This is a genomic window from Colwellia sp. D2M02, assembly GCF_018860755.1.
In the GTDB taxonomy this organism is placed as follows: domain Bacteria; phylum Pseudomonadota; class Gammaproteobacteria; order Enterobacterales; family Alteromonadaceae; genus Colwellia; species Colwellia asteriadis.
The window spans coordinates 1-40,887 of record NZ_JAHKPW010000054.1; the positions used below are offsets into that span (position 1 = coordinate 1).

The 40,887-nt window shown below is 39.4% G+C and carries 33 protein-coding genes; 20 read left to right on the plus strand and 13 right to left on the minus strand.

Translation table 11 applies throughout. The annotated features are described in order from the left end of the window. Positions 1-259: 259 nt before the first annotated feature. On the minus strand, positions 260-1,198 hold the full coding sequence (locus KO495_RS08690; protein WP_215980021.1) for a glycoside hydrolase family 16 protein: 939 nt from the start codon (positions 1,196-1,198) through the stop codon (positions 260-262). 298 nt (positions 1,199-1,496) lie between these two features. Between KO495_RS08690 and KO495_RS08695 the strand changes: the two genes are divergently transcribed. Further along, entirely contained in the window at positions 1,497-1,829 is a 333-nt protein-coding gene (locus KO495_RS08695) for a PBPRA1643 family SWIM/SEC-C metal-binding motif protein (RefSeq protein ID WP_215980022.1), read from the plus strand. Positions 1,830-1,856: 27 nt separating this feature from the next. After that, positions 1,857-2,309 carry a hypothetical protein gene (locus KO495_RS08700; RefSeq protein ID WP_215980023.1) on the plus strand — a complete coding sequence of 151 codons (453 nt, stop codon included), beginning with the start codon at positions 1,857-1,859 and terminating at the stop codon, positions 2,307-2,309. An 88-nt stretch (positions 2,310-2,397) separates the two neighbouring features. Here KO495_RS08700 and KO495_RS08705 read toward each other — a convergent pair whose 3' ends face one another. Then, positions 2,398-2,712 carry a pyrimidine/purine nucleoside phosphorylase gene (locus tag KO495_RS08705; protein ID WP_215980024.1) on the minus strand — a complete coding sequence of 105 codons (315 nt, stop codon included), beginning with the start codon at positions 2,710-2,712 and terminating at the stop codon, positions 2,398-2,400. A gap of 195 nt (positions 2,713-2,907) precedes the next feature. Next, positions 2,908-4,392 carry a ketol-acid reductoisomerase gene (gene ilvC, locus KO495_RS08710; protein ID WP_215980025.1) on the minus strand — a complete coding sequence of 495 codons (1,485 nt, stop codon included), beginning with the start codon at positions 4,390-4,392 and terminating at the stop codon, positions 2,908-2,910. Between the two features lie 165 nt (positions 4,393-4,557). On the opposite strand from ilvC, the gene ilvY reads away from it, so the two are divergent. Further along, positions 4,558-5,439: an HTH-type transcriptional activator IlvY gene (gene ilvY / locus KO495_RS08715; RefSeq protein WP_215980026.1), complete on the plus strand. Its 882-nt coding sequence runs from the start codon at positions 4,558-4,560 to the stop codon at positions 5,437-5,439. A gap of 13 nt (positions 5,440-5,452) precedes the next feature. Here ilvY and KO495_RS08720 read toward each other — a convergent pair whose 3' ends face one another. Both KO495_RS08720 and KO495_RS08725 read right to left on the minus strand, forming a co-directional pair. Then, on the minus strand, positions 5,453-6,124 hold the full coding sequence (locus tag KO495_RS08720; RefSeq protein ID WP_215980027.1) for a hypothetical protein: 672 nt from the start codon (positions 6,122-6,124) through the stop codon (positions 5,453-5,455). 149 nt (positions 6,125-6,273) lie between these two features. After that, a complete protein-coding gene (locus KO495_RS08725) occupies positions 6,274-7,794 on the minus strand; it encodes a YifB family Mg chelatase-like AAA ATPase (protein WP_215980028.1) in 1,521 nt (506 codons plus the stop codon). A 458-nt stretch (positions 7,795-8,252) separates the two neighbouring features. On the opposite strand from KO495_RS08725, the gene ilvG reads away from it, so the two are divergent. From ilvG to KO495_RS08755, 6 genes are all read left to right on the plus strand, one after another. Next, positions 8,253-9,917, plus strand: a complete 1,665-nt coding sequence (gene ilvG, locus KO495_RS08730; RefSeq protein ID WP_215980029.1) for an acetolactate synthase 2 catalytic subunit — start codon at positions 8,253-8,255, stop codon at positions 9,915-9,917. Between the two features lies 1 nt (position 9,918). Next, positions 9,919-10,191: an acetolactate synthase 2 small subunit gene (ilvM, locus tag KO495_RS08735; protein WP_215980030.1), complete on the plus strand. Its 273-nt coding sequence runs from the start codon at positions 9,919-9,921 to the stop codon at positions 10,189-10,191. Positions 10,192-10,328: 137 nt separating this feature from the next. Continuing rightward, positions 10,329-11,255, plus strand: coding sequence for a branched-chain amino acid transaminase (locus tag KO495_RS08740; RefSeq protein ID WP_215980031.1), 927 nt, complete (start codon positions 10,329-10,331; stop codon positions 11,253-11,255). A 274-nt stretch (positions 11,256-11,529) separates the two neighbouring features. Beyond that, a complete protein-coding gene (ilvD, locus tag KO495_RS08745; protein ID WP_215980032.1) occupies positions 11,530-13,389 on the plus strand; it encodes a dihydroxy-acid dehydratase in 1,860 nt (619 codons plus the stop codon). A gap of 163 nt (positions 13,390-13,552) precedes the next feature. Then, complete coding sequence (ilvA, locus tag KO495_RS08750; RefSeq protein WP_215980033.1) at positions 13,553-15,118, plus strand: threonine ammonia-lyase, biosynthetic; 1,566 nt, start codon at positions 13,553-13,555, stop codon at positions 15,116-15,118. A gap of 111 nt (positions 15,119-15,229) precedes the next feature. Beyond that, positions 15,230-16,162: a prohibitin family protein gene (locus KO495_RS08755; RefSeq protein ID WP_215980034.1), complete on the plus strand. Its 933-nt coding sequence runs from the start codon at positions 15,230-15,232 to the stop codon at positions 16,160-16,162. Positions 16,163-16,325: 163 nt separating this feature from the next. On the opposite strand, the gene KO495_RS08760 is transcribed toward KO495_RS08755, so the two are convergent. The 7 genes from KO495_RS08760 to KO495_RS08790 all read right to left on the minus strand — a co-directional run bounded on the left by KO495_RS08760 (position 16,326) and on the right by KO495_RS08790 (position 21,456). Then, positions 16,326-17,216 carry a hypothetical protein gene (locus KO495_RS08760; protein ID WP_215980035.1) on the minus strand — a complete coding sequence of 297 codons (891 nt, stop codon included), beginning with the start codon at positions 17,214-17,216 and terminating at the stop codon, positions 16,326-16,328. A 31-nt stretch (positions 17,217-17,247) separates the two neighbouring features. Continuing rightward, entirely contained in the window at positions 17,248-17,619 is a 372-nt protein-coding gene (locus KO495_RS08765) for a hypothetical protein (protein WP_215980036.1), read from the minus strand. A gap of 126 nt (positions 17,620-17,745) precedes the next feature. Next, positions 17,746-18,867 (minus strand): hypothetical protein, encoded by a 1,122-nt coding sequence (locus tag KO495_RS08770; RefSeq protein ID WP_215980037.1) that lies wholly within the window; start codon positions 18,865-18,867, stop codon positions 17,746-17,748. Positions 18,868-19,226: 359 nt separating this feature from the next. Next, entirely contained in the window at positions 19,227-19,877 is a 651-nt protein-coding gene (locus KO495_RS08775; protein WP_215980038.1) for a hypothetical protein, read from the minus strand. 14 nt (positions 19,878-19,891) lie between these two features. Continuing rightward, the gene (locus tag KO495_RS08780; protein WP_215980039.1) at positions 19,892-20,272 is read right to left on the minus strand and encodes a hypothetical protein; all 381 of its coding nucleotides are present in this window, start codon (positions 20,270-20,272) and stop codon (positions 19,892-19,894) included. Between the two features lie 129 nt (positions 20,273-20,401). Next, positions 20,402-20,866, minus strand: coding sequence for a hypothetical protein (locus KO495_RS08785; RefSeq protein ID WP_215980040.1), 465 nt, complete (start codon positions 20,864-20,866; stop codon positions 20,402-20,404). A gap of 62 nt (positions 20,867-20,928) precedes the next feature. After that, the gene (locus KO495_RS08790; RefSeq protein ID WP_215980041.1) at positions 20,929-21,456 is read right to left on the minus strand and encodes a hypothetical protein; all 528 of its coding nucleotides are present in this window, start codon (positions 21,454-21,456) and stop codon (positions 20,929-20,931) included. A gap of 243 nt (positions 21,457-21,699) precedes the next feature. Between KO495_RS08790 and KO495_RS08795 the strand changes: the two genes are divergently transcribed. From KO495_RS08795 to KO495_RS08820, 6 genes are all read left to right on the plus strand, one after another. After that, entirely contained in the window at positions 21,700-22,596 is an 897-nt protein-coding gene (locus KO495_RS08795) for a redoxin family protein (RefSeq protein ID WP_215980042.1), read from the plus strand. Between the two features lie 202 nt (positions 22,597-22,798). Continuing rightward, positions 22,799-23,266: a hypothetical protein gene (locus tag KO495_RS08800; RefSeq protein WP_215980043.1), complete on the plus strand. Its 468-nt coding sequence runs from the start codon at positions 22,799-22,801 to the stop codon at positions 23,264-23,266. Between the two features lie 168 nt (positions 23,267-23,434). Further along, entirely contained in the window at positions 23,435-24,967 is a 1,533-nt protein-coding gene (locus KO495_RS08805) for a TolC family protein (protein ID WP_252738886.1), read from the plus strand. Then, positions 24,964-26,709 (plus strand): efflux RND transporter periplasmic adaptor subunit, encoded by a 1,746-nt coding sequence (locus tag KO495_RS08810; RefSeq protein WP_215980044.1) that lies wholly within the window; start codon positions 24,964-24,966, stop codon positions 26,707-26,709. Before KO495_RS08805 ends, KO495_RS08810 begins: the two co-directional genes overlap by 4 nt. Beyond that, the gene (locus KO495_RS08815) at positions 26,706-29,840 is read left to right on the plus strand and encodes a CusA/CzcA family heavy metal efflux RND transporter (protein ID WP_215980045.1); all 3,135 of its coding nucleotides are present in this window, start codon (positions 26,706-26,708) and stop codon (positions 29,838-29,840) included. Before KO495_RS08810 ends, KO495_RS08815 begins: the two co-directional genes overlap by 4 nt. A gap of 149 nt (positions 29,841-29,989) precedes the next feature. Beyond that, positions 29,990-30,583, plus strand: a complete 594-nt coding sequence (locus KO495_RS08820) for a hypothetical protein (RefSeq protein WP_252738887.1) — start codon at positions 29,990-29,992, stop codon at positions 30,581-30,583. A gap of 159 nt (positions 30,584-30,742) precedes the next feature. Here KO495_RS08820 and KO495_RS08825 read toward each other — a convergent pair whose 3' ends face one another. Further along, complete coding sequence (locus KO495_RS08825) at positions 30,743-31,162, minus strand: GFA family protein (protein WP_215980046.1); 420 nt, start codon at positions 31,160-31,162, stop codon at positions 30,743-30,745. A gap of 194 nt (positions 31,163-31,356) precedes the next feature. Here KO495_RS08825 and KO495_RS08830 point away from each other — a divergent pair, with 194 nt between their 5' ends. The 5 genes from KO495_RS08830 to KO495_RS08850 all read left to right on the plus strand — a co-directional run bounded on the left by KO495_RS08830 (position 31,357) and on the right by KO495_RS08850 (position 40,833). After that, entirely contained in the window at positions 31,357-32,421 is a 1,065-nt protein-coding gene (locus KO495_RS08830; protein WP_215980047.1) for an efflux RND transporter periplasmic adaptor subunit, read from the plus strand. After that, a complete protein-coding gene (locus tag KO495_RS08835) occupies positions 32,421-35,555 on the plus strand; it encodes an efflux RND transporter permease subunit (protein WP_215980048.1) in 3,135 nt (1,044 codons plus the stop codon). Before KO495_RS08830 ends, KO495_RS08835 begins: the two co-directional genes overlap by 1 nt. A gap of 370 nt (positions 35,556-35,925) precedes the next feature. Beyond that, positions 35,926-36,111 (plus strand): hypothetical protein, encoded by a 186-nt coding sequence (locus KO495_RS08840; protein WP_215980049.1) that lies wholly within the window; start codon positions 35,926-35,928, stop codon positions 36,109-36,111. Between the two features lie 9 nt (positions 36,112-36,120). Continuing rightward, positions 36,121-39,078 carry an ATP-binding protein gene (locus tag KO495_RS17735; protein WP_215980050.1) on the plus strand — a complete coding sequence of 986 codons (2,958 nt, stop codon included), beginning with the start codon at positions 36,121-36,123 and terminating at the stop codon, positions 39,076-39,078. A gap of 123 nt (positions 39,079-39,201) precedes the next feature. Further along, positions 39,202-40,833, plus strand: coding sequence for a mechanosensitive ion channel family protein (locus KO495_RS08850; RefSeq protein WP_252738888.1), 1,632 nt, complete (start codon positions 39,202-39,204; stop codon positions 40,831-40,833). The last annotated feature ends 54 nt before the right edge of the window (positions 40,834-40,887 follow it).

Genomic DNA, 40,887 nt, shown 5'->3' on the forward strand with positions numbered 1-40,887 from the left:
ATATTAATGACGAACGTTAAGAGGGAATAATTAACCTGAACTCGGTTTAAGAGATATTTAACAAATTGAAATATCAGCAAAAATTATTTTTCTGAATCGCTAGCTTGATAGTTTTTCTTAATTCAAGGTAAATTTCGCGTCAATAGCTTGCCTATTGCAAGTAAATTTAACAAAGAAGTTAGGAAAAATAGCTGCTAGAGAAACATTTGTTAAGCCGAGCTCAGGTTAACTAACGTATTAACTTAAAATTAATTCGCTGCTATAAGCCACAATAGCTATCAAGCTTAGGTTGCCAATGTGGCACAGTGTCTTGTTGCTTAACCTGTTGCTTACGTAATGAAGCAACGGCTTGTTCAACTTGCTTATGTGATAATGCGCTATCAGCATTAAAGTAAACCCAGTCAACTTCTTGATGATATTGGCGAGGTTCAGTGCTATTTAGCACGGCTTCAGGAATAAACCACAAGTTAAAGTTCATCGACATCGCGACTTCAGGATAAACATCGCTACCATGCTCAGAGAATAAATGACCGTTAATATAATACTTAATAGTGTCATTAAATACTTGCAATACAACGGTATTCCAGCCTTGTAAGCTTTTCTTGTAGGTGTCATGTGCATTCACTGGTGTCCAAGGCTCTAATTGAAATGTTTCCCATGAGGTTGAAAAGAGTACATTACCTTTAACACCCCAGCCGCCATTAGCTAAATATTCAAAGTCCATTTCGCTGTAGTTTTTATCCATTGGGGCTTCAAGCGGACTAATCGTATAAAAGGTTTCAACAATACCATCACCGTCTGGACCAAAATCAGGCTCATCATTAAAGTATAAGCGAGCGGCATAAGTCCCCTCTAAATATTTACGTTGATGACAAATTTGCGTATGTCGCGTGTTTTCGGCACTACCGTCCGTTTTAGAGGTTAAGCGCATAACAGAGTTATTAGCATCGCTTTGGTCAACATGAAAGCTAATACCTTCATCCCACCACGTGGCATTTTTTATGCCTGGGTGCCCTACTTGAGTGCGCGCAACCCAACCATTTTTTTCTGCATCGCTTAATGTTTTATAATTAAAATCATCAAACATTACTTTGTCGTTACTTTTGGCGATAACGCTATTTACCGGGCTTACCAATAGCGAGGCAAGTGCTATAATAAAAAAAGGTAACCGTATTGATGTGTTTTGTGTGTGTTGCATAATATTCCCTAACGTTCTCATATTTATCGTTATCATTTATTGTGATCGTTTTATTACTCGCCCTAGTTCGAAATACAAACAAAGCCGCGCTATCACAAGAGAACATTTACCCTAAAATATTGCCAATTAAATTATATGAAAGTTGCTAATTTTGTTATTAAACTTTATTAAAGCCTTATTTATAAAGACCTCTGTGGCATAGCTAATAACATCGCGTTAACTAGCTCGAGTAAAATAACTCGTCGCTAATATTGAATAAAGCCGCTAAAATAGCGTTTTTTGAAATTAGAGAATAACAATGTCTAAATTTTTCTACCGTGGCCGACCTGACGTAATGACCAATTATGGTAAAAATGGTTACAAGCCAAACCCCAATGTTAAATTAGGCACTGCAGGCAGACCATTAGTGTTAACAGTAGCCAATGAGCAACGTAGCGCAGAAGTACAAGCGTTGGCTGATCTGCATAACTTAGTCGCTAATATTACTATTGATGCTAAAGCAGATGAAAACATTGCTGAATTAGAAGTTGCCTTAAACAAGCCTAGTACCCAACGCTTTGAAAAAACACCTGAGCGTAATGATCCATGCTCATGTGGTAGTGGCAAAAAATATAAAAAATGCTGTGCTTAACTGTGCTTTACTATACCTAGGCAGCCCATGAAAATATCACACCTACAATTAAAGCTTTTATGTAACATTACCGCCGCAGGCTTCTTTTTAGCATTTATTTATCGCTGGCATTACAATATTAGCGAACCAACGAATATGCTAGCGATTGCTGCAGCATTTGGCTTAATGTCTTATCGATTTTCACTACGCTTTAAAATGAATAACTCGTTAAAAAGTTTAGTGGAACGTCGTGAAAGTGATTTAGTGATTTCTCGATTAAAAATATCACCGTTTAGTAAAAAATCATCACTGACAAAAATTAGCGTCGCGCGTATTTCGCTGATTACAGCTGCCGACAACTACCTCTCTATTATTATTGATGGTAATGGCAACGGTTATGATTTTCAGCTATTAGCCAATAAAGATGAAATTGTTGAGCATATACAAAGCTTATTATCGTGTGAGGAACTTGCTGGCATTAAAATAAGCAATGTCAATTAACATTCAGGTTAACTAATAAGCGACAGATAAAACTAAAAAGGCACCTCATTATTGAAGTGCCTTTTATTATTTTTAAGGTGTTATAGCACTAAGCAATGTAGCTACAACAGTAATCAATAATTGTTTTTGCTTTTACATCAAAACTACTGTTTGCTGGTACTTCAAATGACTCACCGCCTTTAATTGGTAACCACTGCTGTGCGCCAGCTAATAAAATTTCACATTCACCCGCTGTAATTTCCATAAGTTCATGTTCATTAGTACCAAAGGTGTAGTCGCCTGGCATCATAATACCTAAGGTTTTAAAGCTACCATCTTCGAACGTTACTTTTCGACTCGTAACCTTACCGTCAAAATAAACATTCGCGGCTCTAGTTACAGTAACATTATTAAATTCGCTCATTGATATTCCCCTTTGCTTTGTAAAATGAATAAGCTCTGCTTATATAAGATAAATTGATTTCAGTGTTGTTGTGCTTAAAAACTCCATAAAAAAAGCATTCGTCCTCAGGATAAATGCTTTTATATTTGCTGTACTCCAACCTTATTGAAATACAGCAAACCATTGAAATTAATTAGTTAATAACAATTAAGTTGATTAAACGTTAGCTTCAACAATTTTTTTCATGTCAGTCATGTAACCACGAAGCTCTTTACCAATCACTTCTACGCCATGGCTGCGAATTGCTTCATTAACTTCAATTAAACGTACGTTATCAACGCCATTTGAACTTGTTTGAACACCTTCACCTAATTGCTCAAGGGTTAAGTTACTTGCGTATTCTTCAAGTAATGGCACTGCTGCGTGAACAAATAAGTAGTTACCGTACTCAGCTGTGTCAGAAATTACTACGTTCATTTCGTATAATTTATTACGTGCAATACAGTTAGCAATAAGTGGTGTTTCATGAAGTGATTCATAATACGCTGACTCTTCAATAATGCCCGCAGCAACCATAGCTTCAAATGCTAGTTCAACACCAGCTTTGATCATAGCAACAACAAAAATACCTTTGTCGTAGTACTCTTGCTCTGTAATTTCTACATCGCAATCTGCGGCTAATTCAAATGAAGTTTCAGCCGTTTGTGCACGCCACTTAAGTAGGTTAGCATCGTCATTTGCCCAGTCTTCCATCATAGTTGCAGAGAAGCGGCCTTCAATGATGTCATCCATGTGCTTTTCAAATAATGGACGTAAAATAACTTTTAATTCTTCAGACATATCAAACGCTTTGATTTTCGCAGGGTTTGATAAACGATCCATCATGTTAGTAATACCACCGTGCTTTAAGCCTTCAGTAGTTGTTTCTAAACCGTATTGTAATAATTTACGTGCGTAAGCAGCGTCAATGCCTTGAGCAACTAATTGCTTATGACCTAGTACCGCCGCTGTTTGTAACATACCACAAAGAATAGTTTGCTCGCCCATTAAATCAGACTTAACTTCAGCAATGAAAGAAGACTCTAAAACACCCGCTCTGTCGCCACCTGTTGCAGAAGCATACGCTTTAGCAATCGCTAAACCGTTACCTTGTGGGTCGTTTTCAGGGTGAACAGCGATAAGTGTTGGTACACCAAAACCACGTTTGTATTCTTCACGTACTTCAGTACCAGGACACTTAGGAGCAACCATAACTACTGTAATGTCAGGGCGAATTTGCATGCCTTCTTCAACAATGTTGAAGCCATGAGAGTACGCAAGAGTTGCGCCGTGCTTCATTAGTGGCATTACCGCAGTAACGGCTGAAGTGTGTTGCTTATCAGGTGTTAAGTTTAAAACTAAATCTGCTTGAGGAATTAATTCTGCGTAGTTACCTACAGTAAAACCATTCTCAGTAGCCCACTGCCATGATTGACGTTTTTCGCTAATTGCTGCATCACGTAAAGCGTAAGAAATATTTAAACCTGAATCACGCATGTTTAAACCTTGGTTTAAACCTTGAGCGCCACAACCAACAATAACAATGTTCCAATCTTTAATGAAGTTACAGCCATCGCTAAACTCTTCACGCTTCATAAAACGACATTTGCCTAATTGGCCTAATTTTTCACGTAAACTTAACGTATTGAAATAGTTGCTCATGCTGATTCCTCTAACTTGATAAAGTTGAATATTCTAAAATAAATTGAGTCAGGTTTTCTGACAGTGGAATTAGCATACGCTAGTCAAAGCGTTGCAAAAAGTGATATATTCGCACCATCGCGTTGCATTTTTTGCAACACAAGACAATTCACAGAGGACTGGGTTATGGATCAAAAAGCACTTGCGATGTTTGCGCATTTAAGTCAAAGCTTGCACTTTGGTAAAACCGCACAAGCACATCATATTAGTCCGTCAACCCTCAGCAGAGCAATTCAACGTATTGAAGATGAAGTAGGTACCGCCTTGCTACATCGTGATAACCGTACTGTGGTACTAACTGAAAATGGTAAAAAGTTTAAGCAATACGCCGAGCAACAGCTCGAATACTGGCAAACCTTTAAGCAATCAATCGACCAAGCACAGCAAGCCCTAACTGGAAAATTACACATGTACTGTTCGGTTACTGCCGCCTATAGCCACTTACCGCCGCTGTTAGAGCGTTTTAGATCGCAGCACCCGTTAGTTGAAATCATGTTAACCACCGGTGATGCCGCCGATGCACTTGAACAAGTACAAAACCAATCGGTTGACGTTGCTATAGCCGCACACCCTGAACATTTACCGCGCAGTGTTTATTTTCAACATTTAGACACCATTGCCCTTGCCGTAATAGCGCCAACGATGAGCTGTAAAGTACAGCAGCAACTGAACGAAAAAATATTACCTTGGTCAAAAATCCCAATAATCTTACCCGAGCATGGCGCTGCTCGAAAACGTTTCGAACCTTGGTATCGCAAAAAACAACAAGGTAAACCAAATATTTATGCGACGGTTTCAGGGCATGAAGCTTTAGTGAGTATGGTAGCTTTAGGTTGTGGCGTTGGCATAGTGCCACAAGTGGTCGTTGACAATAGTCCAGTAAAAGATCGAGTTAGAAACTTAGAGAATATTGGTGAGATTGAACCATTTGAATTAGGGGTGTGTTGTTTAAATCAAAATAAAGCACAGCCCCTAATGAAAGCATTTTTTCAAGCCATTGCTGAGTAGCAATATTATTGAATTAGTTAAATTTTCTAGCCAATGCTAACAAAGGTAAAGCAAATAAAAACAAAGTGCTCGGCTCAGGAATATTATTGGTCGAGCTCACTTCAACCATAACATTATCAATACCCCAACTCTCATCCGCCATACTTTGCAAACCTGATGCATTGAAATTGAACTGAACATCATTAGCGGCATGCGCAAACGTAAAGCTCAAATTATACACAGAATCACCATAAAATGAGTAACCTAAGCTATTAATCTCTGCGGCGTCGGTATGGGCAACAAAGTCACCATTGGCATTGCTCGCTGAATAACTTTGATTATGATTAAATTCAGGTGTATTACTAAAAGTAGTACTCAACAAACTAAGTCCGTTAGCTAAACCAAAAGTAAAAACATCAAAGCCACCGCCACTCACTTGATTTCCATCCCACGATTGAATAACAAACAAGTCAAAAGATATTGTCATCGTATTATGTGCTTCAAGGTTATCAAGCGATAAACTCACCGTTTCATTACCAAACTGCCCGAGAAAACTGCGATTGCCCACAGGTGTAATATCTAACAACGATGTTGACCATGGTGCACCAGCACTTGCTTCAAAGTCGTTTTGGTAAATAATACTTGCTTGGCTAACTTGCGTTAATAATAAACTACAAGCCACGATTATTTTTCCTAATAAATTCACTTAATTTACTCCGTTAAAAAATTGGAATTCAAACATAGCAAAAACAAGCAAGCATTAAAATAACATTTAGTTACATTCTGGTTTCACTTTAATTACAAAGTGACATTGTAGGTGTTAAGATCAAAATCAATCGATAGCTCCAAAAAAACTTATGCCACCGCACTAGTTAAGTGCCTAAGTAGCCTGTCCATCGCTCGGTACGAAAGTGCTTCCATCAAGTGTGTTTTTAAAATCATTTGACTAGCTTCCATATCAGCTAGCGTTCGCGCAATTTTAATAATTTTGTGATGAGCGCGGGTCGACAAACCAAGACGCTCTACAGCCAGCTCTAAAAATTCATTATCATCAACATTCAACTGACAATATTTTTTTATTTCGGCGGTACTCAAGTGAGCATTCGCTTTACCTTGGCGAGCCATTTGAATATTGCGGCTTACTTGCACGCGAGCTTGTACCGTTTCACTATTTTCATTTTCTTGCGTATCAGCCGACCAAGTACCACGGGGTAAACGAGCCACTTCAATTTGAATATCAATACGGTCAAGAAAAGGCCCTGAAACCCGACTCAAATAACGTAACACCTGCTCAGGCGTACTGCGTTTGTCGTTATAAAACCCAGTTGGGCTAGGATTCATAGCACCAATTAATTGAAAGCGTGCTGGAAACGACTGCTTATGCAAAGCCCTCGAAATGGTAACTTCGCCTGACTCCATCGGCTCTCGTAAAACATCAAGCACCTTGCGCTCAAATTCAGGTAACTCATCTAAAAACAAAACACCATTGTGCGCTAACGATATTTCACCCGGCTGAGGCTGACTACCGCCACCAACCAGTGCTGCTGACGATGCGGTATGGTGCGGCGCTCTAAATGGGCGAGTGTGCCATGAATGACTATCAATTTTTTGATGACTGATAGATTGAATCGCAGCAACATCAAGTGCTTCAGCCTCGGTCATCGCAGGTAAAATTCCTGCTAATCGGCTTGCTAACATGGTTTTCCCCGTACCTGGCGGACCAATAAACAAAAGATTATGTCCGCCTGAAGCGGCAATTTCTAAGGCACGCTTTGCTAAAGGCTGACCAATAACGTCACTAATGTCTAACGCCGACGGGACTCGTACAATATTCGCTTCACGTTGTTCAACAAAATTGAGCGTTTGTTGCCCTGAAAAATGCGGGAACAATTGCGTTAAATGATTAATAGCTAATATTTTGGCTTGTTTTATCCAACTAGCCTGCTCAGCATTTTGTACAGGAATAATGAGTGTGCGCCCACTGTTGTGGCTGGCTAAAGCCGCAGGAATTTCACCAACAATAGCGCGTAACTCTCCTGATAACGCTAATTCGCCGGCGAATTCATATTGGCTTAAATCAACAGGCGGTAATTGCTCTGAGGCTGCCAAAATACCAATAGCAATGGGTAAATCAAAGCGGCCACCCTCTTTGGGTAAATCGGCAGGGGCAAGGTTTATGGTAATACGCTTCGCTGGAAATTCGTAGCCGCAGTTGATGATAGCGCTACGTACTCTGTCTTTTGATTCTTTTACTGATGTTTCGGGTAAACCGACAATATTAAACGCGGGTAAGCCGTTAGCAAGGTGAACTTCCACGGTAACCAAAGGTGACTCAAGTCCTACACGAGCGCGACTATAAACACAGGCAAGTGACATAAAAATTCCATTTAGTAATTCCCTTTTTTCTAGTGTAGACCAGTTTTTTTCAATTAGTCTTATTCCTCTCAGTTCATTCAATTAAAAAAAGACTCTAATAAAAAAACTTGCTATCACACCAAAAGCTATGGTACTAATTTAATAAGTGCACGAAAGCTGAATAAAAATTAACTAGAACAAAATAAAAATTCAGTTTTAACAATAAAAAATAAAGAACGATAAAATGCATAAATTTAACTCAATTATTATTAACGTCCTCGTCGTGGTGATTATTAAAACATCGCGAGGGTTTTCGTTGAGCTAAAAAATAGCAATTTATCGAAAAACAAACCCTCGCTTCTATGAACCGGGGGTTTTTTATTATTCAACGTAAAACTAGAGTAATAACTTGATTTTAAGAACATTTTTTAAACATAACTTTTGAACGTAATTTTTAACAAAACAATTTTGGATTTATCATGACCGAGAGCAAACCGTTAACAGGCGGCGGATTATTATTTGAAGTGTTACAACAACACGGTGTCGAGCACGTTTTTGGCTACCCAGGTGGCGCAATTATGCCTATTTACGACGCCCTGTATGACAGCGATGTTCAACACTTTCTCTGTCGTCATGAACAAGGTGCTGCTTTTTCGGCTGTTGGTTATGCCCGCGCTGCTGGTAAAGTAGGTGTATGTTTAGCCACTTCTGGCCCTGGTGCTACTAACTTAATTACGGGTCTTGCCGATGCCCTTGCTGACTCAATTCCTGTGGTTGCTATTACTGGTCAAGTACCCACTTCGGCTATGGGTAGTGATGCTTTTCAAGAGATAGATATTTTCGGTTTATCACTTGCCTGTACTAAGCATTCATTCCAAGTAACCGACATTAATGACCTAGAAAAAGTATTGCATCAAGCATTCGAAATTGCCTTAGAAGGTCGCCAAGGTCCTGTATTGGTAGATATTCCAAAAGATGTTCAGTTAGCTGAAGTTACTGAGCGTTTAGATAAATTATCGCATTTAGAAAATAAAGTGCATTTGCCATTAGCAGATATTAGTAATGCATTAGATTTATTAACCCATGCGCAGCAGCCTATTTTATATGTTGGCGGTGGTGTGGGTATGGCTAATGCCGTTGAGGAAACCCGACAGTTTGCTAAAGAAACTGGCATGCCAAGTGTATCTACCTTGAAAGGTTTAGGCGCCATGAACCCAGAAGATGAAAATTATTTGGGTATGTTAGGCATGCATGGCACCAAAGCGGCAAATAACGCCGTACAACAATGTGATTTATTAGTTGTCGTTGGTGCGCGTTTTGATGACCGTGTTACTGGCAAGTTAAATGAATTTGCGCCAAATGCTAAAGTTATCCATTTTGATATTGATACTGCTGAAATCAACAAGCGCCGTGCCGCTAATGTGGCAATTTTAGGTGACTTAAAAGCCAATCTACCTTTACTTTCTGTGCCACTAAGTATTGCCCCATGGCAAGAAAAGCTACAAGAAATGAAAGCCGATTGTGCATGGCGTTATGACCACCCTGGCGAAAATATTTTTGCGCCTGCGGTATTAAAAGCTGTCAGCGATTTAATGCCAAAAAATACTTGTGTTACAACTGATGTAGGTCAACACCAAATGTGGGCTGCACAACATATGGACTTTAACGATCCGTGTAACTTTTTAACCAGTGGCGGCATGGGTACTATGGGCTTTGGCTTACCTGCAGCAATTGGTGCACAAATTAGTCGTCCGCATGATACCGTTATTGCCGTTTCAGGTGATGGCTCTATCATGATGAATGTTCAAGAATTAGCGACCATAAAACGTTATCAAATTCCGGTAAAAATCGTATTAATTGATAACGCTAAACTAGGCATGGTACGTCAATGGCAAGACCTATTTTTCGATGGTCGTTTAAGTGAAACCGATTTATCAGATAACCCTGATTTCGTCATGTTATCGACGGCGTTCGACATCAAATCAAAGCAAATCACTAAAAAGAGTGAAGTAAACGCAGCGGTTGAAGAAATGCTTGATCACGACGGTCCTTACCTTTTACAAGTAAAAATAGATGCTGCTGAAAATGTTTGGCCGCTAGTACCACCTAATACAGCTAACCATAAAATGATGGAGAGTGTTTAAAATGAACTCGACAACTTTAAATGACTATCAACTAATTATTATTGCCGACGACAGACAAGTGGTACTTGAGCGTATTTTACAAGTAACACGCTACCGTGGTTTTTTAATTAATGGCATTAATGCACAGGTGAATACCGGCAATAAAGTCGCCACAATTACCTTACTAGTTAGCAGCTCTCGACCTATTACCTTATTAATTGATCAAATTAATAAACTGATCGACATCAAAGGTGTCACGGTAGACAATAGTGCAACGCAACAATGTAGTGCGTAACAATTATAAATAGTGCCAAATTGATTAAGTGTTTAATAAACAACAACCTAATCATATTGGAACAACAAGCATCTATAAAATTCCGACGGAGTGTTCCACGAATACTCCGTCGACACTAATAAGAGTAGGAAAATAAAATGGCAAAAGTACACGCAGATTTAATTTGGTTCAACGGGGAACTTATGCCGTGGGAAAACGCCACGGTTCATGTAATGAGTCATGCACTTCATTATGGTTCATCTGTATTTGAAGGTATTCGTGCTTATAACACACACAAAGGTACCTGTATTTTCCGTTTAGAAGAGCATATTGAGCGTCTTTTTAATTCAGCAAAAATTTACCGTATGAATATTCCTTACACGCAAGCAGAGATCATTCAAGCTTGTAAAGATTCTGTGGTAAAAAATGGTTTGAAATCAGCTTATTTACGTCCGTTATTTTTCTTAGGCGATATAGGTATGGGTTTACGTCCGCCAACAGATGCGGTTGCCGATGCAATGATCGCAGCCTTTAGCTGGGAAGCATATTTAGGCGCTGAAGCTATTGAAGACGGTGTTAACGTGGGTGTTTCAAGCTGGAACCGTTTAGCGCCAAACACTATGCCAACAGCGGCAAAAGCAGGTGGTAACTACTTATCATCACAATTAATATCAACTGAAGCAGCGCGCCACGGTTATACCGAGGGTATCGCTCTTGATGTTAATAACATGGTGAGTGAAGGCGCAGGTCAAAACTTATTTTTAGTACGTAAAGGTGTTATTTACACGCCACCGAGTTCAGCCTCAATTCTAACTGGTTTAACGCGTGATGTAGTAATGACATTAGCGGCAGATTTAGGTTATGAAGTACGTGAAGAAGCAATTGCGCGTGACGCATTATACCTTGCTGATGAATTCTTCATGACCGGCACAGCGACTGAAATAGTACCTGTTAAAACCGTTGATGGTTTACCTGTAGGTACTGGCTCACGCGGTCCTATCACGAAAGCATTACAAGAAGCTTTCTTCGGTATTTTTGATGGTACTACTGAAGATAAATGGGGTTGGTTAGAGTCTGTTGAATAAACGGCTTTTTGAGAGCTAGCGCTTTATCGGGAGTGCCTACCTATTGTTATAGGCTTCGCACTCCTGTTTTGAGTTAATCTCAAGATACTAGTTACTTCATTTTTATGGCGAAAGATATAAACGAACTAAAACTAACGTACAAACTAAGGCTAGCGCCCAAACTAAGTTTTATTTTAAAAGCTTAATCACTAATTTTACTCTTATTAAGCTTTTAAAATAAAACTAATAAAAACTTATTAAACATAATACTAACCTCTAATTGGAAGTCCTGAATATGCCTAAATTAAGATCTGCTACCTCTACTCAAGGCCGTAATATGGCCGGTGCTCGTGCACTTTGGCGCGCTACAGGTATGACCGATGGCGATTTTGGCAAACCAATTATTGCGGTGGTTAATTCATTTACGCAATTTGTACCTGGTCATGTGCACTTAAAAGACATGGGGCAACTTGTTGCTGGCGCCATTGAAGAAGCAGGCGGTGTTGCAAAAGAATTTAACACCATTGCCGTTGATGACGGCATTGCTATGGGTCACTCAGGCATGCTTTACAGCCTACCTTCTCGCGATTTAATTGCCGACTCTGTTGAATATATGGTTAACGCACATTGTGCTGATGCCATGGTATGTATTTCAAACTGCGACAAAATCACCCCAGGAATGTTAATGGCTGCAATGCGTTTAAACATTCCAGTAATTTTTGTTTCTGGTGGACCAATGGAGGCAGGTAAAACCAAATTAAGCGAACAAATTATTAAACTTGATTTAGTAGACGCTATGATTCAAGGTGCTGATCCAACTGTATCTGACGAGCAAAGTGACCAAGTTGAACGTTCAGCCTGCCCTACTTGTGGTTCATGTTCTGGTATGTTTACCGCAAATTCAATGAACTGTTTAGCCGAAGCCTTAGGTTTAGCATTACCAGGCAATGGTTCAATGTTAGCAACCCACGCTGATCGCGAACAATTATTCTTAAAAGCAGGTAAACAAATTGTTGAGCTAACTAAGCGTTACTATCAAGATAACGACGAGTCAGCATTACCACGTAATATCGCCAACAAAGACTCTTTTTCAAACGCAATGTGCTTAGACATTGCGATGGGCGGCTCAACCAATACTATTTTGCATTTACTGGCTACCGCACAAGAAGCTGAAATAGATTACACCATGGAAGATATGGATAAGTTATCTCGTATCGTGCCACAGTTATGTAAAGTAGCGCCATCAACACCAGATTATCATATGGAAGATGTTCATCGCGCCGGTGGTGTTATTGCTATTTTAGGTGAGTTGGCCCGCGCTAACCTATTAAAAACAGATGTTCCTAATGTATTAGGCACAACCTTAGCTGATGTTATCGCTCAGTATGATATTAAAGTTACCGATGATGAAGAGGTTAAAAAGTTCTATCGCGCTGGCCCTGCCGGTATTCGTACTACTAAAGCCTTTAGCCAAGATTGTCGCTGGGATACGTTAGACGATGACAGAGCCAATGGTTGTATTCGTAGCATTGATAATGCCTTTTCAACGGAAGGTGGCTTAGCGGTACTTTCGGGTAATATTGCCGTTGATGGCTGCGTGGTAAAAACCGCGGGTGTTAGTGACGACAACTTAATATTTACTGGTCCTGCACATATTTTTGAAAGCCAAGACGATGCCGTTGCCGGTATTTTAGACGGTAAAGTAGTTGCTGGTGAAGTGGTGGTTATTCGTTACGAAGGCCCTAAAGGTGGTCCAGGTATGCAAGAAATGCTTTACCCAACTACTTATTTAAAATCAATGGGCTTAGGCAAAGCTTGTGCTCTACTTACCGATGGTCGTTTCTCTGGCGGTACTTCTGGCCTGTCTATTGGCCACGTATCACCAGAAGCCGCAAGTGGCGGAACCATCGCCTTAGTAGAACAAGGCGATATTATTCATATCGACATACCTACGCGTGAAATTACTCTACAAATTAGCGAAGAAGTATTAGCAACACGCCGCGCAGCAATGGAAGCTAAAGGCAAAGATGCTTGGCAACCTAAAGATCGTGTTCGCCCAATTAGCTACGCACTGAAAAACTATGCCATGTTAGCCACGAGTGCTGACAAAGGTGCTGTTCGTAACCGCGCCTTACTAGACGGCTTAACCGAGTAATATCATTATGTCTACAGCCAATTTTAGACATAATAATTAACCTTACCGATGTTCGGCTAGCACAGGCCGAGCATCGTATTACCATCGCTAGCTAATGAGTAAAATTGAAAGCCACAATCAAATTCTAAAAAATTAAGTCAACCACCGTAATTTAGGCAATACCATGACCGCAACGCAAGATCTACTCACGCAAAATACACAACAAGCTGAACAACTCGATTATTTACGACGTATTCTGCTTGCACCGATTTACGATGTTGCAGTAGAAACTGAACTGACTCCACTGACTAAATTATCAACGCGTTTAAATAATCAAATTTATTTAAAACGCGAAGACCAGCAACCTGTACATTCTTTTAAATTACGTGGTGCATACAACAAGCTCGCCAATTTAACCGAAGAACAATGCATTCATGGTGTTATCGCCGCTTCAGCAGGTAACCATGCGCAAGGTTTAGCACTGGCAGCAAGTAAACTTGGTATAAAAGCGACTATTGTTATGCCAAAAACTACACCCGATATTAAAGTCGACAATGTCCGTCGTTTTGGTGGCGAAGTACGCTTAGTAGGTAATAGCTTTAACGAAGCTCAAGCGGCATCTCAAGAATATGCACAAGCAGAAAACAAAACCCTTATTCACCCTTTTGACGATGTTGATGTTATTGCTGGTCAAGGTACCGTTGCTAAAGAGTTATTACAACAACTGCCCCATGCTGACGTAGTATTCATTCCTGTTGGCGGTGGTGGTTTACTGGCTGGCATGGCGGTTTACTTAAAACAACTGAGCCCAAAAACTAAAATTATTGGCGTAGAAGCAGAAGATTCTGCTTGCTTAAAAGCGGCACTCGCCGCAGGCGGACCTGTTGATATTACTCAAGTAGGGCTTTTTGCCGACGGCGTTGCAGTTAAGCGCATAGGTGAAAACACCTTTGGTTTAATTCAGCGCTATTGCGATGAAGTAATTACCGTAAATACCGACGAAATTTGTGCTTCAATTAAAGACATTTTTGAACAAACACGTGTTATTGCTGAGCCTGCTGGCGCTTTGTCGTTAGCTGGTTTACAAAAATATTGTCAAAGTAGCCAAGGCTCAGAGTCTTTAGCCGCAATACTTTCTGGCGCCAACATGAACTTTCATACCTTACGTTATGTGTCTGAACGTTGTGAATTAGGCGAGAAAAAAGAAGCTATTTTAGCAGTAACCATTCCCGAAGAAAAAGGCAGCTTTAAGCGTTTTTGCCAAGCAATAGGTAATCGCGCAATTACTGAGTTTAACTACCGTTACACAGGAGAACCCAGTGCTGAAATATTTGTTGGTATTCGCCTAGGGGGCAGCGTGCAAGAACGCCAGCAATTACTACAAGGTTTAGTTAACGCTAATTATAAAGTGCGTGACTTTACCGATAATGAGCTAGCCAAGCTTCATGTACGCTATATGATTGGCGGAAAAAACATTACCCCTGCACATCATCAAAAAAATGAGCGCTTATTTAGTTTTGAATTTCCTGAGCACCCTGGTGCCCTTGAGAAATTTCTAGCAGCAATGGGTGAGCATTGGAACATCACTTTATTCCATTACCGAAACCATGGCGCGGCATTTGGTCAAGTATTAGCAGGCTTTGATGTAGACAATAAGCAAGAGCAAGAGTTTTTTCAACATTTGGCAGATTTAGGCTACCAGTGGCAAGAAGAAACCGACAACTTGGCATATCAAACCTTTTTAAATTAACCACAAACGTTACTTAATTGGCCGAACAAACAAAAGCCTTGACATATTATGTCAAGGCTTTATTGTTATTAACAAGTAGTTATAAATGTTAAATAAGCAGAAGGAAATAATATGTTAAAAAATGGACTAAGCAAAAAGACCGTTGATGTAAATGCCGCGCAAGCAACTAAACATATTGGTAAAGTTGTTAGTGGCGTTATCGCTCTAGCAGTTTTATGGCAAGTACCTTACACCATTGACGAAGGTCATGTTGGCATAGTTAAGCGCTTTGGTGAAGCAACCACCCAAGTAAATCCGGGGCTACATACTAAAGTTCCCTTTGCTGACAGTATTGAAGAGTTAGAAATTCGTACTCGTAAAAATTCTGAGAATTTAAAAGCCTCTACTTTTGAGCAAATGCCTGTACAAGCGGAAGTATCGGTAAACTGGACCGTCATTCGCGCAGAAGCCTTTGAACTTTACAAAGGTTACGGCGGCTTAGATCAATTTGAAAATAGAATTTTAGACCCACGCTTACGCTCTGCCACTAAAGATGCACTCGCACGCTTTAAAGCTGAAAAAATAATCCAAAACCGTGGACAAGTTATTCAAAAAATTGAAGAAACATTACTCGAAGCCATGGCTGAATTTCCGGTAAAGCTTGATAGTGTACAAATAGAAAACTTGGTATTACCACAAAAATACTTACAAAGTATTGAAACTAAGCAAACCGAAAAAAACTTAGCCGAAGCTGAAAAACACCGTTTAGAACGACAAAAACTTGAAGCACAGCGTGAGGTAAATACCGCTGAAGCAAAACGTGATGCTGAAAAAGCCCGTGCTGACGGTAGTGCTTACGCCATAGAAATTGAAGCAAAAGCGCAAGCTGAGGCAATTCGTGTTAAAGGTTTAGCAGAAGCTGAATCTATGGTGAAAAAAGCCGAAGCCATTAAAAACAATAAAACCTTAGTTGAGTACGTCAAAGCACAACAATGGAATGGTAAATTACCAACAACGGTAATGGGTAGCGGCCAAGACATTTTGTGGAATATGAAAGAAAAATAAGCTCATATTCATAATTTGCCAAAGCTAGTCTTCACCAACAAAGCAAATATAGACCTAATCAAGCAATTGATTAGGTCTATTACAAATAAGTCCAACACGGTTAGTGGTAAAAATAACAGCTTGAGATGAATTTAGTTACTGGTAAAGCATTAACAAGTAACCGTTACCAAAATTCCTTATCTAAATATTTACCATTTTTTCGATCGTAAAAAGGGGCTTGCGCATACAACTCAGGTGTTAGTGTTGATTTTTTCAACTCTTGGTCTGATTCTGGATCCTCCATCACTTGTTGCCAGTTAAGATAAAAGCCTTTCGGAATAGGCTTAGTTTTATCCATATAATGATTTACTTCGGTCCAAAGAATTTGTGCTGACTCAGGTGTTCTTGGCATAAAACTAACCGTGTAAACCTTTTGCCACCACATTGTTTTGGGAAATTTTTTGGGGGCGAGAAAAGCAACACGGTGCATCACCCCTTTACCGGACGATACTTTACTGGTGTATAACTCAACATCTTCTATGCCTACTGAAAAATGCTTATCACCATTACCAATAGGAAAAATAACCAAGCCGGTTTTACGCTCAAAACGGATAAATTCATAAACACTTTCTGTATATTTTAACTTGATTAGATAAGCGATCCCTACACTGGTAAATATGGTTAACCCCCAGCCCCAATACAAAGCAAATGATTCACGAGTTTCTATATATGAAAATAAGAGAGCGACTCCAAAAAAAAATAATATAGCTAATACCCCTGACCATGATGTATTACCTATATATCCCATATTCATCGCGCCCATAGATAAGTATTCTGTATTAGTAAATAGTTGACCGTTATTTTGATCAAAACTCAGTTTAGCCAACGACTCGACTTTATTCATACCTTTACCAAGTCGAAAGCTTCTTGGCTTACTGTTTTTGCTATCTAAAATAGTATTATCCACGATCGGTTTAACAGAATTATTGCCGTTAATAAAGTACGTTAAACTCCAATACATAATACCGGCTAATAGTAATAGCATTAAGATGATAACAAGGGTTGTATCTTCCATAAATGATCTTCTTTTTTCTTATTAATAGTATTTAATATGCAGTTTTTTCATGTTTATGCATCGTTCGGCTTAACCAGCCTGCAGTTCCTTGACCAAAATCATGAATATGAAGGGTAATAGTATCTTCAGCCCACACTTCAGACTTTGCAGGTACATCTTCTTCATCGCGTATGCCAATAGGTAAACGTAACTCCTGTTTAGAGGTAGGCGTAATAGTTGCGCCTTTACCTTTAGAGTAGGTGCGGCAACGCATTCTAACGTCTATTTTTTCACAGCTAAATTGCTCAAAGTATGGATACAAACATTCTTCATGAAAAGACAATCTAAAACCAGTATTGCCTTGATTAAGTATAAAAGGGGTCTGCCCCCTTTTATTTCCAATATTCTTCCCTCTGTTGCTCATATTTACTGGTTATATTGAGCCGTTAACATCCATCTTGAATATATTTGAATAACTCAGTACTTAATTTTAAAAAAGAGTACCCAAAGCGATAACAGACGACAGTAAACGACATTGTTATTATACAAATCAGTGCGTAGCTTTCTTCTTTACCTGCGGTTTAGGAATAGTCTTGTTATCAAAAAGCATGGGGTATACAAAATATCGAGGAAACCAATGCGCTTTAAAGACTAAAATCTCATCTGAAATAGAATCTGCCTCACGCCACGGGTAATAACAAATGTCAGGTACTTTATAGCCGCACTGCAATGCCTCATGTAAGGTATTAACGCCTTTTGAAGGAAACTTGAATTTTACCTCTCCACTTATCTTTTTAACTTTTTTGATAAACTTTTTATCAACCCGATACCAAAAATGAAAAGGTCTCTTGTGTTTATTGTCATGATTGATGGTTGTTAGGTCGTACTGTCGATAGCGCTCAAATTGCGGAATATCTGACAGTGGCACCTCAATATTCATAAAGTTTTTAATTAGCTCCCAGTGAACCAGTGCGTCCTCTACAGAGTTAAAATGAGCAACCTGATACATTACATCTAATTGGTAGTGCAGTAACGTAAAGCCATAAGACGGATGCCCCCGTTCATTATGAAGAATGCGGTGATGAGCATTAAACTGCTCAAAGGGCAAGTAATGGTAACCACTACGGTCATCATTAGTAATTTCAACCATACCGGTTCGCCGGTTAAAAATGACATATTGTCCTGTTGGTACAAGGTTTAGCTTATCGCACAAGCGATGTAAATATTTTGAAATAAGTAATAGTGGAAAACCAATAAGAATTAAATCTATATCATTACGAATATTTTCCCAACCACCAAATAGGAAGCCAATAAGTAAATATGACGACAATAGAATATAACCAGTTAAATGGAGAAAAAACCAACCTCGAGCTAAAATTTCTTTTACGTTTAAGGACGAGGAGTCTAACGGCAAGCGCAGCTCGTTATCGTTAATCCTTAACTTCTGATATATATCTATATAACTATACTGTGTAAGGTCTTGGTATATATCCCAGCAGATGCCAGTAATTTTTACTCGAGGGAACACTCCCAACTGACATTGTGCTTTCGCTAAGTGTCCTTTACGCGCTTTTGGTCCCGCAATATTTTCTCGATAATAAGGATTTGCTTTGCCTTTGTAGGCAGTACTTTCGTAAGCTTTTATCGTTTGACTGTCGGTGTTAATTATCATATTCAACGTCCTTGATTAACCATGCATACTTTAATGAAATAATGCATGGCTCTATTGTACTTTGTCCCTTAAAGTACGAGGCACCATTAGTGCGACTTTCTAATAACTAGGTAAAATACCATACATGTTCACGGTTAACTTGCTTATCATCCGCTTTACACCCTTCTCCTGCCTTAAAGTAACGATTAAAGACCCGTTGATTCGGTAAGGTCTTGCACCAGCCTTAAACCAGCGATAGTTAAAGCCCATAGTTACAGTCCTTAGCTAAATCAATCACGACAAATATCATGCTTTATTTTCATCCTTAAAAATTTTAATATTACGCTTAACACAGCTCCAGGCAAAGCTGGAAGCTAAGTTCAAATACCTATGGTTAGCTGCCTAAATACAACCCCTGCACGCTTTCTCCATAGTGGCACAGCTAATTCATCATCAAAATACTTTTGCTCTATCGGCCAGCTTAACCACGGCGTTTCAAGCTCTTTTTTAGCGCACGTTGGATCGTGTATCGCACTTTCAAAAGGAAAGTTATGGACCATTTCTTCTAACGCTTCCTCTATTGCTCTTTGGTGTTTAACATGCATTTTACGCCAATGATATTCAGGGCGGTTATGTTTTTTATCGTAAGCAACGGTGAGCGGGTCAAGGTGACGAAATGCTTCCAACTCAGGCATATCGGGTAATGGCAAAGTATTATCAGCAAAGCGCTGAATTAATTCCCACTTATGCTGACAATGGTTAGGGTTGTGCGGATTATCTCTGACATTAGTTTGTAAAAAAGCACCACTGTAAGTGTAGTGGTCTTTGTGGGCTAGGCATAAGGTATAGCTTGAGCCACCCTGCTGGTTTTTAATTTGTTTAGAATAAAACGCCTCAATGTCGGTTAGTGGAAAGGTAGCATGACCAAATTCGTTTTTTTCAGGGTTGCCTTTCACGCGCCACGTAAAACTGATAGTTTGCTTTTCGCGGTCAATGTAAGCGCCCTTAAATCGATTAAAAATGAAGTGCAAGAAAAACCTCATATTCAACCAAAAGAGATTCCACGCCACAACGATGTATAAAAAGAACATTGGAAAATCAGTGGTAGCATAAAACATTGAGACAACAAAAAAAGTACGCAAGCAAGAGAGCCAACCCCACCGAATATTATGGGACCAAAAACAGCAAAAATAGCCAACAAGTTCCCTGTTATACTATCTATTTTATAAAAACGCTCTCCTTGATCAAGAAACTTATAGCCTTTCATACGCATTCTAACGTATCCATTTATCTTCTTGGTTAGCTCTAAACCAATAAAATCATCATCAGCCTTGAGCCCTTCTCCTGCTTTGAAATAACGATTAAAGACCCGTTGATTCGGTAAGGTCGTTGCGCCAGCTTTAAACCAGCGATAATTAAAGCCCATAGTTACAGTCCTTAGCTAAACCAATAGCTAAATCAATCACGACAAATATCATGCTTTATTTTCATCCTTAAAATTTTTTAATATTACACTTAATGCCGCTCTAAGCAGCGCGGTGCTAAGCTGTTAGGATTAAACACCAACAATTAGCTGTCTAAGAACTACTCTACCTCGTCTTTTCCACAGTGGTATTGCCTCTTCATCGGTAAAATATTTTTTATCAACTTTCCACGTTCGCCACGGTTTTTCTAACTCTTTTTGTGCATAACGATCGGGGTCTGCTATCGCACTATTAAAAAAGAAACTATTCACCTGCTTTTCTATTTCAGCCTCTATCGCTCTTTGTTGTTTAACGTGCATATTACGCCAATGAAATTTAGGTCGCTGGTGTTTTTTATCATAAGCAACAGTAACAGGGTCTAACTGTCGAAACTTTTCTAAATCAGGCATGTCGGGCAGTGGCAAAGTATTGTCGGCAAAGCGCTGAATTAATTCCCATTCCATTTGGCAAAAGTTTGTGTTATGCGCACTATCAGGCACGCTAATTTGTAAAAAAGCGCCATCATAGCTGTCGTGGTCTTTATGGGCTAAACACAAGGCATAGGCAGAGCCGCCGTTTTGATTACGTAACTGTAATGACGCAAACGCTTCAATATCACTTAATGGGAAGGTAGCATGACCAAATTCATTTTTTCGGGGTTACCACTAACGTGCCAAGTAAAACTAATAGTTTGCTTTTCTCGGTCAATGTAAGCACCTTTAAACTTACTGAAAACCAGATTCAAAACAAAGTTTAAATTCAACCAAAATAAATTCCAACCAATGGTTGCCGCTAAAAGCCACCAAGGAAAATCCACCTCAGAAAAAAGAACTGCCATTATAAAAAAAAATACGCAGGCAAGCGAAGCGACCCCACCAAATATAGGAGGTAGAAACAATGCAAAAATTAGCAATACATTATTGGTCATACTAAAAATAGGGTAGTAGCGTTCTCGTTGCGTGAAATATATTCCCGATACCAACCTATCTCTAACATAATCATCTAGTTTTTGAGTAATATTTAAACCTGTAAAAGCCCCCTCTCCTTGGTATTCATCACTCTTTACTGATTTAAAATATCTATTATAAAACAATTGGTTAGATAAAGTAACAGCGCCACTTTTAAACCAATTATAATTAAAACCCATGGTTTATTATTCCGTTCATATTCTTCCTCATTCCTTTGAGTACAATTTAAAGCTTAAATCGTTAGCCTGTAACAATTAACTCCATAGATACTTTTTATCCAAAACGCTCGCAGTATATCAAGCTTCAGTTGGAGCTAACATTTTTATATTTTCCATAATACGATTGTATTTGCAGATAGCGTATTTTCTTAGATTAAAGGTATACTCAATACCTAATCATTTACTGTAAAGAGTGCAAAATTCATGAAAGCCTTATTCTCACTTATTATGTTGGTTTTTACCTTAGTACCTATAGCATTCGCCGATGATTTAAACGACATTCAATTAACCGACTTTAAGTCAAATAAAGCAATATCATTAGCTAAATTTGATAAATCAAAGCCTACTTACCTGAAACTTTGGGCAACGTGGTGCCAACCCTGTATGGCGCAAATGCCGCACTTTCAAAAGCTTCATGAAACCTATGGTGAAAAAATCAATATTATCGCGGTGAATATTAATATCAATGAAGAGATGAAATATATTGATGACGTTATCACTAAATTTGGTCTAACTATGCCAGTATTACTTGATAATGAGGGGCAACTTAGTGAAGCGCTTGGGCTCGTAGGAACCCCTTTTAGTGTTCTTATTAACACCAATAACGATGTAGTGTACACAACACACGAGTCGGATGAATTACTAGATACTTTTATTGCTAAACTCGCCAAAGGTGAGACGCTTGCGAGTAAAAGCGATGACATGCTCAGCGAACAAGCGAAGCAAAAGATTATTGCACCTTGGCAAACTGGCAATCATACTTTATTTTTTACCGCGACTTGGTGTGATTGGTACCTTAAAGATTCCAGACCCAAAATGGCCAATGATTGCAAAGATATTCAGTCAGCAATTACCAAAAAATTCCAACAATCAGGTGATAAATCATGGCATGGCTTTGTAAATCACTTATGGACAGAAGACAAAGCACTTACCGACTTTATTGCACTTTACCAATTAGGTTTTCCGTTCAATATAGATAACAATGGTGTGTTATTCACTCACTTTAATATTCGAAATATTCCAACCATAATCCACATTGAAAATGGTAAGGTTGTTGAAAAAATAACAGGTGATGAAATAAAGCAATTGCTTGCAAAATAACGGCAGCGCCACACATTTTCATCTTGGTTAAGCTGTTATTTAGGTGATTTTATCTAAGTACTGTTATCTAGGGGATATTAGTTGAGTAACATAACTAGTTGGGTAATATAACGGCGAAACCAAGTGGCAGCTTGAACTGTTGATTTTGTTAGTGTTAAAATTAACTTTCATTCACGCATTTTTATCAATTTTGGTATAACTTGTGACATCTCTTATTAATAAAACAGTTTTAGTTACTCTGCTTTGCTTGATCTTAGTCGGTCAATCAATGGCATCCGTTACTATGTTTTATAGTATGGCTGGAATGACTTCAATGAGTGGCGTTATCTTGAGTGATGATACCAGCACTAACAGTGCATCTAACTCTATGGCTCATTGCCAACATGGTGCTTCTGCAAGTGAAGTAATGCAACCTATGATGTCGGTTAACACCGCACACCATGAAAGCCCTCAGCAAATTAGCGCTAAAAAACAACCAAGCAATAGCAACGAGCAATGTTGCGCACAAGACTGCCAATGTTTAACGGGTGGCTGTTCTAGTGCATCTGCTTTTTCAAAGTCTATTGCCTATAGTGGCATTAACGCTACGGCGAACAAAATCAGCTTTGTTAATAACCCCCCTGTAACACAACCCTTACCTTCTTTATATCGTCCACCGATAGTTAGCTGATCACAGCCTCATTGCCTCTAAAATTTGAGGTAATTCTCATTTTTCAACGATAATCGTTTAATTTATCATCATTTTATTAACACCAATGGTTAGTGTTTTTATTTTACGCATGTAAGTGCCTGTTAAGAATATATTAACCCTAGTGTTAAATTTCTCTTTGGAGAGAATATGTTTGCTATTTTTTTTACCAAACACCAGACAGCTAGCCAAGCAATGGCTAAGCAACAAACTATAAAGCACAATAATTCGGTTTATAGTTCGCCGTATTACTCAACGTGTTTAACTGTAATAACCTTTGTTTTTATTGTCTTTTGCGCTTTTATTTTTATTAGCTCAGCCAGTGCTGCAACATTGGCTACGGCGAATAATTCAAACACAGCCATAAAAACACTAAGCCTACAGCACGCTATAAACTATGCGCAGCAAAATGATCCTTGGCTAAAGGGCAATCAACACCAACAGCAAGCCATAGAGTCACTGAGTAATGCTGCTGCAACATTACCCGACCCAAAAATGTCACTCGGGCTCAACAATTTACCAACCGATGGTTTTGATTTTTCTCAAGAAGGTATGACGCAAGTAAAAGTAGGCATTAGCCAAATGTTTGCGCGAGGTGACAGCTTAGCGATTAAAAAGCAACAACTGCACCTGTCCAGTGAGGCTTACCCTTATTTACGCCAAGACCGCAGCGCACAAGTTGCCGTTACGGTAGGCAGCTTATGGCTAGACGCATTTAAAGCGCAGCAAAGTATTGCCTTAATTGAAAAAAATCGTGCTTTGTTTGATCAGCTAACCGACATTGCCCAAATTAATTATGCTTCAACCGCTGGCAAAACACGCCAGCAAGACATTATTCGTGCGCAGTTAGAGTTAACCCGTTTAGAAGAGCGCCTTGATACCTTTGCTGGTCAACAAAGTAAGTATCACGGCATGATGTCGCCGTGGTTAACACCGTTTGAGGTTGAGTCATTAGCAACTCAACCTAACGTAGCTTTTGAGCAGCAAGGTATGTTCACTTTAAGTAGTACATTACCCGATATTAGTTTATTGAAACCTGAACTCGTGCAAAGTAAACAGTGGTTATCAGCAACGCAATTAGCACAACAATTCGCAAATCATCCAGCGGTATTTGCGTTAAATAAAAAAATAGCCTCAAACAAAACAGGTATTAGTCTCGCTGAGCAAGCTTATAAGCCTGAGTGGGGAGTTAACGCAAGCTATGGTTATCGTGATGATACTCCTAGCGGCGCAAGCAGAAGTGATTTTTTCTCTGTTGGAGTGACTTTTGACTTACCTTTGTTTACTGAAAATAAACAAAACATGGCGGTTAAGTCGGCTATTTCACAAACCGAATCCGTTAAAACTGAAAAAATATTGTTATTACGGCAATTAATCGCCTCATTTAATAGCGCTAAGGGAAGGTTTCTACGGATACAAACTCGAAAATCACTTTATCAAACTCAGCTATTACCACAAATTCACGATCAAGCCGAAGCAGCGCTTTCTGCTTATACCAACGATGATGGCGATTTTGCTGAAGTAGTACGCGCACGTATTGCTGTACTCAACGCAGAAATAGACCATATCAACCTGTTAGTGGAAGAGCAAAAACTTATACTGGCGCTTAACTACTTATTTATCGCGCAAAAACCCAGTGTTACTAATCAACCTAGCCTAGCTGCACTAGGAGAGAATTCATGAATATAAAACCACCAGCACCACAAAGCTCTCAATCCCAAAATATTCAACACAAAGGTGCTAACGGCTTAAGTATTATTGCCAGTCCACTTGTTGGCTTAGCTGTAGGTTTAGCTATCGGTATTTTATTGACCTTAATTTTAGTTATATTGTTGAGTGATAATACTACGCATCATAGTATGCCAGACACTACAGAAAACGCTATTAGCGTAAATAGCACTCCAGCTAAAGCCGAGCCACTTTATTGGGTAGCACCAATGGATGCTAACTATCGTCGAGACAAACCAGGAAAATCGCCGATGGGCATGGATTTAATTCCATACTACGGTAATACCGCGCAAAATAACGCCTTTGATGAAGGGCCTGGTACTATTAGTATCTCGCCAAGTGTCATTAATAACTTAGGCGTACGTACTACCGAGGTGAGTTTAAAGTCTTTAAATAATGAAATTAAAACCGTCGGTTATGTTACCTACAATGAAGATAAGTTGATACATATTCACCCTCGCGTAGCAGGCTGGATTGAAAAACTCCATATTCAAGCCATTGGCGATACTATTAAGCAAGGTCAACCCCTGTACGATATATACTCACCCGAGCTCGTTAATGCACAAGAAGAGTTATTGCTTGCACTTGATCGAAAAAACACACGTTTGATCAACGCAGCCAAAAACCGTCTTGTGGCTTTACAATTACCTGAAAGCGCTATTACTACCCTAAAGAATACCCGACGAGTACAGCAGTATGTAACGTTTTATGCCCCTCAAAATGGTGTGGTTGAAAGTTTAGACATACGCGAAGGCTTTTATGTTAAGCCTGAAACTATGATGCTATCTATTGTTGATTTAAGCCAAGTGTGGTTAAAAGCAGAAGTCTTTGAGAAAGATATTGTTAACGTTGCCACGGGTAACACCGCCACTATGCACTTAGATTATTTTCCTGGCAGAGTGTGGTCGGGTACCGTCGCTCATATTCACCCTATGCTAACCTCTGCGACACGCACCGGCATTGTAAGGCTAAAGTTTGACAACAGTGACGGTTACTTAAAGCCCAACATGTTTGCACAAGTTACCCTCAATGTCAGTGCTAGCGAGCCAGTATTACAAATTCCTCGTGAAGCTCTAATTCGCACCGGCCATCAAGATCGCGTGGTATTGGCTTTAGGTGATGGATACTTCAAGTCTGTTGCCGTTACCGTTGGTCACTTTGACAATAATCATGTTGAAATTTTAACTGGCTTGCACGCTGGTGAAAAAATTGTCAGCTCAGCGCAGTTCTTACTCGATTCTGAATCAAGTAAATCATCTGACTTTAAACGCATGGATGCTTTTTCAGAGCACGCACACATGACTGATGAGTATGGTAATAATCAGCATAGCACTGACGAACATAGCACTGATGCACACAAACACGGTACTGAGCAAAATACCTCACAAGTCAGTAGCGCTATGGTTCATGGTACGGTCACTTCGGTTATGGCAGATCATCGCATGGTTACCATTGACCGTGAAGCTATTGAAAAATGGAACAGACCCGCAGCCAGCGTTGATTTTATCGTGGATGACGCGGTTGATATCGGTTTATTTGCTACTGGTGCTTACTTAATGTTTACCTTCGAAATTCATGACGGAGATTTTATTATTATCAAGGCTATGGCAATGAAAGGTAATAATCATGGTGATTTTCATGATCACGGCGCTGCCCATACGGTAGAAGCAGGTTTAAATAAGGTTTACACCAAATGATCGGCGCTATTATTCGTTGGTCTGTGACCAATCGCTTACTGGTATTACTCAGTACATTGATGCTCATTGGTACGGGTATTTATTCACTTAAAAATACCCCTGTTGATGCACTCCCTGATTTGTCTGATGTACAGGTAATCATTAAAACAAGCTATCCAGGTCAAGCACCACAAGTTGTTGAAGATCAGGTGACTTATCCATTAACTACCGCGATGTTATCGGTACCTGGTGCTGAAACAGTGCGTGGCTTTTCATTTTTTGGTGACTCTTACGTTTACGTTATTTTCTCAGAAGATACCGACCTATATTGGGCACGTTCACGTGTTTTAGAGTACTTAAGCCAAGTAGCCCCTAATCTACCCACGGAAGCAAAACCACAATTAGGCCCTGATGCCACTGGTGTCGGCTGGGTCTATTTATATGCACTGGTTGATAAAAGCGGTCAACATGATTTAAGTCAATTACGCAGTATTCAAGACTGGTTTTTAAAATACGAACTACAAACAGTTGCAGGTGTTTCTGAAGTGAGTGTTTTAGGCGGCATGGTTAAACAGTATCAAATACAGGTTAATCCCGATAAATTACGTGCTTTTGGTATTCCACTGTCGTTAATTCAAACCGCAATCAAGCAAGGTAATCAAGAAGTTGGTGCGTCGGTTGTGGAAATGGCTGAAGCGGAATATATGGTGCGCGCAACAGGTTACCTCAAAGGTATTGATGATTTAGAAAATATTCCTTTAGGTGTTAATGAAAATGGCACGCCGCTACTACTAAAAGATGTTGCTGACATTACTACTGGTCCGCAAATGCGTCGTGGTATCGCCGAACTTAATGGTGAGGGTGAAACGGTTGGCGGTATTGTCGTTATGCGCTTTGGTGAAAATGCGCAGCAAGTGATTAATCGCGTCAAGAGTAAGCTTGAACAACTGAAAAAAGGCTTACCTGACGGCGTTGAAATAGTGACGGTTTATGATCGCTCTGCGCTCATTGAGCGAGCGGTTGATAACTTAACCTCTAAACTTGTTGAAGAGTTTGTCGTGGTGGCCATAGTCTGCATTATTTTCCTCTTTCATTTACGCTCTTCCCTTGTGGTTGTTTTCAGTATTCCTGTCGGTATTCTAACCGCTTTTACGGTTATGCACGCACAAGGGCTTAACGCTAATATTATGTCATTAGGTGGTATTGCCATTGCCATTGGCGCTATGGTTGATGGTGCTATTGTGATGATAGAAAACATGCATAAGCACCTTGAAAAACTACCTCCAGAAGAAAAACTCAGTAATGAAAAACGCTGGCAATTAGTCATTAACGCTGCCAGCGAAGTTGGTCCAGCGCTGTTTTTCAGTTTATTGATTATTACCGTAAGTTTTGTGCCGGTATTTACCTTAGAAGCACAAGAAGGAAAAATGTTTTCACCACTCGCCTATACCAAAACCTATGCGATGGCAGCTTCTGCCGCATTGGCAATTACCTTAGTGCCAGTGTTGATGGGTTATTTCATTCGCGGCAACGTGTTAGCTGAACATAAAAATCCTATTAATAAAGCATTAACCGCTGCCTATATGCCACTACTCAAAACGGCACTCAATTTTCCTAAAATTACGGTGTTCACCGCTGTTATTATTTTAGGAGCTGGCTTATATCCGGTAAATAAAATTGGTAGTGAATTTATCCCTCCGTTGGATGAAGGTGATTTAATGTATATGCCAACCACATACCCAAGTATTTCTATTGGGCAAGCACGGCAATTACTACAACAAACAGACAAGCTGATTAAAACCTTGCCTGAAGTCGCAACCGTGTTTGGCAAAGTAGGTCGCGCTGAAACGGCAACCGATGCAGCGCCTTTAACCATGATAGAAACATTTATTCAGCTAAAACCACAAAGTGAATGGCGCGCTGGTGTTACTACGGCTAGTTTGAAAAATGAGCTAGATGCATTAGTTAAACTCCCAGGGGTAACTAATGCTTGGGTAATGCCAATCAAAACCCGTATAGATATGCTTGCTACTGGTATTAAAACCCCTGTAGGTATAAAAATAGCTGGGCCAAACTTGCAAGTAATTCAAGATATTGGTCAGCAACTTGAGAATATTTTGCCACAAGTTAACGGCACGGCTTCGGTCTATTCTGAACGCGTTGCTGGCGGGCGCTATATTAATGTTGATATTTTACGTGCTAAGTCGGCTCGTTATGGCTTAAATATTAATGATATTCAGCAAGTTATTGCTACTGCTATTGGTGGAATGAATGTCACCAAGACTATTGAAGGTTTAGAGCGCTACCCGGTTAGCTTACGTTACCCGCAAGATTACCGTAATTCACCGGAGCAATTAGCCAAGCTGCCAATAGTAACACCGTCTGGGCAACGCATAGCCTTGGGTGATGTTGCAACCATTGCGATTAAAGATGGGCCGCCAAGTATTAAATCAGAAAATGCCCGCCTTAATGGCTGGGTATTTATTGACATTGAAGCACGAGATATTGGCGGTTATGTGACTGCTGCACAGGCCGTAGTTAACGAGCAACTAAACTTACCCGCAGGTTACTCTATTACTTGGGCAGGTCAATACGAATATATGGAGCGCGCTAAAGCCAAGCTAACCTATGTTATTCCACTAACCTTGCTTATTATTATTGTTTTGTTGTATTTAAACTTTAAAAATGTGATTGAAGTAGTACTAATTTTAGGCACACTGCCATTAGCTATGGTCGGTAGTATTTGGCTAATGTACTTACAAGGCTTTAACTTTTCAGTTGCCGTTGCCGTTGGCTTTATTGCCTTAGCAGGCGTTGCCGTTGAAATAGGCGTGTTGATGTTAGTTTACTTAAACCAAGCTTATCAACAAGTTGTTGAAAGTAAGCAGGCCGCCCAAGAAACACTCACGAAAAGTGATATTCTGCAATCAGTAATACAAGGTGCTGGAATGAGAATACGCCCAATAATGATGACCGCAGGTACCGTGATTATTGGTTTACTGCCAATAATGTATGGTACAGGCACAGGCTCAGAAGTAATGAGTAGGATTGCCACACCTATGGTTGGCGGTATGATCAGCGCAATGCTATTAGCTTTACTGGTGTTACCCGTATTATTTTACTTATGGAAAGCACAATCTATTAAGAAGTAATCTGAGTTCAAGTTACATAAAACAAGAGCTTAAGCTAGATTACAAGCTCAAAGCAGAGTATTGTTTAGTGCTCTGTTTTTTATTTACTTACTGTTATACATTTACTGTTATATTTTACTCTTATATAAGAATTACTAAGGAAAACTACAATGTCCGTTTCTGTTAAAACCTTATTTATCAATATGTTCATTATATTGATAACCACCTCAACAATACTGTCAACCTCAGTATCTGCCAAAGAAAATTATTCCCCGTTAGAAGCAAGTCAATGGAGTTATGCAACTGACCCATACGGCAGTGAAGCGAACATTAATGAAAGCTTAGTTACTGATCAAGGTGTTTGGGTCAATTTCAAACGTATCCCACGTGTTGATGCCAAACGCAACTCATGGATAGAAGTCATTTATTCACCCGAAGCAGCAATGTTAGCCACTACTAAGCGTATAAAGCTCACTTATAAGTGTGATATTCCACTGCTAATTAAATTATCACAAAAGCATTATGGAAAAGATGGAGATAAAAGCTACGCCCATTACCAAATAAAGCTACCTGCCGCGACACAATGGCATACCGAAGAAGTTGACTTTAGCGGTTTTTCACGCCCAGATTGGACACCAGAAAGCTCCGTAGATCACGGCATTGTGTTAGAACAAATTAATGCGCTTTATTTAACGCCAAGCTTAACTGATGAAAAAGGTGGCGAAGCAACCTTACAAGTACGTGCACTTGAGTTAGTGCAATAGCCATTTCAGCTCTAACGCCATCAACATTTAAGATAAAATTACTCTATAAGTAGTGCTTAGCTGATACATCAAGCCAAGCGCTACATAGGTTTTTATAATGATAAACAGAATAACTAGCCTGAGTTCGGGTTAGTTAGCTATTTAGCTAGGCTAGACCGTTTAAAAAGGCTGTTTTTCAAAGGTACTTACGCCTGCCGGTATATCAAACCATGCTTGTTTTTCACTCGTCCAAATATGCATCGTCGGTTTAATAATACTGGTATCTTCTAATGTACTCGGCTTGAGCTTAATTTTTTCAGGCTCGGCTGGATTAATATGATAAATGCGATTTCCGCAGGTAGGACAAAACTTTCCTGCGTTTTCATTACCATTATCAGCCAAGCGACTCCAATGTTTCATTTCACCATAAAACTTTATATCTTGTGCTTTCACAATCGCGGTAATACTAAAAGCACTGGTCGAAAGCTTTTGACACGCTCGACAATGGCATGCGGCAATAGCTAAAGGTGGAGCTAACAACTCATAAGTAACACCGCCGCACTGGCAAGCTCCTTTAAGGGGGTAGTTTATAGTAGCCATGTTATTCCTTATTAATTAACCTTAGTTTAGCCATAACGCGATATTAGTCACGAGTGAAACACTTAGTTATAGGTACAGTATAGATACAGGTCAAGGGCACTTTACAGCTAAAAACAGCTTGTTGGTCGAAAAAAGATGATCTTAGCCAAAAAATATCACACAATAGATGATAATTATTATCATTTGAGTGTGTTATGTTTTTAAAATTACTGTCTTTGATGCTCTTGAGCTTTTTAACACTAACTTTGACCTTACCAAGTTATGCCATTACGGTCGACGTTATTTACCCGAAACAACAAACCGTTAATAAAAAGCTCTTATTAACCGGTACTGTAGTTGCTCAACAAGATGCTAACTTAGCCAGTCGTGAAGCGGGTTTAATCGCGACTATTTTAGTCGAAGCTGGCGATCATGTAAGCCAAGGGCAAGTACTACTCACCCTTGATAATACCCTAGCAAAAATACAACTTGAACAAGCACAAGCTGTGCAATTGTCAGCAAAAGTTCAGTATCAAGAAGCGCAACGTCTACATGAAGAAGTGATAGAGTTAGCAAAAAAGCAAGTGGTTACCAACACCTTATTAGCTGAGCGTAAAGCAAACCGCGCCAATAGTCAGGCTTTACTTGCCAAAGCCACCGCAGAGCTAGCCCTACAGCAAGAAATAGTAAACCGCCACATACTCACTGCGCCTTTTGATGGCATTATTGCCAAGCGCACTGTTGATATTGGTGAATGGGTTGGGCAACAAACTTCCTTATTTCAATTAGTATCTGATCAGAATTTACGTCTGATTGTTGATATTCCTCAAGAGTATGTTGCGACTTTACAGCGCCAAAAAGCGCCAATGGCCGCAGTAAGCTCAGATTTGGATATACAACAAACGCACCGTTTAGCGTTATCAAAAATTGTTGCTATTTCAAGTGAATTAAGCAGAACAGTACAAGCGCGTATTGACTTACCTCAGCATAGCCATTTTATTCCTGGGACTTCTGCACGCGCTGAAATTCTTCTTCCACAGCAAACAATGCACATGGTTGTACCTAAAGCTGCTTTGAAGCGTCACCCCGATGGTAGTTATAGTGTTTTTTCTGCAACAGAGAACAAAATAAAGCGTTATAGCATTAAAGTACTAGAACATTTAAACCAGCAAGTATCTGTACTTGGTATTCCTAAAGGCTCAGCCATTATTGTTTCAGGCAATGAATTATTAACCGAAGGCACTCCCGTTGAGAATATTACGGTTAAGGAAAGTAACTAATGTTTAAGGCGACAATTAAACAAGGTACTTTAGTGACGGTTATTGTGGCAATCACGTGTATTTTAGGAGTAGTTGCGGCTTTAAAAATTCCCGTACAAATGATTCCAGACTTGGAAGTGCGCACTATTACCGTACAAACTGGCTGGTCTGGTGCAACACCACAAGATGTTGAAAAAGAAATACTGATTGAACAAGAGCGCTACTTACGCAGTTTACCTAATCTACAGCGCATGATTTCTTATGCTGAAATGGGCGAAGCCACTATCGAGCTTGAGTTCCCTTTTGGTGTCAATATTAGTGACGCACTGCTTAATGTAAACAATGCCTTAAGCCAAGTACCAACCTACCCTGAAAATGTTGACCAACCTAGGTTATTATCCAGTTCTTTTTCAAGCAATGCATTTATGTATTTTGTTTTAAAGCCACAAGTTGGTAATCCATTGCAATTGGATATGGATTTAATCAAAGACTACGCCGAAGATTATATACGTCCCAGAATGGAAAGCGTTGCCGGTGTGTCAGAGGTTAGAGTCGGTGGTGGCTCAGCTAAACAAATACAAATTAAAGTAGATCCGGCCAAACTCGCCCAACGTGGCATTAGTTTAAGCCAAGTACGTTCGGCGATTAGAAACCGTAATGCCGATGCCTCTGCTGGAGATATTGAAAGCGGCAAAGAGCGCTACTTAATGCGGATGGTTGGTCGGTTTACACACCTAAATGAGTTAGAAGACCTTATTTTACTGCGCCAAGGCAATGCCAATATTTTACTCAAAGATGTTGCCGAAGTCAGTTTAGATCACTTTGAAACCCGTGGGCTCTCATATAACAACGGCGAGCGCACTATTAGTTTATCTGTACGACGTGAAAGTGGTTCAAATGTACTTGCCATAAAAGAGCAGATGTTGACGGTTGTAGAGCAAATCAATAGTGATTTATTACAACATAATGGCTTAACGCTGGTTTTACTCAGTGACGATGTAAAATATGTTCATAGCTCGTTAGAAAATGTTTGGATTAACTTAGCACTAGGGGCGTTGCTCGCTACTTTAGTCATGTATTTTTTCTTACGCTCTGGGCGAGCAACATTGGTTGGTGTATTAGGCATTCCTATTTGTACGATTGCGGCATTTTTAGGGTTAATGCTATTTAACCGCACCATTAATGTGATTTCTCTGGCTGGTGTAGCTTTTGCCATTGGTATGACCGTAGATAATAGCATTGTGGTTTTAGAAAGCATTATGCAAGCCAAGCAACGAGGCTTAAGCAAACTCAAGGCCGCTATTACTGGAGTTACTGATGTGTGGCCTGCCGTATTAGCCTCAACCGCCACCACTATTTTAGTATTTGCACCTATTTTATTTGTGCAGCAAGAAGCTGGTCAGCTTTATTCAGATATCGCTATCGCGATTTCTGCCGCCATAATTGCCTCAATGCTGGTGGCCATTTTTGTAGTGCCAGTTGCTTTAGCTAATTTTGGTCATAACGAAGATTTTCAACAAAAAAAGCAACTGCATCTTTCATCTAAATGGCTATCACTGGTTGGCTTTTTTATTCGCAGCAGAAAAACCGCAATAACCAGCGTAATAGCTTTCTCATTCGCTATTTTAACTGCCGCATATTTATTAATGCCTGCCGCTGAATACTTACCTGAAGGCGAAGAGCCAAAAGCATTCTCAATGATGATTGCACCGCCGAGCTATAATTTAAGTGAAATGCAGCGTATTGGACAAGAGCTGCGTAACCACTTTGATGGTTATGTGAATGCGCCTAATGAAAATTTTGCTCAAGGCGAAACCAATATGCCACCGCTTGCCTACTACTCAATGTCGGTTTCTGTTGGTCGAATTTGGTTTTTAAGTGCCCCTGTAGACTCTGCAAATATTCAAGCAATGATGGATGCCATTACCAGTAAGTTCGAAAGCTATGAGGGCATGCGGGCATTTTCATCGCGAGGCTCTATTATTTCAAGTAATGATGGCGGTACACGGGCAGTAGCTGTTGATATTTCTGGCCCCAACCTAGTAGAACTTTATCAAGCGGCAGAAGCCGTTTACCAACAAGCTGAGCAAGTTTTTGATAATCCACAAATCAACTCAGACCCTGGTTCATTAAGTTTGAACCAACCTCTTATTGAAATTCAACCACGTTGGTCTCGCTTAGCCGAGCTCGGTTTAGATAGCCGTGAACTAGGTTATGCCATTGCGGCACTAAGCGATGGCGCTTATGTTGATGAATTTATCTTAGCTGATGATAAAGTAGATATTTTTATGTTCAGTAATGCAGGCAATGAACAAAATATTGAACAACTAGCCACCGCTCCTATTTTAACGCCCTCAGGGCAAGTTATGCCCTTAAATGCGCTGACTGATTTGCATATTACTAAAAGTAGTAATAGCTTGCGACGTGTCGATGGAAAACGAACCGTTACCGTTTATATTATTCCACCGCGTAACGTTGCTTTAGAAACAGCAGAGCAACAAGTAAGGACAGAATTACTGCCAGTTTTATGGCAACAAGGGAAAATAGCACCGGGCATTAATGTGTCAATTAGTGGCGCGGCGGATCAACTTGAGGCGACAAAAACCTCACTCTCGGCCAATTTCATTATTTCAGTTTTGCTGAGTTACTTGCTGTTAGTCGCTATTTTTACCCATTGGCGCTATCCGCTTTTTATTTTAGCGACTATTCCGTTAGGGATGGCTGGTGGTTTACTCGGTTTAATCACAGTTAACGGAATTAATTCACTCTTAACCAATATAGGTATACCGCCATTTCACCAACCTTTAGACATGATCACTATGCTGGGCTTCTTAATTTTATTAGGAACTGTCGTTAACAACCCTATTTTAATTGTTGATCAAACCCGAAAAAATATGATGAAAAAAGGTATGCTCGTCAGCCAAGCCGTAAGTCAGGCAGTTGAAAAGCGCTTAATGCCGATATTAATGTCGACCGCGACCACTATTTTTGGTTTAGCGCCATTAGTATTTATTCCAGGAGACGGAACTGAGCTTTATCGTGGTGTTGGTATTATTGTGTTATGCGGTATTTTATTTTCAACATTGTTAGCCTTAACATTTTTACCCGCGCTGCTAGTTAGTATTATGAAAGAGCAAACGGAGCAAAACAGTTAACAAACTGTACAATAAAATATGCCGCGTAAGTATTGTCAAAAAACGGGTAACTACTATTAGATTACCCGTTTATTTTATCGCTGCTACACTTCATTATTATTTCCTTTTTGACTTTGACCGCCTGAAATACACCCTAAAAAAGGCTAAAAACTTGTATTAAAAACCTGGATTAAAAGCCCTTACAATTTAGACTTAAGTACAACAAAACTCATAATAAATTGACAACTAACATAAGCATAAACAAGACGTTAAAACAAAATAATTAAAAAAATAATAGCTTATTGGAATCATTTTTTGCTAAGGTGATAAGTACTTAACATACTGAATAAATAAAATATTATTGTATAAAAATAATCATTAAGGAGCACAGATGAATAGCGTGAGATATACATTATTAGTAATTCTTGTGCTGTTATTTAGTTGGCCGGTTATTGCTCAACTCCAACTGTCTATTTGGGCGTTATGGCTTTACCCCTTTGCTTTATGGTTACTCGTTATTCTGTGCACCGTACTTTATGACAATAATAAAAATAGCGAGCACAACAATGATCAATAGTGAGTTAACGTGATTTCTATTTTTTCAGCATTTTTGATGTTATTTCTCTATGGCGGCTGTCTTTATCTCATCGCCTGCTGGGGTGAATCATCAAGTAAAAGTGCTACCAGAATAAAAAAATCGTCTTACACTTACACGCTAAGCTTAGCGGTTTACTGCACCTCTTGGACGTATTACGGCAATATCAGCCAAGCCTCTAGCCAAGGTATACAACATATAGCACTCTATATTGGCAGCACTCTCGCTTTTATTCTGTTTATGCCGATATTAAAAAAGATGGTGCGAATTAAAAACGTTTATCATTCCACTAGTATTGCCGATTTTATTTCAACTCGTTATAACAACTCCCATGCTCTAGCAGCATTGATTAGCATACTGTGTTTAGTTGGCATTACTCCTTATATTTCCATTCAACTTAAATCTATTATTACAACTTTCACGCTACTAGTTGATAATAATTCTGCCGAAGCCCAAGTAATTCTGCCTTGGTTAGATATGATTATTGTTTTAATGATGGCCGCTTTCACTATAGCTTTTGGTGTTAAACGCTTAGACCCTACCGAAAAGCACCCCGGAATGATGGTCGCTTTGGCAGCAGAAAGTTTATTTAAGTTGCTCGTTTTCATTTGTTCCGCATTACTAATTTGCTTTGTTATTTTTGGTGGTTTTAGCGACATAATTGCGCAAATAGATGCCGAAAACATCGCACAAGGTACATTAAGTTCATTTTCACAACCACCACCTATATCAGCTTGGTTTACCTCCATGATCTTAGGTGTTATTGGCATCATTGCACTGCCCCGTCAGTTTCACGTTACCGTCGTTGAATGCTCAAATGAAAAATTTTTAGATAAAGCAAAATGGCAATTTCCATTGTATTTATTGCTCGTGAATTTAATGGTGTTACCGCTCGCAATGGCAGGACAATTAATTGGCACACAAGGCGGCAGTACTGATTTATTATTGCTTAACATTCCTATTACCGAAGGTCATTCCGTTATCGCTACCTTAGTGTTTTTAGGAGGCTTTGCCGCAAGTACCGCCATGATCATGGTAAGCACCATGACTTTATCAACCATGGGTACCAACCATTTAGTATTGCCACTTATCGAGCGCTTCTCAGTATTACATTTTTTACGCCGCCACCTGCTTTATGTAAAATGGGCGGTGGTTGTTTCATTGCTATTACTGAGCTTATTTTATTTTAGACGTATTGGAGAGTCGGAAGTTATTGTCAAAATAGGCTCTATATCATTTGTCGCGATGGCACAGCTATTACCTGCTCTTGTCGGAGGAATGTTATGGAAAAACGGTACATTAAGAGGGGCATTTTCTGCAATATTCATTGGAATGCTAGTGTGGTTTTATACCTCAATGCTGCCTTCTGTTATTCGTAGTGGCTGGATTGATACCGACATTTTACAAACGGGTTTATTTCAGCTTGCATGGCTTAAACCTGAACAATTATTAGGCTCTAATATTGATACCCCTATCGGGCATAGTTTATTTTGGAGCTTGTTCATTAATACTTGTGTCTATATTTTAATGTCCTCATTAAATAATAATGCGCGCAAAGATGAATTAAAACATAACCAAGAGTTTCTTAATGTCGGCTTAGGCCAATCATATGAAGCAAAGTCACTCTCGACTTCATTAGTTAGCAACATAGCTCTTAATGAGAAACTCAATAAAATAGATGTGCTACTGGCTGAATATCTGCCACTAACTGAGCGTAAAAATAAAATTAACTTATGTATTACTCGTGCAAAACTGAACAATAATACAAAAATAAATATTTTAGAATTAGCGCAATTAAAAGCCCAAGCAACAAGTGTTCTGGCCGGTATTATTGGCATGGCTTCAGCCAATAATGCCATGAAAAGCATTGAGTTACTTAATGATAATGAACAAGCGTTATTGTCAACCTGCTATTCCGAGTTATTAGCCAAAGCAAACCTTTCTCCCGATGAGCTACTCGAAAAGGTAGATTTTTACCAAGAAAAGCAATCGCTTTTAGAGAATCATGCTGAACAACAACAGCATATAATTCAAGAGTTACAATGTGAAAAAGAACAAACCAGCCAAGCAAGGCAGGCATTAAAATCATTAAATGAAGAACTTGAGCTACGTGTTGACGACAGAACCAAACAGTTAACCCAAGCTAACACCGACTTAACCACGGCAATGTCGGCGCTAAAAAATACGCAAACACAATTAGTTGAAGCAGAAAAAATGGCTTCTTTAGGTGGTTTAGTGGCTGGCGTATCCCATGAAATTAATACCCCTATCGGGATAGTATTAACGGCTATATCATCTTTACAATCAGAAACTGCGCGTATTACTGAGCTTTATCATGAGAATAAAATAACCAAGAAAAACATGGATCATTATCTCCACTATGCTGATGAGGCCTGTAAAATTTCAGAGAACAATATTCGGCGTGCCGCAGACTTAGTCACCAGCTTTAAGCAAGTTGCTGTAGACCAAACCCATGAAGAACAAAGAGAGTTTTTAGTTAAAGACTACATTGAAGATATTTTATTGTCGTTACGTCCAACATTACGCAAAACACAACTAAGCATTGATCTTGTCTGCGACGACACCTTAACAATAAATAGTTTTCCTGGCGCATTCTCGCAAATTATTTCTAATTTTATTTTTAATTCACACATTCATGCTTATGAGCCAAACCAAGCAGGTAAAATTTCCATCACGGTTGAGAAAAGTAACCAAACCATCGTCTTTAAATACAGCGATGATGGCAAAGGGGTTTCTGCCGAAGGAAAGCAAAATATATTTGAACCTTTTTATACCACCAAACGTGGTATAGGCGGTACTGGTCTTGGTGCGCACATTATTTATAATATTGTTAGTCAACAGCTCAAAGGTGAAATAGTTATTGATGAAAGCATAACTCAAGGTTTAGGTTTTATTATCACCATCCCCCTTCATCCGAGTATAAATTGAGCAGCCCAAACTAACGCCTAATCAAGAGGTTATTTTCGCTCAAAAAAAGCATGACGCTTATGCTAGGTATCAACACTTTTCAGTGCTAAAATTTTGCCGCTTTTATTTTAGAGATCCTAACTCATGCGTCACACTTCAATCACTGCTCTGATGGGCTTGTTACTATGCTGTTTTATCAGCATAACTTCTGCTATTGCTTCAGCAAACACTGCGCTTGCTAACGCTCAGCTCAACAAAACCAAAGCAGAAGCTGCTAGTGTTGAAACAAAAAAAATGGTGGTTGATTATAAATACGTTGACCCATTACAGCGTGACACCCCTCGTGGTACATTAAGAGGCTTTACCGCCGCTGCAGCCTACGATATTGATTATATTAAAGCAGCACAGTATCTCGATGTTCGCTATTTACCAGACACCATGAATGCTAAAAATGCCGCGGTTTATGCAGAGCAATTACAAGCCATTTTAGATCGTAATATTTGGATTAACTTAGAAGAAATCAGTGACGATCCAAACGGCAATACCAATGACAACTTACCAACCTATCGAGAATTATTTGGCACTATAGAAATACAAGGCGAAAAAATAAGTTTAGTACTGCAAAAAGTACCTAGTGGTAAATCAGGTAGTGTTTGGAAAGTATCCAATACCACGGTAGCTAAAATACCTCAGTTATATAGTGATTTGGGTTATGGCCCCTTACCAGAATGGTTTATTGAGCACACGCCTGAAGGGCGATTTTTTAAGCTGAATATTTGGGAGTGGGCACTACTTAGTAGTTATCTTATTGTTGCATTTATTATTGTATTACCAATAACTTGGCTAACAAAATGGTTAGTTTTACGCAGTAACTTTACCGTAAAAAATGAAATAGCAAAGTGGATATCTAGACCTTTACGCGTATTTTTAGCGCTGTCTGTCAATCAAGCATGGCTCGCCAATACAGAGCTAACAGCACGTGCAAGTGAGCTAATGGAAAATGGCGTATTATTGATCTTAAGCATTATGTGGTTAGTGTGGTCGCTTATTAGTGTTTTCCAGTCAATGTTGCGTGAGCACTTACTTAAAAAGGGTAATAAACAAGGCGCTTCGCTACTACGTCCTTTAGTTAATTTTGTTCGTGTTATTGTTTTTATTTTAGCCATACTGATTTGGCTAGAAAGCTTAGGCTTTAACGCCAGTGCCATACTCGCAGGTATGGGTATTGGTGGCATTGCTATTGCTTTAGCGTCCAAGCAGTCAATAGAAAACCTCATTGGTACCATGACCTTATATTCAGCAGCGCCCATTAGAGTTGGTAATTTATGCCAGTTTGGCTCAATGCGTGGCACCGTTGAAGAAATAGGCTTACGTTGTACCCGCATTCGTACTTTAGACAGAACGGTAATTCACGTACCCAATGCTAAATTAGCCGAAATGGAAATTGAGAATATTTCTGAACGCGAGAAAATTCGCTTTAAAACCGATATTCGCTTACCTTACAGCACTAATACTACGCAGTTAAAGGCGATTATTGCTGATATTAAGGCTTTGCTTGAAAACCATGAAGATGTGCTTGAAAGCCCACTTAGAGTCACTTTTAAAGGGTTTGGCTTACATGGTTTAGAAATCAATGTTTTTGCTTATGTGGGCACTCAAAGCTTTCCTACTTATCAAGCTGTTGCCGAAGAATTACAATTAAGAATAATGGAAATTGTCGAAGAGCATGGCTCTAAAATAATTCCAGTACAACCTTATGTGCAGCCAGCAGGATAATTAACCTGAACTCAATTTAAGAGATATTTAACAATCTGAAATATCAGCAAAAAT

Excerpts from the sequence above, each read along its gene's own strand:
- ilvM (WP_215980030.1), top strand. The coding sequence starts at position 9,919 with ATGAACTCGACAACTTTAAATGACTATCAACTAATTATTATTGCCGAC.
- KO495_RS08765 (WP_215980036.1), bottom strand. The coding sequence starts at position 17,619 with ATGAGCAACAGAGGGAAGAATATTGGAAATAAAAGGGGGCAGACCCCT.
- KO495_RS08690 (WP_215980021.1), bottom strand. The coding sequence starts at position 1,198 with ATGCAACACACACAAAACACATCAATACGGTTACCTTTTTTTATTATA.
- KO495_RS08695 (WP_215980022.1), top strand. The coding sequence starts at position 1,497 with ATGTCTAAATTTTTCTACCGTGGCCGACCTGACGTAATGACCAATTAT.
- KO495_RS08830 (WP_215980047.1), top strand. The coding sequence starts at position 31,357 with ATGTTTTTAAAATTACTGTCTTTGATGCTCTTGAGCTTTTTAACACTA.
- KO495_RS08725 (WP_215980028.1), bottom strand. The coding sequence starts at position 7,794 with ATGTCACTTGCCTGTGTTTATAGTCGCGCTCGTGTAGGACTTGAGTCA.
- KO495_RS08755 (WP_215980034.1), top strand. The coding sequence starts at position 15,230 with ATGTTAAAAAATGGACTAAGCAAAAAGACCGTTGATGTAAATGCCGCG.
- ilvG (WP_215980029.1), top strand. The coding sequence starts at position 8,253 with ATGACCGAGAGCAAACCGTTAACAGGCGGCGGATTATTATTTGAAGTG.
- KO495_RS08700 (WP_215980023.1), top strand. The coding sequence starts at position 1,857 with ATGAAAATATCACACCTACAATTAAAGCTTTTATGTAACATTACCGCC.
- KO495_RS08825 (WP_215980046.1), bottom strand. The coding sequence starts at position 31,162 with ATGGCTACTATAAACTACCCCCTTAAAGGAGCTTGCCAGTGCGGCGGT.
- KO495_RS08780 (WP_215980039.1), bottom strand. The coding sequence starts at position 20,272 with ATGGGCTTTAATTATCGCTGGTTTAAAGCTGGCGCAACGACCTTACCG.
- KO495_RS08815 (WP_215980045.1), top strand. The coding sequence starts at position 26,706 with ATGATCGGCGCTATTATTCGTTGGTCTGTGACCAATCGCTTACTGGTA.
- ilvA (WP_215980033.1), top strand. The coding sequence starts at position 13,553 with ATGACCGCAACGCAAGATCTACTCACGCAAAATACACAACAAGCTGAA.
- KO495_RS08795 (WP_215980042.1), top strand. The coding sequence starts at position 21,700 with ATGAAAGCCTTATTCTCACTTATTATGTTGGTTTTTACCTTAGTACCT.
- ilvY (WP_215980026.1), top strand. The coding sequence starts at position 4,558 with ATGGATCAAAAAGCACTTGCGATGTTTGCGCATTTAAGTCAAAGCTTG.
- KO495_RS08790 (WP_215980041.1), bottom strand. The coding sequence starts at position 21,456 with ATGGGTTTTAATTATAATTGGTTTAAAAGTGGCGCTGTTACTTTATCT.
- KO495_RS08760 (WP_215980035.1), bottom strand. The coding sequence starts at position 17,216 with ATGGAAGATACAACCCTTGTTATCATCTTAATGCTATTACTATTAGCC.
- KO495_RS08805 (WP_252738886.1), top strand. The coding sequence starts at position 23,435 with ATGTTTGCTATTTTTTTTACCAAACACCAGACAGCTAGCCAAGCAATG.
- KO495_RS08850 (WP_252738888.1), top strand. The coding sequence starts at position 39,202 with ATGCGTCACACTTCAATCACTGCTCTGATGGGCTTGTTACTATGCTGT.
- KO495_RS08820 (WP_252738887.1), top strand. The coding sequence starts at position 29,990 with ATGTCCGTTTCTGTTAAAACCTTATTTATCAATATGTTCATTATATTG.
- KO495_RS08705 (WP_215980024.1), bottom strand. The coding sequence starts at position 2,712 with ATGAGCGAATTTAATAATGTTACTGTAACTAGAGCCGCGAATGTTTAT.
- ilvD (WP_215980032.1), top strand. The coding sequence starts at position 11,530 with ATGCCTAAATTAAGATCTGCTACCTCTACTCAAGGCCGTAATATGGCC.
- KO495_RS08740 (WP_215980031.1), top strand. The coding sequence starts at position 10,329 with ATGGCAAAAGTACACGCAGATTTAATTTGGTTCAACGGGGAACTTATG.
- KO495_RS08840 (WP_215980049.1), top strand. The coding sequence starts at position 35,926 with ATGAATAGCGTGAGATATACATTATTAGTAATTCTTGTGCTGTTATTT.
- KO495_RS08770 (WP_215980037.1), bottom strand. The coding sequence starts at position 18,867 with ATGATAATTAACACCGACAGTCAAACGATAAAAGCTTACGAAAGTACT.
- KO495_RS08835 (WP_215980048.1), top strand. The coding sequence starts at position 32,421 with ATGTTTAAGGCGACAATTAAACAAGGTACTTTAGTGACGGTTATTGTG.
- ilvC (WP_215980025.1), bottom strand. The coding sequence starts at position 4,392 with ATGAGCAACTATTTCAATACGTTAAGTTTACGTGAAAAATTAGGCCAA.
- KO495_RS08810 (WP_215980044.1), top strand. The coding sequence starts at position 24,964 with ATGAATATAAAACCACCAGCACCACAAAGCTCTCAATCCCAAAATATT.